This is a genomic window from Microbacterium sp. GW823-FHT02G05, from assembly GCF_058797175.1.
This window is the reverse complement of the sequence record NZ_JBXAJK010000002.1, coordinates 282,719-339,193: the sequence shown is the minus strand read 5'-3', so window position 1 is coordinate 339,193 and position 56,475 is coordinate 282,719. Positions and strand designations below refer to the sequence as shown.

The window sequence follows — 56,475 nt, the reverse complement described above, 5'->3', positions numbered from 1 at the left end:
ATCTTCACTCCCTGCCGTCCGCTCCGCGCATCAACCCGAGCATCCTCGCTGCGGATTTCGTGAACATGCAGGCTGATCTCGCGCGCATCGCGACCGCGGACTTCGCCCACGTCGACGTCATGGACAACCATTTCGTGCCGAACCTGACCTTCGGCCCCCAGATGGTCGAGCGCATCCAGGCGACGAGCCCGATTCCGCTCGATGTTCATCTCATGATCACCGACCCCGATCGCTGGGCGCCGGGCTATGCCGAACTGGGTGCTGCCAGCGTCACCTTCCATCTCGAGGCCGCAGCCGATCCCGTTGCGCTGGCACGGCGTCTGCGCGCGATCGGCGCCCGCGCCGGCGTCGCGATCAAGCCGGGAACGGCGGGGGAGAGCCTCTACGACATCTTGGACGAGTTCGATCAGGTCCTTGTGATGACCGTCGAGCCGGGTTTCGGCGGGCAGGGTTTCATGCCCGAGACGATGCCGAAGCTCCGTGCACTCGCCGACGAGGTTCGTCGCCGCGGCTCGGATGTGTGGCTGCAGGTGGATGGCGGCATCTCCGACAGCACCATCGCCCAGGCCGCCGAGGCGGGGGCTGACACTTTCGTGGCCGGATCGGCCGTCTATGGGGCCGAGGATGTCGCGGCGGCTGTCGCACGGCTCCGAGAGCTCGCGCGAGCCGCTAGCCTGGGAGAGTGAAGACCTTCGACGAACTGTTCGCCGAGCTCAGCCGAAAGGCACAGGAGCGCCCCGAGGGATCGGGGACCGTCCGCGAGCTCGACGCGGGCGTCCACACCATCGGAAAGAAGATCGTCGAGGAGGCCGCCGAAGTCTGGATGGCCGCCGAGTACGAGAGCGACGACGCCGCTGCGGAGGAGATCTCGCAGCTGCTCTACCACCTGCAGGTGCTAATGCTCGCCAAGGGCCTGACGCTGGAGAACGTCTACCGACATCTGTGAACGTGTCCCTCGTGTAGACCGTTCGATCAGAAAGATTCCCATGCTCCGCATTGCCGTTCCCAACAAGGGTTCGCTGTCCGAAACCGCCGTCGAGATGCTGCAGGAGGCCGGGTACGCCGGTCGCCGCGACCCCAAGACGCTTCACGTCATCGACGCCGACAACGACGTCGAGTTCTTCTACCTCCGACCCCGTGACATCGCGACCTACGTCGCATCCGGCGCCCTTGACGTCGGCATCACCGGTCGTGATCTCCTGCTCGACGTTCGCCAGAACGCGAACGAGATTGAGCCGCTCGGTTTCGGCGGATCGACTTTCCGCTTCGCGGGCCCTCCCGGACGATTCACCTCGATCGACGACCTTCGCGGCGTACGCGTCGCAAGCGCCTACCCAGGACTGGTGGGCGCGTTCCTGGAAGAACGAGGGATCGACGCCGAACTCGTGCAGCTCGATGGTGCGGTCGAGTCCGCGGTGCGCTTGGGCGTGGCGGATGCGGTCGCCGATGTCGTATCGACCGGAACAACCCTGCGTCAGGCGGGTCTTGAGATCTTCGGTCCGGTGATCCTGGAGTCCGAGGCCGTGCTGATCGAACGCCCCGACGGCGCCGCAGGGACGGAGACGCTGCTGCGTCGCCTCCGTGGTGTCATGGTCGCCCGTCGCTTCGTGCTGCTCGACTACGATCTTCCGGCGCACCTGGTCGATCAGGCCGTGACGATCGCTCCGGGGCGTGAGTCCCCGACGATCTCGCCGTTGCGTGATCCCGAATGGGTTGCCGTCCGTGTCATGATCCCGCGCCGCGGTGTCAACCAGGTCATGGACGATCTCTACGCGCTCGGCGCGCGGGCGATCCTGGTGACCGCTATCGACGCGGCGAGGCTCTGATGACCCTCGCCGCTCGCGTCATCCCCTGCCTCGACGTGGCTACGGGCCGTGTCGTCAAGGGCGTCAACTTCGAGAACCTTCGCGACATGGGAGATCCTGTCGAGCTCGCGCGGCACTACGCGGCGCAGGGAGCGGACGAGATCACGTTTCTCGACGTCACCGCGACGGTCGATGGCCGTGCCACCACCTATGACGTCGTGCAGCGGACCGCTGAGCAGGTCTTCGTGCCGTTGACCGTCGGCGGAGGCATCCGCTCGGTGGAAGACGTCGCCCGTCTGCAGGGCGTCGGCGCTGACAAGATCGGGGTGAACTCGGCCGCCATCGCGCGCCCGGCGCTGATCGACGAGATCGCCGATCGTTTCGGCGCGCAGGTGATCGTGCTGTCGCTCGACATCAAGCGCAGCGGCAACACCGCCTCGGGCTTCGTCGTGACAACCCACGGCGGACGCACCGAGACGACGTTGGATGCGGTGGAGTGGGCCCGTGAGGCGATCGAGCGCGGAGCGGGCGAACTGCTGGTCAACTCGATCGACGCCGACGGCACTCGCGACGGCTTTGATCTCGAGCTCGTTCGACTCATGCGTGAGATCTCCAGCGTGCCGGTGATCGCGTCCGGAGGCGCCGGCAAGGCCGCGGACTTCCCGCCGGCGATCGCTGCCGGCGCGGATGCGGTGCTCGCTGCCAGCGTCTTTCACTCGGGACTGCTGACGGTCGGGGATGTCAAGCAGGCGCTGCGCGAAGCGGGGGCGATCGTCCGATGACCGATGTGGATGCGGCGCTGTCCCGCGTGCGGTGGAATGACGACGGCCTCGTCGCCGTCGTCGTCCAGCAGTGGGACACCAAAGAGGTCCTGATGATGGCATGGGCGAACGCGGATGCGCTTCGTGAGACGCTCACCTCCGGACGTGCCACGTACTGGTCGCGATCGCGTCAGGAGTACTGGCGCAAGGGCGACACCTCCGGCCATGTGCAGCACGTGCGGGGCGCTCGTCTCGACTGCGATGGCGACACGGTGCTGCTGAGTGTCGATCAGGTCGGTGTCGCGTGCCACACCGGCACCCGCACGTGCTTCGACGCGGATGACCTGACACCCTTCGTGGCGCTCGTCGACTGACACCCGTACAGGAGAAGTGAAATGAAAGAGCTCGGCCGCCGCGGACGCGCACTGACCGCGCTGCTGTTCGTGATCGCGGGCGGCATCGGCATCATCTCCTCGACGCAGACCTGGTTCACCGTCGTCCGTGTCGACGGCGCGGCGGACGTGCCCGTCGCGGGGGCGGATGCGATGCCGGTGCTCGCTCCGCTGAGTCTCGCGGTGCTCGCGCTGAGCGCCGCCATCGCGATCGTCGGACCCGTCATGCGCATCGTCTTCGCGATCATCGCGATGCTCATCGCGGGCTCGCTCGGGACGGCGACGCTCGTCGTCGCACAGTCGCACCCGGTCTCGGCGGTCGCATCCACGCTCAGCGAGCTCGTCGGGCTCATGGGCGAGGAGGCGCTCGCTCCGATGATCGCCTCGATCACGGGGACGCCCTGGCCCTGGATTGCGCTCGTGGCGTGGGCCGTCCTGTTCCTCGGCGGCATCTTCGCGCTGGTGACCGCCCGTCACTGGAAGGTCGGGGGGCGGCGTTTTCAGACAAGCTCATCGACGCCGCACGACGGACCGATCGATGCCGTCGAATCCTGGGACGATCTCTCCCACGGTACGGATCCGACGCGCTGACCGTCCCGGATGCGGCCGGACGACCGCATCCACAGCACGCCCGCCGGCGTCTGCGGCGCGGGCCGTGTTCCCGATAGACTGGCAGAGATTTCACAGCACGCTCGGAGGAGTAACATGACCAACCCCATCGCCGACCCCGGCCACGGACACTCGCCTGCCGCCTGGACCGCCGTGGTGATCATGCTCCTGGGCTTCACCATCGGCACAGTGGCGTTCTTCCTCGACCTGCCCGCGATCGTCTGGGCCTCCGCGGGTATCGTCGTGGTGGGTGCGCTCGTCGGCTGGATCATGGCGAAGGCCGGTTACGGCGTCAAGGGCCCGAAGTACGCACCGAAGGCCCACTAGTGGTGCTCGCCGACCTCACGGCCGGCGCTGTCGCAGACGCTGCACGACGCGAGCAGTCGCGCTCGCTTGCAGAGGTCGAACGCGCGGCGCTCGCACTGCCTCCCGCGCGTGACGCGCTTGTGGCACTTGCTCCGGCTGATCGGGTCAAGATCATCGCTGAGGTCAAGCGCGCAAGCCCTTCCCGTGGGGCACTGGCCGAGATTCCCGATCCGGCGCTGCAGGCACGCCTGTACGAGCAGGGCGGAGCGTCTGCGATCAGCGTCCTGACGGAGGAGCGTCGGTTCGGCGGCAGCCTTGCCGACCTCGAGGCTGTGACCGCGTCTGTGAGCCTCCCGGTTCTGCGCAAGGACTTCATCGCGACGCCCTACCAGGTGTTCGAAGCCCGCGCAGCGGGTGCTGACCTGGTGCTGCTCATCGTGGCCGGTCTGGAGCCGCAGGTGCTGCGCGACCTCTATGCGCTCATCCTGCAACTGGGTATGACGCCGCTCGTCGAGACGCATTCCGCGGAAGAGCTCGACCTGGCGATCGACCTGGGGGCATCGCTCATCGGTGTGAACGCGCGTAGCCTCCAGACGCTCGAACTCGACCGCGACCTCTTCGGCCGTCTTGTCGAGCGCATCCCCAACACGGCGATCAAGATCGCGGAATCCGCAGTTCTGACGCCCGCTGATGTGACCCACTACCGTTCCGCCGGTGCGGATGTGGTGCTCATCGGCGAAGCACTCGTCACCGGCGACCCCGTCGCCACACTCGCATCCTTCCTGGAGGCAGGCGCATGAGCCTACGTGAACAGCCGGGCCCCTTCTTCGGCGAGTTCGGCGGTCGTTACATGCCGGAGTCTCTCATCGCCGCGATCGACGAACTCACGCTCGCGTATGCCGAGGCGATTGTCGATCCGGTGTTCCAGACAGAGCTCGCCTCGCTGCTCCACTCGTACGCGGGGCGCCCGTCGCCCATCACGGAGGTGCCGCGCTTCGCGGAGCACGCGGGCGGCGCACGCATCTTCCTCAAGCGTGAGGACCTCAACCACACCGGCTCGCACAAGATCAACAACGTGCTGGGCCAGGCGCTGCTCACCAAGCGTCTCGGCAAGACACGGGTGATCGCCGAGACCGGTGCAGGCCAGCACGGTGTTGCCACGGCGACGGCGGCCGCGCTTTTCGGTCTCGAGTGCACGATCTACATGGGTGAGGTCGACACGCAACGGCAGGCGCTGAACGTCGCACGTATGCGCCTGCTCGGCGCCGAGGTTGTGCCTGTCACGACCGGCTCCCGCACTCTCAAAGACGCGATCAACGATGCCTACCGCGACTGGGTGGCCACGGTCGAGACCACCAACTACATCTTCGGCACCGCGGCCGGGCCGCACCCGTTCCCGGCGATGGTGCGCGACTTCCAGAAGATCATCAGCGAGGAAGCCCGCCAGCAGCTGCTGGATGAGGTCGGCCGTCTTCCCGACGCCGTTCTCGCGTGTGTCGGCGGCGGCTCGAACGCCATCGGCATGTTCGACGCATTCATCGATGATGAGTCCGTGCGCCTTCTCGGCGTCGAAGCGGCCGGCGACGGCGTCGACACGGACCGTCACGCCGCATCCATCGAGCGCGGGCGCCCCGGCGTTCTGCACGGTGCGAAGACGTTCGTCCTGCAGGACGAAGACGGTCAGACCATCGAGTCGCACTCGATTTCAGCAGGCCTGGACTACCCGGGCGTCGGTCCCGAGCACGCCTGGCTCGCGTCGATCGGTCGCGCCGAGTACATTCCCGCCACAGATGACGAGGCGATGCAGGCGCTGCGTCTGTTGAGCCGCACCGAGGGCATCATTCCGGCGATCGAATCGGCTCACGCCCTGGCCGGCGCACTGCGCCTCGGTCGTGAGCTGGGCCCGGATGCGGTGCTGGCCGTGTGCCTCTCCGGTCGTGGCGACAAAGACATGGACACAGCCGCGCGCTACTTCGAGCTGTACGACGACCCCGAGAACGCAGGAGAATCGGCATGAGCCGCGTAGACGACGCGATCCAGCGCGCCCACGATGCCGGACGCGGTGCGTTCATCGGGTACCTCCCCGTAGGATTCCCTGACCTTCCGACCAGCATCGAGGCAGCGATCACGCTCGCACGCAACGGTGTCGACATCATCGAACTGGGACCGCCGTACAGCGATCCCGTCATGGATGGCGCGATCATCCAGGAAGCCACTCAGACCGCACTCGCGGCAGGCTTCAAGATGGCAGACCTGTTCACAGCGGTCCGTGCGATCACCGATGCCGTCGACGTCCCCGTCGTCGTGATGTCGTACTGGAACCCCATCTGGCAGTACGGTGTCGATCGCTACGCGGATGATCTTCTCGCGGCCGGCGGAGCGGGCATCATCACGCCCGACATCACTCCGGAGTCCGCCGAGGAATGGATCGCCGCCAGTCGCCGCACAGGCCTTGACCGGATCTTCCTGGCCGCGCCGACCTCAAGCGACGAGCGCCTGGACCTGGTCGTCTCCGCGTCATCGGGATTTGTGTACACCGTGTCGACCATGGGCATCACGGGGGAGCGCGCGGCGCTCGACCAGGCTGCCCGTACGCTCGTCGAGCGTCTGCGCGTGCACGGTGTCGGGCGTGCCTGCGTCGGGATCGGCATCTCGAACGCGGAGCAGGTCGCTCGCGTCCTCGAGTATGCAGATGGCGCGATCGTGGGCACCGCCCTCGTCCGGGCGCTGCGTGACGGCGGCGTCGAACGCCTCGCCGAGGTGACCCGCGAGCTGTCCGCTGGCACGCACCGCGCCGCCTGACCCCGTAAACTCGTGATCATGTCCCTCGCGCTTCAGAACGTCCTCACGGGCGTCGCCGCCAGCATCCCGAGCCCGTCGATCAGCTACTTCGACCTCGGCCCGGTACGGATTCACATCTACGCGCTGTGCATCATCACCGGAATCATCCTCGCAGTGTTCATGACGAACTACCGTCTGACTAAGCGCGGAGCGGAGCCGTGGGTCGTCATCGACATCGCGATCCTGGCGGTTCCGCTGGGCATCATCGGTGCGCGCATCTTCCATGTGCTCACCCACCCCGGGTTCTACTTCGGTGAGGGCAAGAACATCTGGGCGGTCTTCTACATCTGGGAAGGCGGCATCGCGATCTTCGGTGCGCTTCTTGGCGGCGCCGTCGGTGCCTGGCTCGGCTGCAAGTGGACGGGCATCCGCTTCTGGACCTTCGCCGACGCCCTCGCTCCCGGCCTTCTGCTCGCGCAGGCCGCCGGACGCTTCGGCAACTGGTTCAACCACGAGCTGTTCGGTCTGCCGACCGACGTTCCTTGGGGCCTCGAGATCGACTCCTCCAACCCGGCGTTCCCTCCGGGTCTCGCTGAAGGTACGCTGTTCCACCCCACGTTCCTGTACGAAGTCATCTGGAACACCCTGGGTGTGTTGTTCCTGCTCTGGATCGGGCGTCGCCTGCAGCTGCAGTGGGGCAAGCTCTTCGCGGTGTACCTCATCTGGTACAGCGCGGGCCGCGTCGTGTGGGAGTCCATCCGCATCGACCCGAGCGAGATCTACTTCGGTCTGCGCACGAACGTCTGGGCTGCTCTGGCGAGCGTGGCACTCGGTGTCATCATCCTCTGGGTGCAGACCCGTCGTCACCCCGGACGCGAGCCCTCGCCGTATATGCCGGGTCGTGGCGTCGATGGAGCTCAGGCAGATGTACAATCGCAAGACAGCACCTCTGACTTCGTCGACGTGAGCGAGCCTCCGCTCGAAGTCACCGCTGGAGCAACCGCCACAAGCGACGCTCCCGTCAGCGACGGCGGCACCCGATAAGCCAGCCCGCCGCGCGGCATCTATTGCACTGAACAAGCGGGCCAACGTCGTCCCGGTTCATACGAATCTGAGGACGGTAACTGGTGTATTTCCAGCCCCCTTATGGCGCCTCCGGCGCTTACCCCCCGAAGCAGGGGATGTACAACCCCGCGTTTGAGAAGGACGCCTGCGGCCTGGCCATGGTCGCGACGTTGCGCGGGACTCCCGGCCACGACATCATCGCGCTGGCGCTCGAAGCGCTGCGCAACCTGGAACACCGCGGTGCGATCGGCTCTGACGCCGGCACTGGCGATGGCGCCGGCATCCTGACGCAGATGCCGGACGCGTTCCTCCGCTCCGTCACTGATTTCCCCCTCCCGCCTGTGGGCGAGTACGCCGCCGGCCTGGCATTCCTCCCTCGTGAGTCGAGTGCCCGCCGTGAGCAGAAGGCCGGAATCGAGCGCATCGCCGCTGAAGAAGGACTCACGGTCCTCGGCTGGCGCACCGTGCCGACGGCGAATGAGAACCTGGGCAAGCTCGCCGATGAGGCGCGGCCCGCATTCGAGCAGCTGTTCGTCTCCCGTCTGGGCGACGCCGACCGCTCCGCGTCGTCGAGCATCGTCCTCGACCGCGTCGCCTACCGCCTGCGCAAGCGCGCAGGACACGAGCTCGGCGCCTACTTCGTCTCCCTCTCCGCACGCACTCTCGGCTACAAGGGCATGGTGACAACGCTCCAGCTGGAGCCGTTCTACCCTGACCTGCAGGATGAGCGCTTCGCCTCGGAGCTCGCCGTGGTGCACTCCCGCTACTCCACGAACACCTTCCCGTCGTGGCCGCTGGCACAACCGCTGCGCATGCTCGCGCACAACGGCGAGATCAACACGGTGGGCGGCAACCGCAACTGGATGCGCGCCCGCCAGTCGCAGCTCGAGTCCGAGCTTCTCGGCGACATCGCCCCGCTGCTGCCGATCTGCACGGACGGTGCGAGCGATTCGGCCTCGTTCGACGAGGTCTTGGAGCTGCTCACCCTGACGGGTCGCAGCCTGCCGCACGCGATCATGATGATGGTGCCGGAGGCGTACGAGAAGCAGTCCGACATCTCTCCGGAGCTGCGCGCCTTCTACGAGTACCACGCGAACCAGATGGAACCCTGGGACGGACCAGCCGCGCTCATCTTCACGGATGGCACGGTCGTCGGCGCGACGCTCGATCGGAACGGTCTGCGTCCGGGACGCTGGACGGAGACGACCGATGGCCTGGTGGTCATCGGCAGCGAGACGGGCGTGCTGGAGTTCGCTCCCGAGCGCATCAAGCGACGGGGCCGCCTGCAGCCCGGCAAGATGTTCCTCGTCGACACGGCGCAGCGTCGGATCGTCGGTGACGAGGAGATCAAGAGCGAACTCGCCGGTCTCCACCCGTGGCAGGACTGGCTGGATGCGGGAACGGTCCGTCTCGCGGACCTTCCCGAGCGCGAGCACATCGTGCATCCGCCTGCATCGATCACCCGTCGCCAGCGAACGTTCGGATACACCGAAGAAGAGGTGCGCGTTCTGCTCACACCGATGGGGCAGACCGGCGTGGAGCCGATCGGCGCGATGGGCAGCGATACTCCCATCGCGGTGCTCAGCGAACGTCCGCGTCTGCTGTTCGACTACTTCACACAGCAGTTCGCCCAGGTCACGAATCCGCCACTGGACTCGATCCGCGAAGAGGTCGTCACGAGCCTGCGCTCCAGCCTCGGTCCCGAGCGCAACCTTCTCTCCTGGGGACCGGAGCATGCGGCCACGGTGACGCTCGACTTCCCGGTGATCGACAACGACGAGCTTGCGAAGATCCGTCACATCGAGCGAGCGATTCCGCAGCGCTCGAGCGCCACGATCCGCGGGCTGTACCACTTCGACGCCGGGTCTCACACGATGCAGGAGCGGCTCGTCGAGATGTGCGCCGAGGTCGACGCAGCCATCGAACGCGGCGCGGAGTTCATCATCCTTTCGGATCGCGATTCCAACAAGGACCTCGTGCCGATCCCCTCGCTGCTCATGGTGTCGGCGATCCACCATCACCTGATCCGCCGTGAGAACCGGATGAAGGTCGGTCTGATCGTCGAGGCCGGCGATGTGCGTGAGGTTCACCATGTGGCGACGCTGATCGGCTACGGGGCATCCGCCGTCAATCCCTATCTCGCCATGGAGACCGTTGAGCACCTCGTTCGCACGGGATACATCACCGGCATCTCGGCGGAGAAGGCCGTCAGCAATCTGATCTACGCGCTCGGCAAGGGCGTGTTGAAGATCATGTCGAAGATGGGTATCTCCACCGTGTCGTCGTACGCGGGCGCCCAGGTCTTCGAGGCGATCGGGCTCAGCCAGGAGTTCGTCGACACGTACTTCACCGGCACCGAGTCGAAGCTCGGCGGCATCGGCATCGAAGATGTCTTCGCCGAGAACCAGGCACGGCACGATTTCGCCTACCCCGAGGATGCTGCGGCGCGCGCACATGAACGCCTCTGGAACGGCGGCGAGTACCAGTGGCGCCGCGAAGGCCCGTCGCACCTGTTCAATCCGCAGACGGTCTTCCGTCTGCAGCACGCGACGCGTACCCGCAGATACGACATCTTCCGTGAGTACACGTCGATGGTCGACGATCAGGCGCGCGACCTCAAGACGCTGCGCGGGTTGTTCCAGCTGCGGACGGGGGAGCGGCCGGTCGTGCCGCTCGACGAAGTCGAGTCGGTCGCATCCATCGTCCGTCGCTTCTCAACCGGTGCCATGAGCTACGGGTCGATCTCACAGGAGGCACACGAGACGCTCGCGATCGCGATGAACCGGCTCGGAGCGAAGTCCAACACCGGTGAGGGCGGCGAAGACCCCGCCCGACTGGTCGACCCGGAACGCCGGAGTGCGATCAAGCAGGTCGCTTCGGGGCGTTTCGGCGTCACGAGCCAGTACCTGACCGAGGCCGATGACATCCAGATCAAGCTGGCGCAGGGCGCCAAGCCGGGGGAGGGCGGTCAGCTGCCCCCGGGCAAGGTCTACCCGTGGGTGGCGCGCACGCGTCACGCGACGCCGGGTGTCGGTCTCATCTCACCCCCGCCGCACCACGACATCTACTCGATCGAGGACCTCAAGCAGCTCATCTTCGACCTGAAGCGGGCCAATCCGTCGGCGCGTATCCACACGAAGCTCGTGAGCCAGTCGGGCATCGGCGCGGTGGCCGCGGGAGTCGCGAAAGCGCTCAGCGACGTCGTGCTGGTGTCCGGACACGACGGAGGCACGGGCGCGAGCCCGCTGAACTCGCTCAAGCACGCGGGAACGCCCTGGGAGCTCGGCCTCGCCGAGACGCAGCAGACGCTGATGCTGAACGGCATGCGCGACCGCGTCGTGGTGCAGGTGGACGGGCAACTCAAGACCGGCCGCGACGTCGTCATCGGCGCGCTGCTCGGCGCCGAGGAGTTCGGCTTCGCCACCGCACCCCTGGTCGTCAGCGGCTGCATCATGATGCGCGTCTGCCACCTCGACACCTGCCCCGTCGGCGTCGCAACGCAGAACCCGGTTCTGCGCGAGCGCTTCACCGGCAAGCCGGAGTTCGTCGTGAACTTCATGGAGTTCATCGCCGAAGAGGTGCGCGAACTGCTCTCAGCGCTCGGATTCCGCTCGATCGAAGAGATCGTGGGACGCAGTGACCTTCTGCGCGTCGACGGCGCGATCCAGCACTGGAAGGCCGACGGTCTCGATCTCAGCCCGATTCTCCAGGGCCCGGCGTTCCCCGCCGATGAACCTCGTACCAGTGGGCGATCGCAGGACCACGAACTCGACGAGCACTTCGATGCGCCGCTGCTGGCGAGCGTGTCCGACGTCATCGCGGAGGGCGGGACGATCGCGCTCGATCTGCCGATTCGGAACACCGCGCGCGCGGTGGGAACCATGATTGGCCACGAGATCACTCGTCGCCATGGTGCAGAGGGGATGCCCGAGGGAGCGATCACGCTCACGCTGCACGGTTCCGCAGGTCAGTCGTTCGGCGCCTTCATCCCGTCGGGGGTCACGCTGCGTCTTGAGGGCGACAGCAACGACTACGTCGGCAAGGGGCTTTCCGGTGGACGCATCTCGGTGCGCCCGCCTGCGGGGGCGTCGTTCGATGCCGCCCAGAACGTCATCGCCGGCAACGTGATCGGCTATGGCGCGACGAGCGGTTCCCTGTTCCTCTCTGGCGTCGTGGGCGAGCGCTTCCTCGTGCGCAACTCGGGGGCGGCTGCCGTCGTCGAGGGCGTGGGAGACCACGCGCTGGAGTACATGACGGGTGGCGTCGCGGTCATTCTCGGGCGCACTGGCAGAAACCTCGGCGCGGGAATGAGCGGTGGGACGGCCTACGTCTACGAACTCGATCCACGACGGGTGAATCCGGATGCCGTGAAGGGCGGTGAACTCGAGCTCGGCGCGCTGGGCGCCGGCGATGCCGCCATCCTCCGAGACCTGCTGGAACAGCATGTCTCCGAGACCGGATCGGAACTGGCCCGTCGTATCCTCGTCGACTTCGACACCGAGGTCTCGAACTTCACGCGGATTCTGCCGCGTGACTACGCTGCCGTACTGCGCACCCGCGCAGAGGCCGAGGCCGACGGCCTCGACCCCGACGGCGATATCGTCTGGAACCGCATCCTGGAGGTGACCCGTGGCTGATCCCAAAGGCTTCATGAAGACAACCGAGCGCGAACTGCCCGCTCGTCGCCCCGTGCCCGTTCGCATCCTTGACTGGAAAGAGGTGTACCAGCCGGGTGATTCTGCGGTGCTCCGGCGTCAGGCGAGTCGTTGCATGGACTGTGGCGTGCCGTTCTGCCACCAGGGATGCCCGCTCGGCAACCTGATCCCGGAGTGGAACGATCTCACCTGGCGGGGCGAAGGCCGTGCCGCGATCGAGCGCCTGCACGCGACGAACAACTTCCCGGAGTTCACGGGGCGTCTGTGCCCCGCGCCCTGCGAGAGCGCCTGCGTGCTCGGTATCAATCAGCCTGCGGTCACGATCAAGCAGATCGAGGTGTCGATCATCGACGAGGCGTTCGCGAAGGGATGGGTGCAGCCGCAGCCGCCGGAGCGCCTGACTGGCAAGACGGTCGCCGTGGTCGGTTCCGGACCTGCGGGGCTCGCTGCCGCGCAGCAGTTGACGCGCGCCGGCCACACGGTCGCTGTGTTCGAGCGGGATGACCGCATCGGCGGTCTGCTGCGCTATGGCATCCCGGACTTCAAGATGGAGAAGGGCCAGCTGGACGCTCGCCTTCGCCAGATGCAGGAGGAGGGGACGCGCTTCCGGGCCGGTGTCGAGATCGGTCGCGACATCAGCTGGGACGACCTGCGCGCGCGGTACGACGCCGTCGTGCTCGCCACCGGATCCACGATCCCTCGCGACCTTGCGATCCCGGGCCGCGATCATGAAGGCATCCACTTCGCCATGGAGTACCTGGTCGAGTCGAACCGGGCGGTCGCCGGCGACTCCGTTCCGAACCAGATCACCGCTGAGGGCAAGCACGTCGTCGTGATCGGCGGCGGTGACACCGGTGCTGACTGCATCGGCACCGCGCACCGTCAGGGCGCGCTGAGCGTGACGAACCTCGCGATCGGCCGCCAGCCCGGCGACGCGCGTCCGGATCACCAGCCGTGGCCCATGATGCCGACGGTGTTCGAGGTGCAGTCCGCACACGAGGAGGGTGGCGAACGCCGGTACCTCGCTTCGACCGTGGAGTTCCTCGCGAACGACGCGGGCGAAGTCCGGGCCGTCCGTGTCGCCGAGACCGAGTTCGTGAACGGGCAGCGTGTGCCCCGCAGCGGAACGGAGCACGAGATCCCCGCAGACCTCGTCCTGATCGCGATGGGCTTCACGGGGCCGGAGCAGGAGACATTCACCGAGAATTCACGCCCTGCCATGACCTCGCGGGGCGCAATCGAGCGCGACGACGACTACGCCACCAGCCTTCCCGGCGTGTTCGTGGCGGGAGATGCGGGGCGTGGGCAGTCGCTCATCGTGTGGGCGATCGCCGAAGGGCGAGCTGCTGCAGCACAGGTCGACCGGTTCCTCATGGGAGAAACGGTCCTTCCCGCACCGGTGCGCGCGTCCGAAGTCGCTATTGGCCTGCCATCCGCGTAGGCTGAGGGCGGCAGCGTTGCCCATTTCGTTCTTTACCCTTACAAATTCGGAGACAGTGATTTGAGACGCGCGAAAATCGTCGCCACCCTTGGCCCGGCAACGTCGACCTACGAATCGGTACGAGCCATCATCGACGCCGGGGTGGACGTCGCCCGCTTGAACCTCAGCCACGGGGACTACTCCGTGCACGAGGCCAACTACGCGAACGTCCGCCGTGCGGCTGACGACGCCGGTCGGGCAGTGGCGATTCTCGTCGACCTGCAGGGCCCGAAGATTCGCCTCGGCAAGTTCGAGGACGGTCCCTACGAACTCGCCGCGGGTGACGTCTTCAAGATCACGACGGAAGACATCATCGGCAACCGCGAGATCTGCGGGACGACGTTCAAGGGGCTGCCTCAGGACGTCAAGCCGGGCGACTTCCTGCTGATCGACGACGGCAAGGTCCGCGTCGAGGTCGTCGAGACGGATGGCACAGTCGTGACCACCCGTGTCGTTGTCGCAGGTGCGGTGTCGAACAACAAGGGCATCAACCTGCCCGGCGTTGCCGTCAACGTTCCCGCGCTGAGCGAGAAGGACGAAGACGATCTCCGTTGGGGTCTCCGTATCGGTGCCGACGTGATCGCACTGTCGTTCGTCCGCAACGCGGAGGACGTGAACCGCGTGCACGAGATCATGGCCGAAGAGGGTGTGCGCATCCCCGTCATCGCCAAGATCGAGAAGCCGCAGGCCGTTGAGGCACTGGAAGGCATCGTCGACGCATTCGACGGCATCATGGTCGCCCGCGGCGACCTGGGCGTCGAGCTGCCGCTCGAGGCTGTGCCGATCGTCCAGAAGCGCGCTGTCGAGCTCGCTCGTCGCAACGCGAAGCCCGTGATCGTGGCGACGCAGATGCTTGAGTCGATGATCAGCAGCCCGGTGCCCACCCGCGCCGAGACGTCCGATGTCGCGAACGCGGTGCTCGATGGCGCGGACGCGGTCATGCTCTCGGGCGAGACCAGCGTCGGCGACTACCCGATCATCGTGGTCGAGACGATGGCACGCATCATCGAGTCGACGGAAGAGCACGGCCTGGAGCGGATCCAGCCGCTGACGACCAAGCCCCGCACGCAGGGCGGTGCGATCACCCTCGCAGCGCTCGAGGTCGCGGAGTTCGTCGAGGCGAAGTTCCTCTGCGTGTTCACGCAGTCGGGCGACTCGGCTCGTCGTCTTTCGCGTCTGCGCTCGCGCATCCCGATGCTCGCGTTCACACCGGAGCCGAACATCCGTCGTCGCATGGCGCTCACCTGGGGCATCAACTCGACGCTCGTCGAGGCCGTGCAGCACACCGACCTGATGTTCCTTCAGGTCGACGAGTACCTGCTCAAGACGGGCCTGGCGAAGGAAGGGGACAAGGTTGTCGTGATCTCCGGTTCTCCTCCCGGAATCGTCGGTTCGACGAACGACATCCGCGTGCACAAGGTGGGCGACGCCGTCAACGGCGCAGCACCCATCTACAAGGCCGGCGTCTGATCCGTCGTCTGTGATCCTGTGGGCCGCCCCTTTCGGGGCGGCCCACACGGCGTTTCGGAGTGCGCGGAGGCACCGTCTTGTGTGCGCTCCTACGATGAACACATGACCTCCCGGCTCTCTGACGCGCAGCGGCGCTGGGTGGACGCGCGTCTCCCGGACGCCGAGATCGTCGCAGATCTGTCCTGGGAGCTCGTCGACTCGATCGTTCTGCGCGTGCGTGGATGCGACGGAGATGTGATCGTGAAAGCGGGCGGCCCGCGCAACCATCACATCCTGCGAGAGCTTTCCGCTCATCGCCGTCACACCTCGCCGCTGACGGACACAGGACACGCGGCGCGCCTGCTCGATGGCGATCCTGATCTGCGCGTCATGCTGCTCGAGTATCTGCCGGGGGTGCTGGTGGAGAAATCAGTTGCCGAGCGCGATCCGCGGACCTACGAGCGCGCAGGCGTGCTGCTGCGCCGCCTCCACGACCAGGAGTCGCGGCTTGATGCCGAACATGAGGAGAAGGCCAACCTGCGGGCGCTGGACTGGTTGCACCAGCCGCATCGGATCGCACCCACGACCGTGCAGCGAGTGCGACAGATTCTTGAGAATGCTCCGAAGCGGCCGGTGCGAACCGTACCGACGCACGGTGACTGGCAGCCTCGCAACTGGCTGATCGACGGCGACACCGTGCGTGTGATCGACTTCGGCCGCTTCGCCTTCCGCACGCCTTCCAGCGACCTCGCAAGACTCGCCGCACAGCAGTGGCGCGACGATCCCTCACTCGAGGCAGCGTTCCTCGACGGCTACGGAGGGGATCCACGCGAGCCCGAGCAGTGGCGGCTGGAAACGCTTCGCGAGGCCCTCGGCACCGCGTGCTACGCCGTGCAAGTGGGGGAGGGCGGCTTCGAGGAGCAGGGACACCGGATGCTCGCGGATGCGCTGGCCGCCTTCTGAAGGCGGCGCGGTTGCAAGATCTCGGATCGCGAGGTGGTGGTGCCGGTGGTGGGACTCGAACCCACACGCCCTTTCGGACAAAGCATTTTGAGTGCTCCGCGTCTGCCATTCCGCCACACCGGCGAAAGTGTGCGTCATCGAGACTATCGCAGTCTGCGGTGTCGCATTCCCTCCCGGAACGCGTGTGCTGACTAGAATGGACAGGTGACTGAGGAAGAAACGGCTGAACAGGCCCCCGTAGCAGCAGCCCCGCGTCGAGTTGTCGTCGCAGAAGACGAGTCGCTCATCCGTCTCGACATCGTCGAGATCCTCCGCGACAACGGCTTCGACGTCGTCGGTGAGGCGGGCGACGGAGAGACGGCTGTGCAGCTTGCAACCGAGTTGCGCCCCGACCTTGTCATCATGGATGTGAAGATGCCGCAGCTCGACGGCATCAGCGCCGCTGAGAAGCTGCACAAGGGCAACATCGCGCCTGTCGTGCTCCTCACCGCGTTCAGCCAGAAGGAGCTCGTCGAGCGTGCGAGCGAGGCTGGCGCGCTCGCGTATGTCGTCAAGCCGTTCACCCCCAACGACCTCCTGCCCGCGATCGAGATCGCCCTGGCCCGTCACGAGCAGATCATCACGCTCGAAGCTGAGGTCGCCGACATGGTCGAGCGCTTCGAGACCCGCAAGCTCGTCGACCGGGCCAAGGGTCTTCTCAACGAGAAGATGGGCCTGAGCGAGCCTGAGGCATTCCGTTGGATCCAGAAGGCCTCGATGGACCGTCGCCTGACGATGCAGGACGTCGCGAAGGCGATCATCGAGCAGCTGGCGCCGAAGAAGTAGTCTTCCGCAGAATGTAAACGGGCCCCGACCGATTGGTCGGGGCCCGTTCTTCGTTCGGAGGGGTCAGGACGCTCCGCCGGGAAGATCCTTGATCATGTTGGTGATGCGGATCGTCGAGCACCGGCGGCCCTGATCGTCGCTGACGACGATCTCGTGGACGGTCACGCTGCGACCGAGGTGCAGGGGAGTGCAGACGCCCGTGACGATCCCCGACGTCGCCGAACGGGTGTGGGTGGCGTTGATGTCGACGCCGACGGCCAGACGGCCAGGGCCGGCATGCAGGTTCGCGGCCATCGATCCGAGGGATTCGCCGAGCACAACATAGGCGCCGCCGTGCAGCAGGCCGACAGGCTGAGTGTTGCCTTCGACGGGCATCGTCGCGACGCTGCGCTCGAGCGTGAACTCGGTGAATTCGATGCCCATCTTCTCGGCCAGGGCGCCCATCCCACGAGCAGTCGCCCACTCGATTCCGGTCATCTGGGTGCTCTCGGTCACGGTTCCTCCTCAGCGCATGTCTGTCGTCCTCGTTAGGCTGACAGGGTGACGGACTCCGCAAAGCCTACCCTCATGGTCGTCGACGGCCACTCGCTCGCCTACCGCGCCTTCTTCGCGCTCCCGGTCGAGAACTTCACCACGAAAGACAACCAGCACACGAACGCCATCTACGGCTTCCTGTCGATGCTGGTGAACCTCATCAAGGCCGAGCAGCCCACGCATCTCGCGATCGCCTTCGACACGTCGCGGCACTCATTCCGCACCGACGAGTATCCCGAGTACAAGGCGACCCGATCAGAGACGCCCTCCGAGTTCAAAGGACAGATCCCGCTTCTCCAGGATTGCCTCGCAGCGATGTCGATTCCCGTCCTGACGAAGGAGGGCATCGAGGCAGACGACATCCTCGCGACGCTGTCGGTGCAGGGCGCCGAGCAGGGCTACGAGGTGCTGATCGTCTCGGGCGACCGCGACACGATCCAGCTCGTCAATGACGATGTGACGCTGCTGTACCCCTCGGTGCAGGGCGTCTCCCAGCTCAAGCGCTACGACCCGGTGGCCGTGCAGGAGCGCTACGGGGTGCGCCCCGAGCAGTACCCCGACATCGCGGCGCTCGTCGGCGAGACCAGCGACAACCTTCCCGGCGTGCCCAAGGTCGGTGAGAAGACCGCCGTCAAGTGGCTGACGCAGTTCGGCAGCCTCGACGAGCTGCTTGAGCGGGCGGAAGAGATCAAGGGCGTTGTGGGCGGCAACCTTCGTGAGCACATGGATGCGGTGCGCCGTAACCGCAAGCTGAACCGCCTGCTGACCGATGTCGAGCTTCCCGTCGCGCCCGCCGACTTGGAGTCCCGTCCGATCGATGCGCAGGCGGTGCGAGACATCTTCGCGCGCCTCGAGTTCCGCACCCTGCTGCCGCGAGTGTTCGAGGCCGTCGGCGCCGGTGAGGTCGCAGAAGATCCAGCCGCGATCGTCGTCCTTCCTACACCGCAGGAAGTCGATGGACCGACATTCCGCGCCTGGCTGGAAGCGCAGAAGACCGAGTTGGCGCTCCGGATCATCACGCAGGGCGGGATGCCCGTGCGCATTGGTGCGGCGACGGAGTCCGAGCTGCGCGAGGCCGAGTGGACCGATGCCATGGCAGAAGCGATCGGTGTGTGGCTCGCCTCGGATACGCCGAAGGTGCTGCACGACGCGAAGCCGCAGGTCAAGGCACTGCAGCGCGCGGGCGTTCGTCTCGGTGGGCTCGCGTATGACACGAGCCTCGCGGGCTGGCTGCTGCGTCCGAGTTTCCCGGACAAGACCCTGGGTGACCTCGTGGAACGCTATCTGGGCGAGAAGCTTCCTGAGGCCGACCCGACGCAGTTGGTCCCCGAGACCGAAGGAGCGACTCCGGCGCAGGAGGCCTGGTTCATCCGCCGTGTGGCTGAGGCGCTGCGCGAGGATCTGCCCGAGCCTGTGGCGCGTGTGCTCACCGAGATCGAGTTGCCCACGCTGGTGACGCTCGCTGACATGGAGCTTGCAGGAGTCGCCGTCTCACACGAGATCCTCTCGACGTTCTCCGCAGAGCTCGCGACCCGCACGGACGGCATCGCGCAGGAGGCGTTCGCCCTCGTCGGGCGTGAGTTCAACCTGGGATCCCCGAAGCAGCTCCAGGAGGTGCTCTTCGAAGACCTCGAGCTTCCGAAGACTCGTAAGACGAAGACGGGATACTCGACGGATGCTGCCGTCCTGGCAGATCTTCAGGAGAGCCATCCGCACCCGTTCCTCGACATGCTCCTGCAGCACCGGGAGGCCACGAAGCTTCGCCAGATCATCGAGACGCTCGACTCGGCGATCGGCATCGATCACCGCATCCACACGACCTACGTCCAGACCGGCAGCCAGACGGGGCGACTGTCCAGCACTGACCCGAACCTGCAGAACATTCCGGTGCGCACGGAGGAGTCGCGACGCATCCGCAGTGCTTTCCAGGTCGGCGAGGGGTACGAGACGCTCCTGACGGCGGACTATTCGCAGATCGAGATGCGCATCATGGCTCACCTTTCTGGTGACGAAGGGCTCATCGAGGCGTTCAACTCCGGCGAAGACCTGCACCGCTTCGTCGGCGCCCGCGTGTTCGGTGTCGACCCCTCAGAGGTCACGCCGGCGATGCGCACGAAGGTGAAGGCGATGTCCTACGGTCTGGTCTACGGCCTCTCGGCGTTCGGCCTGTCGAAGCAGCTGCGTATCGAGCAGTCGGAGGCGAAGCAGCTGATGGTCGAGTATTTCGCTCGCTTCGGGGCCGTGCGCGACTATCTGCGCGCCTCTGTGATGGCGGCGAAGGAGGTCGGATACACCGAGACGATCTTCGGCCGTCGTCGCCCGTTCCCGGATCTCGCCAGCCCCAACCGCGTGCTTCGCGAGAACGCCGAGCGCGCGGCACTCAACGCACCGATTCAGGGCAGCGCCGCCGACATCATGAAGATCGCGCTGTTCCACATCCACGAAGAGCTGCGCGCGCAAGAACTGCGCTCGCGCGTCCTGCTGCAGATCCATGACGAACTCGTCGTCGAAGTCGCTCCGGGGGAGTGGGACGCGGTCGAGCAGACGGTTCGTTCGCGGATGGCAGACGCAGCGGAGCTGCGCGTTCCGCTCGACGTCCAGGTCGGCCGCGGCGCGAACTGGAACGACGCGGGGCACTGATCCGCGCGTCTGAGGGCGTCGTCCGTGATTGGGCGGCGCCCTCGGCGTAGGCTCGACAGATGACTGTTGCACCGCGCACCCCGACGGCGATCGACCAGGTCGCCGAGGAATGGGTCGACACCCTCGTAGAACTGTCTCCGCTGCTCGCCACGTACATCGGCCGCGATGAGGCCAATGACCGCCTCGACGATCTCAGCCCGGAAGGCCATGAGCGTTCCGTCGCAGAGACGCGACGCGCCCTCGCGGCCTTGGACGCACTGGAGCCCGTCGACGCGGTCGACGTGGTGACGAAAGCCGACCTGAGCAGCGAGCTGCGTCTGTCCCTCGAACTGAACGACGCACAGTGGCACCTGCGTGATCTCAACGTGATCGCCTCGGCGGCCCAGGACTTCCGCCAGGCGTTCGACCTCATGCCGACGGCGAGCGTGGATGACTGGTCCGTCGTCGCGAAGCGTCTGGGCGCTGTGCCCGCGGCCCTGCAGGGGTACGTGGCAACGCTCCGTGAGGGCATCGCCCGTGGCGTGGTTCCCGCCCGTCGCCAGGTGACGGAGGTCGCGACCCAGATTGCGCGCTACACCGACGACAACGGCTTCTTCGCGACTTTTGTCGCCGAGGCGGAGCCGGAGGACGGACAGCTTCCGGCATCGCTGGCGACCGATCTGGTCAACGCCTCGTCAGCTGCGCGCGTCGCCTATGACGAGCTGCGCGAGTTTCTGACGCGTGAGCTCGCCCCTGTGGCATCCGAGACAGACGCGGTCGGACGCGAACTCTACGCTCTCAATTCGCGCCGATTCCTGGGCGCGACGATCGACCTCGACGAGACGTACGAGTGGGGCAAGGAAGAGCTCGCGCGCATGGTGACGGAGCAGACCTCGATCGCGAACGAGATCCTCTCCGGAGCATCGGTGGCCGAGGCGGTCGCACACCTTGAGGCCGACCGCTCCCGCAAACTCGTGGGCACCGACGCACTTCAGCGCTGGATGCAGGAGACGAGCGACCGCGCTGTCGCCGAGCTCGCCGCCTCTCACTTCGACATCCCGGAGAAGATCCGCACTCTGGAGTGCATGATCGCGCCCACGCAAGAGGGTGGAATCTACTACACCGGACCGACAGACGACTTCTCGCGTCCGGGGCGCATGTGGTGGTCGGTACCGGAGGGCGTGACCGAGTTCGACACCTGGCGCGAACTGACGACGGTCTATCACGAGGGTGTGCCCGGACATCACCTGCAGATCGCACAGGCGACGTACAACAGGGCCGAGCTCAACACCTGGCGGCGTGTGCTCGCGGGCACCTCAGGACACGCGGAGGGCTGGGCACTGTATGCCGAGCGACTTATGGAGCAGCTGGGGTACTTGGATGACCCGGCCGACCGCCTCGGCATGCTCGACGGCCAGCGTCTGCGTGCTGCACGCGTGGTGCTCGACATCGGTGTGCACCTCGGCAAGGACCGCTTGGACGGCCAGGGCACCTGGGACGCCGCATACGCGCTGGACTTCCTGCGCGCCAACGTCAACATGCCCGACGAGTTCGTCCAGTTCGAGGTCAACCGCTACCTCGGCTGGCCGGGCCAGGCACCCTCGTATAAGGTCGGTCAGCGCATCTGGGAGCAGGTCCGCGATGACTACCAGGCGGCACAGGGGGCGAACTTCTCGATGAAGGAGTTCCACAAGCGCGCTCTGGACATCGGCGGTGTGGGGCTCGACACCCTTCGCACGGCGCTGATCGCACGGTGAACTGGTCGCCCCGGGCTCCGTGACGCGGTCTGCCCGGGGCGGCGCCCCGTCCCGCTGACTGGTCGTACGCTGGAGGGGTGACACAGGTGAGGTATGTCGCCATCGGCGACTCTTTCAGCGAAGGCGTGGGCGATGAGCTCACCGATGGCCGCGTGCGCGGGTGGGCGGACCTGGTCGCTCAGGGATGGGCGGATGCGACGCAGCATCCGATCTCGTATGCCAACCTTGCGATCCGCGGAAAGCTCGCCTGGCCGATCATCAACGAGCAGCTGGAGCGCGCACTCGCGCTGCGCCCCACACACCTCTCTTTCAATGCGGGGGGCAACGACATGCTGCGCCCGCGCGCAGACATCGAGCACATCGCCGACGCCTACACCCGTGCGGCACGGCGGTGCGCGGAAGAAGGTGTTGCGCTCGTCGTCCTCTCCGGGGCGAATCCCTCGCGGCAGCTGCCCATGGGCGATCTGATTCAGCGCCGCGGCGACGAGCTCTCCGCTGCTGTCCTGCGACGCGTCGAGGGTCGCGAGGGAATCGTTCGCGCGCTGAACTGGCCGGATCGTGAGCTCGGTGCACCCGTCTACTGGTCCGAAGACCGACTGCACATGAACGCGTTCGGGCATCATCGTGTCGCGGCACGTGTGCTGTCGGCATTGGGCGTCGATGCGCCGGCCGAGTGGTGGAAGCCCCACCAGACATTGGAGATCGCCGGCGTTCGCGGCTGGCAGTACTACCGCCAACATGTGGGTCCATGGATTGGGCGGCGGCTCACCGGCCGTTCCTCAGGGGACACTCGTGAACCGAAGTATCCCGCATGGCACGAGGTCGCGCCCACCGCAGCAGCACACGAGGAAGGCGAGCGATGAAGCGCCCGGAGAAGCTGCCGCGACGGTCTGTCCAGCTCCTCGTCGGGCTCTTCTTCTACGGCATCGGCATCGCCTTCATCATTCGGGGCGCGATCGGTGCCGCGCCGTGGGACGTGCTCACCCAGGGACTTTCTCGACATCTTCCGCTGTCGTTCGGCGTCATCACGATCCTCGTCAGCGCGGTGGTCCTGCTGCTCTGGATTCCGATCCGACAGAAGCCGGGCGTCGGTACGCTCTTGAACGCGCTTCTGGTCGGTCCGTCCGCGGACATCGGATTCCTCGTGATTCCGGACGCCACGGGCCTGTGGATGCAGGTGCTGTTCTTCGCGCTGGGCCTCGCGGTGCTGGCGGCCGCGACGGGGCTTTACATCGGCGCATCGTTCGGACCCGGCCCTCGTGACGGGTTGATGACAGGGCTCCACCAGCGCACCGGAGTCCCGATCTGGATCGTCCGCACAGGGATCGAGGTGACCGTCGTCGTCGTGGGGTGGTTCCTCGGCGGCACCGTCGGCGTCGGTACCGTCGCCTTCGCGCTGCTCGTCGGGCCGCTCTGCCAGTTCTTCATGCGGATCTTCGCGATCCGGCTGTCGGGCACGCCCACGGCGGCAGATGTGGTCGTCGACGACACGAACGAGACTCCCGTCGTCCGTGACGGTACTGGCTAGTGGACGACGACATCGAGCTCGTCCGCATCCCCGCTGGGAGCGTCACGCTGCACGACGCTCGCCAGCGTCGTCGGTACTCGGTCGAATTGGAATCATTCGAGATCGCACGATTCGCAGTGACCGAGGCACAGCTGTCCTCGATGCTCGGCATCACTGCGGAGCATCCGCGCCGCCCTGCCGTGGATCTCAGCTGGCAGCGCGCCGTGCGACTCTGCAATGCCGTCTCCGAGTGGGAGGGACTCGACAGCGCCTACACCTTCGATGGTGAAGTGGTCACGTGGCATGTCGACTCGGATGGCTATCGCCTGCCGACCGAGGCCGAGTGGGAGTATGCCTGTCGCGCGGGGTCCACCGGTCCGCACTACGGTCTCCTCTCCGATGTCGCATGGACGGCCGCCGACGGCCTCAGGACGCCGCAGGATGTCGGCGGCAAGATGCCCAACCTGTATGGACTGTTCGACACGCTCGGCAACGTCTGGGAGTGGTGCTGGGATCTGCTCGATCCCGCGCGCTACGGCGACTATCGCGTGTTCCGCGGTGGGGGATTCGAAGACGACCACTGGAGCGTGCGCGCGTCGGTGCGGCGTGGGGGAGCGCCCCGCATGCACCATTCCGATTTGGGAATACGTCTGGCGCGCGGTGGTTTCGACGCGGCACCGGAAGTACAGGGGTGGTCGGAGGCAGCCGATCGCGAGCGCGCGGTGATCGATGGTCCTCTTCCGAGTGGATGGACTCCGCGGGGGCGATGACTGCTCAGCGCATCTGCCTGATCATGTACCGGTGCGGATCTTCTGACGGCGCGAATCCATACTGGGCGTAGAGGCCGTGGGCGTCAGCGGTCGCGAGAAGGATTCGTGTGATCGGGAGCGGTGAGAGATCGTCGATGACGCCCTCCACCAGCATCTTCCCGATGCCGTTGCCTCGCGCGTCATCTGCAACGAAGACATCGCACAGCCATGCGAAGGTCACGCCGTCTGTGACAACCCGCGCGTAGGCGACCTGGGCGCCACCCTCGTCGATCACCGCGTAGTTGCGCGATGCATCCATTGCGCGCTCCTGCACCGAGCGGGAGCGCCCCTTCGCCCAGTACGCCTGTTCGCTGAGCCAGCGATGTACGCGATCGCGATCGATGTGCGAGTGATCAGCGGTGAATGAATAGGTCGAAGGCATGGTTCATCCTACGAGCGACGGGAGCGACGGCTTCCGCGCTCCGGATCCAGGCCGATGCGGATCCGCGTGCGCTTGCGTTCGATGACGATGAACACGACCCCCAGTATCCACAGGGGAACCTGCATGAGGAACGCCAGACGGAAGGCTTCGAGGGAGTAGGTGTCCGGCGTGCCCGCGCCCTGCAGGTCGAGCGCCAGGCCGATCACGAACACCGCGATGAGGGCGGCGATGAAACCGCCGGCATTGGTGATCCCGGTGGCGGTGCTCAGACGGTGGGCGGGGTTGTGCGTGCGGGCATGATCGAAGGCGATCAGCGATGCGGGTCCGCCGGCGGCGAGGGCGATCATGAGAGTGAACAGCAGCCACAGTGGTGCATTTCCCGGCCAGAGGATCACGGCGATCCACGCGATCATCTGCACCGCCACCGTCGGCAGCACGAGGGCGAAGGAACGTCGTGTCGGAATGCGTTGAGAGAGCCCGCCCAGCAGCGGTCCGAACAGCATGCTGGCAACCACGAAGACCGAGAGCAGCCCTGCCGCCGCCGTGGCAGTCATGCCCTCACCCGCTGTCAGGTACGGCATTCCCCACAGCAGGACGAAGGCGGTGCCGGCGAACGGGGTCGTGAAGTGAGACCAGAACGCCAGTCTGGTTCCGGGATGCGCCCACGCCGCGCGTATGCCGACACCCGTGTCGATCGCGGACGTGACCACGCGAATCGCCCCGGTCTCGGTGTTCACGCTGACGTCGGACGGCTGCTCCGGTGGACGATTGCGGATGAGAGCCCACACCAGGATCGCGAACAGCAGGCCGAGGCTGGCGATGCTGAAGAACGTGATCGACCACGTCGTCGCGTGAAGGAGCGCCGCCACCGGGACGAGCGCGACGAGTTGTCCGGTCTGACCGAGGAGACCGGTGAGCTGCACCATCACCGGCCCGCGCTGAGCGGGAAACCACAGGGCGATCAGACGAACGGCCGCGGGGAAGATCGCGGCGTCACCCGCTCCCAGCAGCATGCGGGCGATGAGGGCGACACCGATGCTGGGCGAGATGGCCATGACGAACTGGCCTGACGCCATCAGCAGCATTCCGATCACCATGATGGGCCGTGCCCCGTAGCGGTCGAGGAGCACCCCCACCGGGATCTGCATGCCGCCGTACATCGCGAGCTGAACGACCGCGAACAGCGCCAGGGTCGACGCATCCGCCTGAAAATGCTCCGCCGCGTCCACGCCGACGGCGCTCAGTGAACTGCGGTTCGTGATCGCGACGATGTACGCGGATACCGCGACTCCCCAGATCACCCATGCCCGCGGCCCGAAAGAAGTGGAGGGCGCAAACGAGGGGGAAGCCATGCAGACAACGCTACTCCTCGGTGCGACCCACGCTCGGCCTCGGCGCTGGGTCAGGGTGGTGCGTCACGCGCGGGTGATCGCACCGTAGCCATTCTGGATCAACTCAACGGGTCGTAGTGAAAGGCCCGAACCTCCTGCGCGCACCGACAGGCCCTGGCGAACTTCGCCGCCCACAAGAGCGCGTCGTCGTACGTCGGTAGTTCGAGGATGCTGTAGCCGCCGTCGAGTTCTGCCGTCTGGGGGTAGGTGCCCGCGGACACGCTACCGTCGGCATTGACGCGCACCGGAGGGATGCTGTCGTCGATGCCGCCACCGAACACCCAGACACCCGCGTCCCGCGCCTCCTGCACGACGACGTGCGACGCGTCGGAGACGGCGGGGAGGTCTTCGGGCGCCACCTGCATCGCAGGGCTCGGAAACGAGATGAGGTACTTCGTCATGACGGTGGCTCCTCGGATGTCGGTGGGTGTCCAGCATCCGCCTCGACCCGCCGTGAGACAAGACCGAGGTGCAGGGTGGGATAGCGTCGTCCCATGAACCTGGAAGATGTCTGGCCTCTGTTCGGACTGGAGATCGTCACACCGCGGCTCACGCTGCGCCCCGTGCGAGATGACGATCTACCCGCGCTCGCCCAGGCTGCCTTGACCGGCGTGCATGCGCCCGAGCGGACGCCTTTCAGCGTTCCGTGGACGGATGCTGCGCCGGAGGATCTACCGCGCAAACTGGCAGCCTTTCAGTGGAGCCTGCGCAGCCGGATGAGCCCGCAGCACTGGACGGTCGCCTTCGCGGTGCACTTCGAAGGCCGTGTTGTCGGATCGCAGGATCTGTCCGCGTACGACTTCGCGAACCGTCGCACAGTGAGTACCGGATCCTGGCTCGCGCAGTCTGCGCAGGGGAGGGGGCTGGGCACGGAGATGCGTGCGGCGCTTCTCCTCTTCGCGTTCGACATCCTTGGTGCAGAGTGGGCCGAATCCGGCGCGGCGAGCTGGAACGGCGCATCGCTGAAGGTCTCTGAGAAGCTCGGATACGAACTGAATGGCGTCACGCGTGTGTCACCGCGACACGGTGAACCGGTGGACGAGCAGAAGGTGCGCCTCGATCGCGCTCGTTTCGTGCGCCCGGACTGGAGTATCGGCACCCGCGGTGTTGAGCCCGCACTCGCGCAGCTCGGGATCACCTCGGACGACTAGCTCTGGGCGGCCCATCCTTCGAACTCTGCCTGCACGTCGTCGAAGAACGCCGTCTTGGCGCGGGTGTAGTCGTCGTAGTCCGCCTTACCGTTCTGCTGGGCGCTCAGAGCACACTTGACCCTCTCGTAGCGCTCACGTGCCTCGCTGTTCGCGCGCAGCCAGTCTCGGAACCACACGGTGTACTGACCCCATGGCGAATCTGACCGGCGGACGTGCAGGATCGCTTGATGCTTTTCGCTCCAGAACAGGGATTTATCCCATACCGCAGAATCGGCGATGGTGGATCCGCGCGGTATATCACGATCCACGCCGGGGGAGTCAGGGCGTGAGCCCCGTGCGCGCTCGAAGCCGAGCGGGGCGAGTCGTTCGATGAGCCTAGCCTCATCGGGGAGGGGGAGTATTCGCACCTGCAGATCGATGAGCGGCTTCGCTGCAATCCCTGGCACAGCTGTGGAGCCGATGTGATCAAAGCACGCGTCGTCCACACCATCGAAACTGAGAATTGCCGTGCGGATGCGCGCGAGAAGAAGCTCTCCGCGCCGCGGCCACTCGCTTTGATACCCGACCAGTGCGGCGGGGTTCTGATCACCGACGACGGTGTGACGATCTTCCACGCACACAGCCTCTCACAGCGTCGTTCACCCGAAAGCTCCCACATCGACGGAGTTGTCGGCTGCTGGTGCGACTCGCTCCCGACGAACGCGGGGAGTGCAGCGCCCGCGATCTTCTAACGTGTACTGACATAATGTGCATTATCGGTGTTATCGCTATAGTGAGACAGAAGCCAGGCGGAACCAGTTTGAGTTCGCTGGGTGTGGCCTTCCGAAGATTGGAAAGCGCGGCATTACGCGTTCAGAGAACCCGTAATGCCGCGCATCGCCACACGTGTGGTGACGTCGGAAGTTTGCTAAACCGCGACGTACTCCGCCAGGTGCTGTCCTGTCAGCGTCGTCTTATCTGCGACGAGTGCGGCTGGTGTTCCTTCGAACACGACGCGTCCGCCATCATGTCCGGCGCCCGGGCCGATGTCGATGATCCAGTCCGCGTGCGCCATGACCGCCTGGTGATGCTCGATGACGATGACGGTCTTGCCAGAATCGACCAGGCGGTCGAGCAGCCCGAGAATGTTCTGAACATCCGCGAGATGCAAGCCCGTGGTGGGTTCGTCGAGCACGTACACATCGCCCTTCTCGCCCATCTGGATCGCCAGCTTCACTCGCTGACGTTCCCCGCCCGACAGCGTCGACAACGGCTGTCCGAGTGACAGATACCCCAGTCCGACATCGTCGAGGCGCGCCAGGATCGCGGCGACCGCAGGGATCTTCGCATCGCCCTCGGAGAAGAACACTCGCGCCTCGGAAACCGGAAGATCCAGCACCTGCGTGATGTCCTTGCCGCCCAGCGTGTACTCCAGAACTCCGGCCTGGAAGCGCTTTCCACCGCAGTCTTCGCAGGGCGTCTCGATCGTGTCCATGAAGCCCAGCTCGGTGATGATGACACCCGCGCCCTTGCACGTCGGACAGGCGCCTTCCGAGTTCGCGCTGAACAGCGCCGGCTTCACCCCGTTCGCTTTCGCGAACGCCTTGCGGATCGGCTCCAGCATCCCGGTATAGGTCGCGGGATTGCTGCGCCGAGAGCCCTTGATCGCGCTCTGATCGATCGTCACCACGCCCTCACGCGGCGCCACGGAGCCGTGGATCAGCGAGCTCTTCCCGGAGCCGGCGACGCCCGTGATGACCGTCAGCACGCCGGTTGGAATGTCGACGTCGACGTTCTGCAGGTTGTTCTCCGTCGCATCGCGCACCGTGATCGCACCGTCCGATACCCGCACGGTGTCCTTGAGCGTTGCGCGGTCGTCCAGATGCGTCCCCGTTCGAGTGCCGCTCCCCCGTAGCTGTTCGACGGTGCCCTCGAAGCAGATTTCCCCGCCGCCGCTTCCCGCCCCCGGTCCGAGGTCAACGACGTGATCGGCGATCGCGATCGTCTCGGGCTTGTGCTCCACGACGAGCACCGTGTTGCCCTTGTCGCGCAGCTTGAGAAGCAGTCCGTTCATCCGCTGGATGTCGTGCGGGTGCAGGCCGATCGTGGGCTCGTCGAAGACGTACGTCACATCCGTGAGCGAGGAGCCGAGGTGCCGGAGCATCTTGATCCGCTGCGCCTCTCCCCCGGACAGCGTGCCGGACGGTCGATCCAGGCTGAGATAGCCGAGCCCGAGCGTGACGAACGCATCGAGATTCGCGCGCAGAGCGTCCAACAGCGGTCCGGCGCCCACAAGGTCCCGGCTGCGCACCCACTCCGCGAGATCGGTGACCTGCATCCGGCAGGCATCCGCGATGCTGATTCCGTCGATCTTCGAAGACCGTGCTCCCTCAGTCAGACGCGTGCCATCGCATTCGGGGCAAGTGGCGAACGTCGCGACGCGCTCGACGAAGGAGCGGATATGCGGCTGCAGCGCATCCAGGTCTTTGGACAGCATCGACTTCGTGATCTTCGGAATCAGGCCCTCATAGGTCATGTTGATCCCGGAGATCTTCACCTTCGTGACCTCGCCGTACAAGAAGAGGTGCCGCTGCTTCTCAGTGAACTCAGAGATCGGCTTGTCTGCCGGATAGAAACCGGACTGCGAGAAGCCCTTCACCATCCAGCCGTCCGCCGTGTATCCGGGCACCATGATCGCGCCCCCATCGAGCGACTTGCTCTCGTCGACGATCTGGCTCAGATCCAGATCGGACACCGCTCCTCTCCCCTCGCAGCGCGGGCACATTCCGCCGAGATAGATCGCGTCCTTGACGATCGTCTTCTCGCCTCCGGGCCCTGTCATGACGCCACTGGCCTTCTGAGTCGGAATGTTGAAGGAGAACGCCGTCGGGCCGCCGATGTACGGCTCTCCCAGCTTGCTGAAGAGAATGCGCAGCATCGCGTTCGCATCCGTCACCGTGCCCACCGTCGAACGCGGATTGGCCCCTAGCCGCTCCTGATCCACGATGATCGCCGTCGTGAGCCCCTCGAGCACGTCGACGTCCGGGCGCGGGACGGAGGGCATGAATCCCTGCACGAACGCGCTGTAGGTCTCGTCGATCATGCGACGAGACTCTGCGGCGATCGTGTCGAACACCAGCGAGCTCTTTCCCGATCCGGAGACGCCGGTGAACACCGTGAGCCGCCGTTTGGGAATCTCGACGTTCACCTCTTTGAGGTTGTTCTCACGCGCGCCCTGCACACGGATCAGGTCGTGCGCATCGGCAGCATGGGTTTCGGACACAGCGCGGTTCTCAGACATAGGTGTCAGCTTCCGGTGAGACGACGAAGAAGTTGTGGCGCGACGACGACTGCCGCGTTCACGGCTCACCAGAATAGTCCCGGAGGGCGACGAAATCAGCGCCAATCCCCCGGAGCGAGCGCGCCGGACGCTAGTGTGAGCATCAGCCCTCACAGGGCACTCACAGGAAGGGTTCACCATGTCTGACACGCGTGCCGAAGCACAGTCGTTGTTCAAGTCGATCCGGATCTCATTGGCCGTCTCCGGAGCCATCGCGCTCATCGCGGGTATCGTCCTGCTCGTGTGGCCCGTCAAGACGGCGATCATCATCACCGGAATCGTCGCTGCATACCTCGTGATCGCCGGAATCGTGTACATCGGTCTCGGCATCTTCTCCGCGAAGAAGGGCGGATGGGCGCGTGTCGGCCACATCGTCCTCGGCCTGCTGTACATCGTCGCCGGCATCATCGCGTTCGCCAACCTGCAGGCTGCTACGGCCACGCTCGCGATCGTAGTGGTGATCTTCGTCGGCATCAGCTGGATCATCGACGGCGTCGTCGCGCTGACGCTCCTCGGTTCGGACGGCTCGCGAGTGTGGACGCTCCTCTACGCGCTGCTGAGCATCATCGCCGGTATCGTCGTGCTTTTCTCGCCGATCACCACCGGACTGCTGCTCTGGCTCATCCTGGGCATCTCGCTGGTCGCGATGGGCATCGTGCAGATCGTCCGCGCCATCACGCTCGGAAAGGCAACGAGCAAGGTCGACGCGACGGTCTGACCGCAGTTCCTGTCATCGAGAAGGGCCTTGTCTGATCCTCAGCAGATCGGACAAGGCCCTTCTCGATGATGAAAGCTACTCCGCGACGAATCCGCTCACGTCGCCGATGAGGCGGGTGTTGTCTGCCGGTACCGGGTCGACTGCAGCGGATGCGACCTCCGCGGCGAACTCCGACACGTTGTAGAGGCGCCCGGCTGACTCACGACGTTGCGAGATCGCCCCTGGGTTCGCTCGCTCGAGCAGCGTCGCGGTGATGGTGCCTTCGATCATGTCGCCGGAGACGACAGTGAAACCTATACCGCGCTCGGCGAGGCCGGGGATCCGCTCGCGGAGGGCATCTTCGCCTGCACGCTTCGAGAGAGCAACGGGCTCGTACTCCGGCATCGTCGGCGTCGTGCGAATGAAGTGAGCCTGGTGGCTCGTGACGAAGACGATGCGCGAGCCCTCCCCGAGCAGCGGCGATGCCGCGTCGAGCACGTTGAGTTGCGCGTCCCGGTTGAGGGTCAGAGCGTAGTCCTCCCCCATGTTCGCTTCCATGCCGCCGGAGGCGTTGAGGACGAGGATGTCGAGGCGGCCGTACTCTGCGGCGACCGCGTCGAACATCGCCTTCACGGAAGCCTCATCCGTGAGGTCCGCGCCGACGACGAGAGCGCGACGCCCCAGAGCGCGGATCTCGTTGGCGAGCTTCTCGGCACGCGGCGCCTTGTTGCGGAAGTTGATGACGACGTCCGCGCCGGCCTCCGCGAAGTAACGAACGGTGTCAGCACCGATTCCCCGGGAGGAGCCCGTCACGAGGGCGACCTTTCCATTGAGCGATTCGGGGGCGAGCGGCTGGGTCACTATGACTCCTCATGGGTTCGAAACTGTTGGCTTCACGCGGGCGCGAACGGCCACAGCACACCTTATCAACCGTCGTTCCCCAGCCCCGGCGCACGTGTCGACCGCGTGGTAGGTTGACGGAAAGGAGGCTGTGTGGACAATCTGAATACCGTTCTGCAAGGCATCGAAGAGTGGTCGTGGATCGGGTGGCTCGTCTTGATCGCCCTCTTCCTGGTGATCGAGATGCTGACGCTGGACTTCACTTTCCTGATGCTCGCTCTCGGCAGCGGTTTCGGGCTTGCATCTGATCTCACGGGTCTCCCCATCTGGGCTCAGGTGATCATCGCCGCACTTGCTGCGGCCGCGCTCATCCTTCTGCTGCGTCCGCCACTGCTGCGACGGCTGCACCGCAACGAAGACCCGACGAAGTCCAACATCGACGCCGTCGTAGGGCTTCACGGGACCGTCCTGCTCCAGGTGACCTCCCTCACCGGCCAGGTCAAGCTCAGCAACGGCGACACCTGGACCGCCCGCGCCGTCGACGGCGGCATCCTCCCTCCCGGCACGCCTGTCTCGGTCGTCTCGATCGAGGGCGCCACCGCTCATGTCCGTCCTACCGCCCACGAGGAGTAACCCCCATGGACGATTCATCCTTCATTCCCACCGCCATCGGCTGGATCCTCGCGATCGCCGTCATCATCTTCGTCTTGGTGACGGTCGCGCGCTCCATCCGAATCGTTCCGCAGGCCACAGCAGGTGTGGTCGAGCGGCTCGGCCGCTATCACAAGACACTGACGCCAGGTCTGAACCTTCTGGTGCCCTTCATCGACCGTCTGCGTCCGCTGATCGACATGAGAGAGCAGGTCGTCTCCTTCCCGCCGCAGCCGGTGATCACGGAAGACAACCTGGTCGTCTCGATCGACACGGTCGTCTACTTCCAGGTGACCGATGCGCGCGCCGCCACCTACGAGATCGCCAACTACCTCGGTGCCGTCGAGCAGCTCACCACGACCACGCTTCGTAACGTCGTCGGTGGCCTCAACCTCGAAGAGGCGCTGACCAGCCGCGACAACATCAACGGGCAGCTTCGCGTCGTCCTCGATGAGGCGACCGGCAAGTGGGGCATCCGCGTCGGGCGTGTCGAGCTGAAGGCGATCGACCCGCCCCTGTCCATCCAGGATTCGATGGAGAAGCAGATGCGCGCCGAGCGTGATCGTCGTGCGGCGATCCTCACCGCGGAGGGCACGAAGCAATCCGCGATCCTTGAGGCCGAGGGCGCGCGTCAGGCAGAGATCCTTCGCGCAGAGGGTGAGAAGCAGGCCGCGGTCCTTCGCGCTCAGGGCGAGGCCGAGGCGATTCAGAACGTCTTCAGCGCCATCCACCAGGGCGCACCCGACGACAAGCTTCTCGCGTACCAGTACCTGCAGATGCTCCCCAAGATCAGCGAGGGGCAGTCGAACAAGCTCTGGATCATCCCGAGTGAGTTCTCCGAGGCGCTGAAGAACTTCGGAGGCGCCTTCACGCCTCGTGCTGGCGGATCACCGCTGCCTCCGCGCGCAGAGTGACACACCCGTATTTCGACGCGACGCCGGCGCCGCGCGTTCTTGCCCACCGGGGTCTTCCGACCCCCGTGCAGCAGGCCGCGCAGGCGCCGGCGCTTTCGCGTGCCGACGACTTCACCGTCTGGGAGAACACCGCACTCGCTCTGGCGGCAGCCCACGCCGCCGGGGCGGTCTACATCGAGACGGACTGTCGCATCACCTCCGACGGCGACGTCGTCCTATTCCACGATGAGACTCTGCTTCGGGTGATCGGCGACTCCCGGGCGGTCTCCGACGTCTCGACGCGGGAGCTCTCAGACCTCATGTCCCAGAACGGCGGGTTGCTCACCCTCGCGGACGCCCTGGACACGTTCCCCACCGTGCACTTCAACATCGACGTGAAGGCGGCGGAGGTCGCTGATCAGCTCGGGCGCGTGGTCGCTTCTCAAGCTCACCGCGTCCTGGTGACGAGCTTCGACGACCGTACCCGACATCGGGCACTGGCATCCGCTCTCGGTTCCGGAGCTACTATGCGCCCTGCGACATCCGCGGGGCAGGCCACGATCGTGCGCGCGCTGGGCGCCGCGCATACGCGCCTTCCGGCGCTCATCCGACGCGCTCTACGCGACGTCGACGCCTTGCAGATTCCTGAACGTCATGCCGGGGTGAGGGTCTTCTCCCCCGCCCTCGTGCGTGCCGCGCACAGCATGGGTGCGGAGGTTCACGTGTGGACAGTGAACGCTCCCGCAGACATGACGCGCCTCGTCGAATTGGGTGCTGATGGGATCGTTACAGACCGCGCCGACCTGGCGCTGAAGACCCTCGCACAACCCTGATTTTCCGCGATATTTCGGGATTTTTTCGTGCCCGCTGAGCATCGGCTGTGAATACCTCCGAGAACTCAAGGCCTCTGATGTGCCGCACAGACTAACGCGCTATACCTGAGGACGACGAGAGGACCACACAATGGCAGATCGCAGCCTGCGCGGCATCCGACTCGGCGCCCAGAGCCTACAGAGCGAAGAGGGCGTCGTGTTCATGGAACGACGCGAAACGATTTACACGTGCGAAACCTGCGGCCACGTGACCACACTCATGTTCGCCGCCGACGCTGAGCCGCCGACCACCTGGGAATGTCGAAACTGCGGTGCGGAGGCACGACTGCAGATCGACGGCAAGTCCGTCGTCGTGGAAGAGAACGCGGAGAAGGTCGCGCGCTCCCACTGGGACATGCTGCTTGAGCGCCGCACGCGCGATGAACTCGAAGAGCTCCTGGAAGAGCGCCTCGCCTACATCCGCGACCGTCGCGGCGCAGGTGAAGATCCCACGCGGGCAAAGAGCGCCTGACCTGCTCACGGTGCGCCGACGCTAGGAGCGCGAAGAACGCCGCGCTCTGAACCACCCGAGAAGCACGAGGAGCATCCCGCCCCAGAGCAGGATCTGCTCCAGAACAGGCGCCACCACAACACCCGCCGTCGCCCCGGTGCGAAGTTCGACATCCTCGAGCATCGCACCGGGGCGATCTGCGTCCAGTGCAGCCTGGGTCGAGCCGTCCGCGCGAATCACCTGGCTGGTTCCCACCGTCGAGATGTTGACGACCGTGCGTCCCGTCTCGATCGCGCGCATCCGCGCAATCGCGAGCTGCTGAAGGTTCTCATCCGTACCGCGGAAATCGGCGTTGTTCGTCTGGAAGACCAGGAGCTCCGCTCCCCCGTTGATCCCCTCACGGATGACATCGTCATAGATGACGTCAAAGCAGATCGCGAGACCGATCGCGGTGTTCTCCAGCGTCATCACCGGGGCATCTGTGCCGGGCGTGTACTCGCGTTGAATGAGCCCGATGAGATCGGGAGCAATCGCGTTGAAGAACGCGCGATCCGGGACATACTCGCCGAACGGCACGGGGTGCCGTTTGGCGTGCGTCTGGGCATCGTCGCGTGCCGGCGCGGGAGTGCCGCCGTCCCAGAGGAACGAAGTGTTGAAGTAGCGGTCGCCGACGGCGGTTGCTGCGTTCGCGAGCAACGGGGCATCTGCCTGGGCGACGACGCGCGAGAGCATTCGCGCAAGGGTCGGATTCTGGAAGGGGTCCCCTTCGACGCTCCCCTCCGGCCAGACGAGGAGGTCAAGATCTTCGCCGAACAGCGGCCGGGAGGCATCGATCTGCGACGCGATGATGGCCAGGGGCTCCCGGGCGTCGAAGTATCCGGTCGGACCGTTGCCTTGTACCGCGCCGACGCGGAGTTCGCCGCCCGCGGTGGTGGGGAACGCCGGCACCAGGAGGAGCGCAAGGAGAGCGGCGATCGGCACCGTGAGCGCGGGGGCAAGGCCACGCAGCGTGAACGAACTCCTCCGCTCCCGCGAGATCCGCAGCACTTCGACGACGGCGGTGACGAAGAACACCAGAACGAAGCTCAGACCGCTCACACCGATCCAGGACGTCAGCATCGCGGCCGGCGTGTCGACGAGCGTGTAGCCGACGCGCGCCCACGGGAATCCTCCATAGGGGAAGGTTCCGACGAGCAGCTCACGCCCCACCCAGAGCGCGGCGACGGCGGTCGCGACGAGCAGTACACGCAGGGCGGGACGCGGCGATGCGCGAGGAAGCCACCGGTACGCGAGTGCGACGGGAATGAGACCGACACCCGTGAGCAGAGCTTCGAGCGCGGACAGGGCGGTCCAGGGCAGGGGCCCGAGGTAGCGTGAGGTCCACGACACCAGCAGCAGGTAGAAGACCAACCCGAACACGACGCCCACCAGCAGCGCGCCACCGGCGCGGCGCCCCATGAGCGCGAGGAGGAGAAGACCGATTGCCACCGGCGCGGCGATCCAGAGCGACACCGACGGAAACGCGAGGTCGAGCAGTGCGCCGGCAGACGCGGCGACGACGACGGCAAGCCAGAGCGGCAGTGGAGGGCGCACCCGTGCCGGCGATGAAGTGGTCACGTTCTCGTCCTCACATCGAGGAGTAGGCGACGATGCCGCGGCGCACACCGTCGAGGGCATGCCGCGCGGTGCGGGCCAGAGCGATGTCGGGTGCGACGATCGAGAGCTGATCGAGCAGATCGATGGTCTGCTTGGTCCAGCGGACGAAGTCTCCGGCTGCCATGTCGGCATCCTGAAGGACACGATCCAGTGAGACCCCGCGCGCCCAGGCGTGCATGGCGCTGGCCAGCCCCGCAGACGGCTGCTCGGTGCCCGGAAGGCGATGATCCTGTTCCAGGTCGTCGAGCTGTGCCCAGAGCGTCTGCGTCTTGTCCCACGCCTGCAGGAACTTCCCCCTCGGCAGGCCACGAGTGCCGTCAGTGGCCTCGTCGCGGCGGGGTTCGTAGACCAGGCAGCATGCCATCGCGGCGAGAGACGGGGCGTCTAGTCCCTCCCAGAGTCCGAGTCGCAGAGCTTCAGCGACCAGGAGGTCGCGCTCACCGTAGATGCGCTGCATCGTGCGTCCGGCCTCGGTCAGCTCGATGTCGTCTCCGGAGCCGCGCACATACGAGACTGCTTCGAGCACATCGACGACGCGGTCGAAGATGCGCGCCACCGTCCCTGTGCGTGTCTCGATCTGGCGACGAGTGCGGTCTGTCTCGCGCTTGAGCTTCCAATAGCGCTCGGCCCAGCGCGCGTGCGTCTCCCGGTCGGGGCAGGAATGACAGGGGTGGCGCTTCATCCGCGTTCGGAGCGACTCGACCTTGCGTGCGCGCTTCTCGCGAATCGCCCGCGAGACATGACCTTCCGTGCGGCTCTTCTTCTCGAGATCACTCAGCTCACGACGGATCGCCGAGTACTCGGGGAAATCGCCGTGCTCGCACACCATTGATGCGCGGTATCCCGCGAGGGATTCTTCGGCGTCCCGTACCTTTCGCGCGAGCCCAACGACGGCGCGGTCGGCTTGAAACTGTGCGAACGAGGACTCGAGGATCTCTCGGGCGCGCTCCCGTCCGAATCGATCGATCAGGTTCACGGCCATGTTGTAGGTCGGCCGGAAGCTCGAGTTCAGCGGGTAGGTCCGTCGGGAGGCGAGGGATGCCACGGCCTGCGGGTCGAGCCCCGGGCTCCACTGCACAACCGCGTGGCCCTCGACATCGATGCCGCGACGCCCCGCCCGGCCGGTGAACTGCGTGTACTCCCCCGACGTGATCGGAACGCGCGCTTCGCCGTTGAACTTGTCCATCTTCTCGAGGACCACGGTGCGCGCCGGCATGTTGATGCCGAGCGCCAGCGTCTCGGTCGCGAACACGACCTTCACGAGCTTGCGCTTGAAGAGGACCTCGATGATCTCCTTGAACGCGGGAAGGAGCCCGGCATGATGCGCGGCGATTCCGCGCTCCAGGCTGTCGAGCCACTCGCCGTAGCCGAGGACGATGAGGTCATTCTCGTCGAAGCCGTGCATCCTCTCGTTCGCGACGCGACGGATCTCCGCCCGCTCTTCTGCGTTCGTCAGACGCAGCCCCGAACGGCGCACCTGCTGTACGGCCGCATCGCAGCCGACCCGGCTGAAGATGAAGAAGATCGCGGGCAGGAGATTCGCGTTCTCCAGCATCCGCACGACATGGGGTCGGTCCATCCGCTCGATGCGGCGACCGCCGAATCGAGACTCCGCGCGTGCGTCGTGGCCACGACGCGGCCCACGACTCCCGCGATCCCGTGACGAGTATCCCCGGTTGCGATCGCCGCGCCCACCGGACGACCCGAGGCGCAGGAGCGCCTGATTCACCTGTGGATGCGAGGCACCGGCACGATCATCGAACAGCGGCAGCAGTTCGTCCCCCGCCAGCACGTGCTGCTCAAGGGGAACCGGACGCGTCTCCGAGACGATGACATCTGTGTCACCGCGGACGGTGTCGAGCCAGTCTCCGAACTCTTCCGCGTTCGACACCGTCGCGCTCAAAGAGATGAGTCGGACGGCCGCAGGCAGATGGATGATGACCTCTTCCCACACCGCACCGCGGAAGCGATCAGCGAGGTAGTGGACTTCGTCCATGATCACGTAGCGCAGGTGATCGAGGGCCGAGGAGTCGGCGTACAGCATGTTGCGCAGAACCTCGGTCGTCATGACCACGATGCGCGCATTGCCGTTGATGTTGGTGTCGCCCGTCAGCAGGCCGACCTGATCGGCGCCGTGCACCTCGACGAGTTCGCGGAACTTCTGATTGGAGAGCGCCTTGATCGGGGTCGTGTAGAACGCCTTGTCTGAGGGTGTCTGCATCGCGAGGTGGATGCCGAACTCACCCACGACCGTCTTGCCCGCTCCGGTGGGTGCCGCAACGAGCACGCTGCGCCCGCGTTCCAGGGAATGGCAGGCGGCCACCTGGAAGGGGTCGAGGGCGAACTGCTGCGCCGCAGCGAATGCGGCCGTGTGGGGATGCTCGCGCGCGTCCTCCTCGGCCGAGTAGCCGTTTCGCGACACGCTCATGCCGTGGGCTCGGGCAGCAGGGGATCTGCGCGCTTCCGTTTACGGCGATCGAAGAGCAGCGACAGCAGGGCTGCGAGAACGTACAGCACACTGAGGATCCCGGCCAGTAGCAGCATGCTGATGACATCTGCTGCGGGCGTCGCCAGGGCCGCGAAGATCGTCGCGATGAGCACGGCGACGCGCCATCCCTTGAGGATCGTGCGCCCTGACATGATGCCCGCGACGTTGAGCGCGACCAGGAACACGGGCAGCACGAAGGAGATGCCGACGACGAGCATGAGCTTGAAGATGAAGTCGTAGTACGTCGGAGCGTCGTAGAAGTTCACGCCACCCTCGGGGGTGAAGCCCCACATGAGCTCGATGATGTGCGGCATGACTGTCAAAGCCACGTAGCAGCCCGCGAAGAACAGCGGGATCGCCGCGGCCACGAAAGAGATCGTGTATCGGATCTCTTTGCGTGTCAGCCCGGGCATGATGAACGCCCAGATCTGCCACAGCCAGATCGGCGCTGCGAAGAAGATGCCCAGTGTGAATGCGATCCGCATGCGGAAGTCAAAGGCCGACGTCACTCCGGAGAAGTTCAGTGCAGCGAAGTCATCGCCGCGTCGCTCGTTAACGAGCTCGACAGGATGCGCGAGAAAAGCGATGATGGGGTCCGCGATGATGAACGCCACGATCATGGCGACGACAATCGCGGCGGCCGAGATCATGAGCCGCTTGCGGAACTCTACGAGATGCCCCTTGAGGGACATCGTACGATCACGCCGCGGCTTCTTGCCTTCCGCGGCCGCGGACTCCAGCGCCGTCACTCTCGTCAGCTGGCGCGATCAGTGCCAGGTGCGGGGTTCTGCCCGGGTGTCGTCGACCCGTCGGTGGTGTCACCGGGCGCAGCGGGAGTGGCGTTCGCCTGCGCGGCGGCGTCCTCTTCCTTCATCGCCTTCATCTCACCCTTGAAGACGCGAGCCGACTGGCCCATGCTCTTCGCGAGCGCGGGAAGCTTGGCTGCACCGAACAACAGGAGGATGACGGCAAGGAGAATGACCAGGTGCCATCCGTTGAGGCCTGCGAACATGATTTTCTCCCTCAGATCGAAGTCGACGTCAGTCTACCTGACAGGTCATTCGGGTTCGCCGTAGAGCGCGAGTCCGGCGAGAGCCCACTCTCGGGCAGCTACCCGCGCAGCACGCGGCGTACGCACCTCGAGCTGACCCCCGAAACGGGCTGCGAGCCGTCGCAGTCGCGCAGGGTCCCCCACCCGGACGTGGGCCGTCAGCATCCCCTCGTGGACCTCGACCTCCGCCTGATCCAGGAACTCTCCCAGCAGCGGAGCGAGGGGCGCGGGCATTCGCAACGTCGCCTCGTCATCATCCGCCGCCGTCGCGAACAGATCTGGCACAGGATCGCCCGCGTGAGCGATCGGGATATCCGTCATCGTCACCTCGCTGACACGGTCGAGGTGGAACGTGCGCATCGCCCGGCGCAGATGACACCATCCCTGGAGATACCACTGGCCATCCGAGATCAGGACCTTCACGGGATCGACCGTGCGTGTCGTCGGTGTCGCATCCGGCGCACGGTAGGTGAAGGAGATCGCGCGCTGCGCGTTCAGCGCCTGCGAGACGAGAGTGCGCACATCGTCGACCGGTCCGGGGGCGACGATCACTTCAGACGGGCGGGCGCCGGCACCGCGAGAGAGCTTCGCGATGAGACCGGACACCAGCTCCGAGTCGGCGACGGTGGGCAGTGATGCGGTCAGCTGAAGTCCCGCGAGCAGCGCGGCTGCCTCCCTGGAGGTGAGACGCGGAGCGCGGCGAAGACCAACGTCGTTCGTGATCTCGATGATCCCCTGCTCCTCCAGCAGGTCCCAGTTGATATCGAAAAGCTCCTGCGGTGGCTGCCAGTAGCCGGCATCCCCGGGAAGCCCGATCACCGTGAGCTTCTGCACCATACGGCGCATCTCGTCGACGGAGATCTCGAAGTCCGCGGCAGCCTCGGCGAGGGAGACCTCTCCGCGCTCCAGCAGATACGGGACAAGCGTCAGATACGCGCGGACACGGTCGGCGGTGAGCAGGGGCTTGCGCGCGCTCATTGTTCCCCACCCTCCGTGTGAGCGGCGACAACCTCACGCAGCCGGCTGATGACGGCGTCGCGAAGCTCGGCCGGTTCGACGACGCGGACCTCAGGACCGTAAGACGCGAGTTCATCCGCGAAGATGTGCAGATCGACGTACGGCACGCGCACCCCCTGTGACGCGGGGGTTGCCCGCCGGGCGAGACGGAGGTCCGCCTCGGTGCCGGGAGTCGTCTCCAGCAGCGCCGAGTGTGCCGCGGCGACCGCCTCCAGCCCCGAACGTGCGCGATCGCCCGCGCCCTCCTGTGACGCGGAGGAATGCGCGCGCGACGTGACCTTCACATCTCCGACGATGCGGGTGAGCAGATAGGTGCGCTCCGCGTCGGCGTTGAGATCGCGGCCGAAAAGGTGCCAGCGCGCCTCGAACTCGAGGAGGGCCAGCGGCAGCACCCGGCGTGCGCGTGGAGCATCCTCCCCCGGCTTGAGATAGTCGAACTCGACCTCCACACTGCGGTCGAGAGCCTGCTGCAGCGGCGCGAAGGCCGACTCGCGGGCGGCGATGCGGGGTGCGAAGCCGATGATCGGCTCGTCCACGTCGATGCCGAGTGCGCGGATCTTGCGCACTCCGGCCCGCGCGTCGTCAGACATCGACCCCTCGCTCCACACGCTTCCTGCAAGGCGCAGGACTGCAAGTTCAGCCGGCGTGAACTCGATGTCGAGCGGAAGATCATACTCGGACTTCGGGATGCGGTAGCGCGCCTCGCGAAGGTCGTTCGGGTCGGAGAACTCGCCAATCGTCTCGATCGGCATGCCAAGGGCGCGTAGCTCGTCTTTGTCGCGTTCGAACATCTTGTCGAGCGCGACCGTGCTCACGCCCGCTTCCAATCGCTGACGGTAGCCGGAGACGCTGTCGACGATCTGCTGCTTGGTGAGGCCGATCTCCGTGGCCATCAGCGCCACCACGAGGTTCGTGAGGCGCTCCTCCGCCGGGATCCGCTCAGCCACTACTGCCCTGCGGGAGAATCTGTGCCGAGAATGTCGACAACGAACACCAGGGTGGAGTTCGCGGGGATTCCCGCCTGCTCCTGCTCACCGTAGCCGAGCGCCGGCGGGATCACGATCAGCACCTGCGACCCGACCGTCTGCCCCTTCAGCCCCTCGGCGAAGCCGGGGATGACGCTGGTCAGATCGAACTGCTTGGCGTTGCTGTCCCATGAGCTGTCGAAGACCTCGCGGCCCGCCCAGGTCACACCGGTGTAGTGCACGCGCAGCGGTTCGTCGCCGGTGACGACAGGGCCGTCACCCTTGATGAGCGTCTGCACGACGAGCTCCTCCGGCGCATCGGCATCCGGAACGATGATGCCGGGGCGGCCGTCGGGAGCCCGGACCACCGTCGGAAGACCCAGCGCGCCGTTGAACTCCAACGAGCCTTCGGCGTGCGGCAGGTACACCTTCAGAACGTCGATGACCGCGACGACGGATTCGTCTTTGCCCAGGTTGAATCCGGCAGATGCCTCGGCGCCGAAATCCTCCGGGGATATCCCGGTGATGATGCGCGACCCCTCGGTCGCGCACTCAAGCGCCGTCGCGATCCCCGGGATCTGCTGAGCCCAGGAGTCGATGTTCGACAGGCGCGACAGGTCTCCGTTGAACTCCGTGGCCACGATGAGCTCACCGGAATCACCGGCGTACAGCGCGACATCGAGGGCGACGAGCTGGTCAGCCGTCGTGATCGCGCGGCCCTCGCCGACGATCAGGTCGCTCACACTCGACTCATTGATGAGCACGGGCGTCGGCAGCGTCACCTTCGGCTCGGTGCCGAGATCCCCGGTCACGGTCGCCAGCGAAGCGACATGACTGTCGGTCGCACGTTCGCAGGATGCCCCTTCGAACGACGGTGCCGCCGTGCACCCGGTGAGGGCGAGGGCGGTGAGGCTGACAGTGATCAGGGCGGCAGAAGTCTTACGCACCCCGTCAGTCTATTCGTCTGTGCTGATGTCGTCCGCGCCACCCCGCGCGGAGGCGGCGACACGTGCGCCGTCCGCTGCCTTCTGGGCGTCGCGCACGCGCTTGCGGAGGTTCTTGTCGGTGATCTCACGGTCGCCCACGGCACCGGGTGTCCACTTCTCGACATCGTCGTCGCCATAGCTCGACTTCGAGGCGCGTCGTTTGACCTCGGGCGGCACCGCGCCCGGCGCCAGGCGACGAGCGGTGATCAGGAAGCCCGTGTGCGCGACCATCCGATGATCGGGGCGGACCGCGAGGCCCTCCACATGCCAACCGCGCACCATCGTCTCGGATGCCAGCGGCTCCGTGAAGAGTCCCGTACCGCGGATGTACTCGGCGACGCGCGAGAGCTGTGTCGCGGTGGCGACGTAGCACAGCACCACGCCGCCGGGGGTGAGAGCGTCGGCGACCATGTCCATGCACTCCCAGGGTGCGAGCATGTCCAGCACGACGCGGTCGACCGTGCCGTCCTCGAACTGCCGGGGCAGCTCATCGGCGAGATCGCCGACCACGACACTCCAGGTGTCGGGCAGTCCGCCCATGAACGTCTCCACGTTCGCCTGTGCGACCTCAGCGAAGTCCTCGCGACGCTCGAAGGAGACGAGGCGCCCGTTCGTGCCGATCGCACGAAGGAGCGACAGCGACAGGGCGCCGGAGCCGACGCCGGCCTCCGCGACCACAGCACCCGGGAAGATGTCGGCCTGCGTGACGATCTGGGCAGCATCCTTCGGATAGACGATCGCCGCGCCACGCGGCATCGACATGACGAAGTCACGCAGCAGCGGACGCAGCGCCAGGTACTCGTGACCGCTGCTGTTGGCGACGACGGATCCGTCGGGCTGGCCGATCAGGTCACGGTGAAAGAGCACTCCATGATGCGTGTGGAGTTCGCCATCTTCGCGCAGGGTGATCGTGTGCAGCTTGCCCTTGGGGCCGGTCAGCTGGACGCGGTCACCTTCACGGAAGGGGCCGCTGGGGCGCTGGTCGGTCACGCGAGGTCTCCTGTCGTAGAGGGGGCGAAGGATGCCGCGCGGCGGTGCGCGGTGAATTCTGCGGCGATGTCGTCGACCGTGCGACCGGCAAGGCTTGGCCAGAGGACATCCGCACCGAAGCCGTCCAGGGCGACGATATGCGGGACGCCGATGGTCACGGCACCCGAGGCAGATGCGGAGCGCACGCCGGTCGGCGAGTCCTCGAGCGCGACGGTGTCGACGATGTCGACCCCCAGCGTGCGCGCGGCCTGCAAATAGGGATCCGGGAAGGGCTTTGGTCGTTCGACGTCATCTCCGCCGACGATCAGGTCGAACGCCGTGAAGTCCATGAGCGCGACGATGTCGACGGCCATGCGGCGCAGCGACATCGTGACGAGAGCGGTGGGAATCTGCGCGGCGCGGAGCGCGCGAAGCATCTCCTGCGCGCCCGGGCGGAACGGCACACCGCGTGTGGTGAGCATCCGGCGAACTTCGTCGGTGAGGTGGTCCACGATCTCGGTGACACCCATCCGCACGCCCGCGGCCTGCAGAAGACGAGCACTGTCTTCCAGCCCGTTTCCGACGAGCTGCATCGCCTGTTCGTGTGACCAGGTGCCTCCGAAGGATTCGATCAGCGTCGTCTCGGCGGCCATCCAGTAGGGCTCGGTGTCGACGACGGTTCCATCCATGTCCCACAGGACCGCGCGCGGCATCTCAATCACTTCACCATCGTAGCCGTGGCCAGACGCACGCCCGCATGCGAGCGCTGGCGGCTAGCCTGGGATGACCAATGACGCAACCGTCGTCAGGGAAGGACTCACGTGCACGCTCTCGGATCCCGGATCGTCGTCGCCGCCTTCGACGGCTGGAACGATGCGGGCGAGGCCGCCACGGCGGCCGTGACGATGCTGCGCGAGAGTGTCGAGTACGAGCTCGTGCACACGATCGACCCCGAGCTGTATTACGACTATCAGTACACCCGTCCGTCCATCGGGTTCGCGGCCAGCGGGTCTCGTGAACTCAAGTGGCCCGGCGCGTCGCTCTGGCGTCCGGCAGAGCCTGGTCCTGGCACCGAGCTCTGGCTGTTGACGGGCGTCGAGCCTGCCCGCGCATGGCAGGCCTTCTCCGCAGAATTCATCGACATCTGTCTGCGCGACGACGTGACGGGCTTCGTGACGCTCGGTGCGATGCTCTCGGACGTCCCGCATACCCGGCCCATCTCCGTCTTCTCCGCGAGCACGAACGAAGAGGTCCGCGAGTCGCTGACCTTGGAGCGTTCACTCTACGAAGGGCCGGTGGGGATTCTGAGCGTTCTCGAGCACTCCGCCGAGCAGGGGGGCATCCCCTCGGCGAGTCTCTGGGCGAGCGTGCCGCACTACGTGGCTTCCGCGACGCCGTCCCCCAAGGCGACGCTCGCGCTGCTGGACCGCCTGCACGAGGTCACGGGTGTCGACGTTCCTCGCGGCACGCTCCGCACCGATGCCGCCACCTGGGAGGCGTCCATCGACGCCGCGGCGGCCGAAGACGAAGACATGGCGGACTACATCCGCCAGCTCGAGCAGACGCGCGACACCTGGGATTCCCCGGATGCTTCAGGCGACGCGATCGCGCAGGCATTTGAACGCTATCTGCGCCGGGACGGTGAGGGGCCAGGCCCCGACAAGCGGCGTTGACGCAGAGTGCCTCCGACGAGATCTCGTCGGAGGCACTCTGCGTGTCGTCTGCGCGTCGGTTACGGCGCGATGGCTCCTGTCGCGAGAAGCACCAGCAGCACGCCACCGAGCAGCACCCGGTAGATGACGAACGGCAGGAAGCTGCGCTTGGAGATCCAGTTCATGAAGAACGCGATCACGCCGAGCGCGACCACAAAGGCGATGCCGGTCGCGGCGAGCGTCTCCCCGGCGCTGAACACCGGCGTCTCGTCGAGGTTCTTGAACAGCTGGTAGAAGCCGGAGCCGAACACGGCGGGGATCGCGAGCAGGAAGGCGTAGCGAGCCGCCGCGGCGCGCTCGTACCCGAGGAACAGCCCCATCGTGATCGTTCCGCCGGAGCGGGAGACCCCGGGCACCAGGGCAAGTGCCTGTGCGAAACCGAAGGCGATGCCGTGCGGAACTGTGAGCTGGTTCAGTGCGCGACGCTTGGCGCCGACGTAGTCTGCGATTCCCAGCAGGATGCCGAACGCGATCAGCATTGTCGCAACGACCCACATCGATCGGAAGACCGTCTCGATCTGGTCCTGGAAGAGCAGCCCGAGCACGACGATCGGGATGCTGCCGATAATGATCAGCCATCCCATGCGCGCGTCCGCGTCATTGCGCGGGATCTTCCCGACCAGTGACAGAGACCAGTGCCTCACGATGCGGACGATGTCGCGCCAGAAGAACACGACGACGGCGGCTTCGGTGCCGATCTGCGTGATTGCAGTGAAAGCCGCGCCCGGGTCGGTGGCGGACGGCAGGAAGGTCCCCAGGATGCGCAGATGTGCGCTGGACGAGATCGGCAGGAACTCGGTGAGCCCCTGCACAATGCCGAGGAGGAGCGCTTCGAACAGGTGCATGCGTGAAGAAACCTTCTGTCAGGGAACGAGAGAGAACTCGTGATCAGTAGGTGCGGAAGAGATCCGCCAGCACCTGCTGTCCGAAGACCAGTGAGTCTACGGGAACTCGCTCATCGACACCGTGGAACATCCCGGTGAAGTCGAGCTCTGCGGGCAGCCGCAGCGGCGCGAAGCCGTAGCCGGTGATGCCGATGGCAGAGAGCGCCTTGTTGTCGGTACCCGCACCCAGCAGATACGGAATGACCGGGGTTCCGGGGTCATGGCGGTCGAGGGCGGCCACCATGGCGTCGACCAGCGGGCCTGTGAAGGGGGTCTCCATGCCGATGTCGCGCACGACGATCTCGATCTCGATGTCGTCGCCGACGATCTCCTGCAGCTGAGCGAGAACGGCATCCTCGGTGCCGGGCAGCACACGCACGTCGATGAGCGCCTCGGCGCGCTCGGGAATCACGTTGTGCTTGTACCCGGCCGTCAGGGCTGTCGGGTTCGTCGTGGTGCGGAAGCTGGAACGAAGGAAAGCTTCTGCGGGCCCGGCGGCGGACGCCAGGGCATCTGGATCCTCCGAGGAACGCCCGGAAAGCGCGCTGAGCCCCTCGAGCAGCTGTCGCGTCGTGTCCGTGAGCCGCACCGGCCAGTGCGTCCGTCCGATGGCCGCGACGGCTTCAGACAGCCGCGTCACGGCGTTGTCGGGGTGCAGTCGGCTGCCGTGCCCGGCGCGACCGCGGGCGACGAGGCGGATCCATAAGAGCGCCTTCTCGCCGACCTGCAGGAGATACGCGCGGTGCCCGTCGACGGAGATCGAGTAGCCGCCGACCTCGCTGATCGCCTCTGTCGCACCTGCGAACCACTCCGGTCGCTCGCGAACCACGAGCGCCGAGCCCTCGACCCCGCCGTTCTCTTCGTCGGCGAAGAACGCCAGGATCAGGTCACGCTCGGGCTGCTCCCCCGCGCGCAGCAGGTCAGCGACGGCCGTGAGGATCATCGCATCCATGTTCTTCATGTCGACGGCCCCGCGACCCCAGAGCATGCCGTCACGCACGATGCCCGCGAAGGGGTCGACGCTCCAGTCGTCGGCCATCGCCGGAACGACATCGAGGTGCCCGTGCACCACGAGCGCCGGCTTGTCGCGATTGCGTCCTGGCACCCGCGCCATGACGTTCGTGCGCCGAGGGACAGGCTCGAAGTAGGACGGGACGAGACCGAGCGACTCGAGGTAGGCGCCGACGTACTCTGCGGCCTCCCGCTCGCCCTTGGCGTTGCCGCCGCCGAAATTCGAGGTGTCGAACCGGATGAGGTCAGCGGCGACACGGACGACTTCGGGCAGTTCGGACGCAGAGTCAGGCATGGCCCCAGGCTATCGAATCGTGGCGACGCGCCCGGGCGTGCGACCCGGTTCGTGACGCCTCGGAGATCGTGCTAATCTCGATCTTCGTTGGAAACAACGAAAAAGATCTGCGCGGGTGGCGGAATGGTAGACGCGCTACGTTGAGGTCGTAGTGCTCGCAAGGGCGTGGGGGTTCAAGTCCCCCTCCGCGCACAGATCAAGAAGGCCGGTTCGAGAGAACCGGCCTTCTTCGCTTCCGCAGAGGCTCTTGCTCCTAGGGCTGGCGTTGGCTTCTATGCGCTCCACTCGCGGGCCTGCACGCCGTCCTTGCCATCACGTTTCACCTCGTACATGAGTGCGTCTGCGGCAGCGATGAACTCCGTCGCACTCGGGACGCGCGCACCGTCGCGCGGACTCCAGCCGAGCACGCCCACACTTGCCGAGAGTGGCATCCCCTCGGCGGGACCCTCGAGAGGCATCCGCACCGCTGCACGCACGCGCTCCGCCAGATTCCGCGAATCCTCCAGCGTCATAGCCTCGAGCACGATGAGGAACTCGTCGCCGCCGAGTCTCGCGATGACGTCGTTCTGACGGCATGCCCTCCGCAGGCGTGTGCTGACCGTGCGCAGCACCTCATCCCCCACCCCGTGACCGCGCGCGTCGTTGATCTGCTTGAAGCCGTCGAGATCGATGAAGAGAACCGCGCAGGGCTCCTCGTTCGTCGCGCTGCGCGCAAGGATCTCAGCGAGGCGGTCCTGGAACAGCATTCGATTCGGAAGACCGGTGAGGGCGTCATGCAGCGCGATGTGTCGCAGGCGATCCTGCAGTCTCAGATGCTCAAGAACGCGTTCTGCCTGCGCAGCCAGCGCATGCAGAGTCTCGATCTCCTCTCTTCCGAGGGTGCGCGGTCGGCCGAACCAGCACCGGATGTCGCCGAGCACGGTTGACCCGTCCTGCCCCTCACGCGTGATTGGGACGGCGAGGAGTGCCTCCACGCCATCCACCCTGAGGGCCGTGGCCTGTTGGGGCATCTCTGCCGCGATTTCGGTGAGATCACGGCAGATCAGAGTGTCGGGAGAGAACGCCTCGTCCGGTGCAACTCCCACGCTGGGCGGCGCCTGTCCCCACCGTCGGAGCGTCGCGGCGGAGATAGCATCAACGCCTGTGCTCTCCCGCAGGCGCACCTCCGTCCAGCGCGCCTGAAGGGCGGCTCCGGCACTGTCAACGAGGATCGCGCCGAGATCGTCACTTCCGCCTGCAAGTGCGAGCCGGCTCGTCGCCTCCTGCAACAGCGTCAGGGCACGGTGCGCGACGGCGGCTTCACGGCGGGTCTGAACGAGCTCCTGTTCGAACGCGACCCGCGCGGTCGCATCGAACGCGGCGATGTGGACGACGGGCGTGGGTGTGTCGCGCTCGCGCAGGTTCGCATTGACCAGCATGGGTCGCCGCTCCCCTGCACGCGTACGCACCTCCAGCGTAAGCGCCCGCACGTGCCCCGTCTCCACCAGGCGCGGCACGACCTGCGTCTCGTAGAGGAGCCGTGATGCGGGTGTCAACAGATCGACGAGGTTGCTGCCGATCAGTCCCTGTTCGTCGCCGAGCCATCGCGCGGTGGGGGCATTGTGCGCGAGGATCGTTCCCCGAAGCTCCATCGTGAGGATGGCGACGGGCGCGGCGTCCAGCAGGTCATGCGACAGCCCCGTGTGAGTGTGGTCGTCGGTCACAGCCGATCCTGGATCAGCTCGACGACGAGATCGGGCTCCGTCAGATGGACGAAGTGCCCGGCCGTGTCGAGCGACACGAGCTCACTGCCGGCAACGTGATCGCGCAGGTACCCGCCGATGTGCGGGGGGCAGATGATGTCGCCCTGAGACTGGACGATCGTGACGGGCACCGTGATCTCGCGGAGGCGATGGCGCACGTCACTGAAGAACACGACACGCGCGAAGTGCACTGCCACCCGTTCGGGCGTCGCGGCGAAGAAGCCACGGACACGGTCCACGACATCCGGGCGGTCGTCGCGTGCCGTCACTGCGGGAGCGAGAGAGGCCGCCCAGGCGGGCTGGTTCGCCTCGATCGCCCCGAGAAGCCCGAGCACATCCTCGCGGCTGAATCCGCCGATGTAGTCGCCATCATCGACATAGCGCGGCGAGGGGCAGACCATGATGATGCGACGGAAGAGATCCGGGCGACGGATCGAGGCCAACGCCGCGATCATGCCGCTGACGGAGTGCGCGACGAGAACAGCATCCTTCGCCTCGACAGCATCCATCACCTCGATCAGATCGTCGGCGTATCCCTCGAGCGAGTCGTAGCGCCTCTCGTCGTACGCGCGCAGATCGCTGCGGCCGGAGCCGACGTAATCGAAGAGGACGACTCGGTGGGTCTCTGCGAAGCGCTCCGCGATGCGACGCCACGCGGACTGCTCGTTGCCGTATCCGTGGGCGAACACGAGAGTGGGGCCATCCGCAGCACCCAGGACGGTGACGGCGTTGCGGGCGATGACAGCCGCCGATGCATCGTTGGAAACACTGACGGGGGGTGTGCTCACGGGGTGCCCTCTCGCTCGGATCGTGATTCGAGACTATCGGCGCGTGCGTGACTAGGCGACGTCGACGCCGAAGATCAACCCCAGGCCGTAGGTGATGAGGGCCGCGCCCAAGCCGATCGCCAACTGGCGCAGAGCACGCTGCAAGGGCGGACCCCCGGAGAGGATGCCGACAGCGGCTCCCGTCGTCAAGAGGGCGACGCTCACGAGGACAAGAGCCAGGATGACAGCAGTCGCGCCGTCCAGCCCGAAGATCCACGGCAGCACGGGGATAATCGCCCCGGATGCGAAGAGAAGGAAGCTCGACGCTGCGGCGCCCCAGTCACTGCCGACGACCTCCGCCACGCCGACACCGTGCGTGCGTACGGGACCCGTCGCGGCTCTCCGGGCACCCGCCTTGGCCGCTGCGACGACGCGTCGCGCGCGCTCCAAGGACTGCGTCTCATCATCGCCGCGTGCCCGGTAGACGAGGGCGAGCTCGTTCTCATCGATGTCGAGGTCACCCGCCCGCAGTTCCGCAGCGCCATCTGCCTCCGTCGCCGCGAGAAGCTCTCGCTGGGAGCGCACCGAGACGAACTCGCCCGCTCCCATGGAGAGCGCGCCGGCCAGAAGGCCGGCAATGCCGCTGAACAGAACGAAGGCGGAGCTCGCGCCCGTCGCGCCGATGCCGATCACGAGTGCCAGGTTGCTCACGAGCCCGTCGTTCGCCCCGAACACGGCGGCGCGGAACGAGCCGGAGAGTCGTCGGCGCCCACGGGCGGCCAATCCCCGCACGACCTCGTAGTGCACCTTCTCATCGGCGCGCATCGCGGGGGTGGCGTAGATCTCGGCGTCATAGGGAGAGCGCGCTTCGGCGCTCTGCGCCAGAGCGAGGACGAAGATCGATCCGAACCTGCCGGCCATCCGCCCCAGCACCCGCGAGGAGAGTCCCGCCTTCGGCAGGCGCGCAGGCTCCTCACCGAGAAGTTCGAGCCAGTGCTGCTCGTGACGGCGCTCGGCCTCTGCGAGCGAGAGCAGGATCTCGCGTTCCTCGCCCTCGCGACGCTCTGCGAGGCGCTCGTACACGCGCCGTTCGGCGCGCTCCTCGACCAGGTAGCGTGCCCAGCGGCGCCGATCAGACGGCGTCGGGGTGGCAGGCGGATTCATCGGGACCTCCAGGATGCGGACAACTGTTCCACGCTAGTGAACGCTCACCGCGCGGACCCCATCCGGAGTCGGATTGACAGCATTTCGGGGTTCCGAAGGAACCACCGATCAGCTGCGGACGCGGCGTCGGAGCAGGTCGATTCGCGCCTGCAGCTGCGCGACAGTTGCCTGTGCGACGGCGGGTCCTCCGCAGAGGCGGCGTAGCTCGGCGTGGACAGCCCCGTGCGGATCGCCGGTCTGGCGCGCGTAGACGCCGACCAGACTGTTCAGCAGCTGCCGCTGCTCGCGCAGCGTGCGGTGCAGCGGCTCGGGCAGGGTCGTCGTCGGCGCCGGATCTGTCGCCTCACGGGCGGCACGGAGCTTGCCCTGTCGCGCCTGGCGCTGCATGAGCAGTTCGTGGACGTGCTCCGGCTCGAGAAGACCGGGGAACCCGATAAACTCCTCTTCTTCGGGTGTGCCGGGTTCGGCGAGCTGTCCGAAGTCCTTGCCGTCGAAGACGACGCGGTCGAAGTGCGCGAGTGAGGAGATCGCCTGATAACTGAACTCCTCAGTCAGGGCATCGGATGCGTCGTCCTCACGATTGGCCGCGTCCAACAGCGAGTCCTCGAGACCGTCGTCGTCCTTGGTCTGACGATCGAGCGCATGATCGCGCTGCTTCTCCATCTCGTTCGCGAGCGTCATCAGCACCGGCACGTTGGGCAGGAACACGCTGGCTGCTTCACCACGACGACGTGCTCGCACGAACCGGCCGATGGCTTGTGCGAAGAACAGCGGCGTCGAGGAGGACGTCGCATACACGCCGACGGCGAGTCGCGGGACATCGACACCTTCGGACACCATCCGCACCGCGACCATCCAGCGGCTCGTGTTCGCGCTGAACTGCTCGATGCGTGACGACGCCTCGGCCTCGTCGGAGAGCACGACCGTCGCCCGTTCGCCCGTCAACTCGCGCAGCAGGACGGCATAGGCACGCGCAGCGGTCTGGTCGGTGGCGATGACCAGACCACCCGCATCGGGCACATGGTGACGGATCTCGGTCAGACGTCGGTCGGCGGCGGAGAGCACCGCGGGCATCCACTCCCCTGCCGGATCGAGCGCCGTGCGCCACGCCTGGGAGTTGACGTCCTTGGTGTTGTCCTGCCCGAGGTGCGCCTCGAGCTCGTCGCCGGCGCTCGTGCGCCAGCGCATCTTGCCCGAGTACATGTGGAAGAGCACCGGTCGCACGACGCCGTCGGCGAGTGCGCGTCCGTAGCCGTAGCGGTAGTCCGTGCTCGACACGCGTGCGCCGGACTCGTCGGGCAGATACTCGACGAAGGGAATGGGAGCGGTGTCGCTGCGGAACGGCGTTCCCGACAGCAGCAGGCGACGCCGCGCAGGGCCGTAAGCATCGCGGATCGCGTCACCCCAGCTCAACGCATCACCACCGTGGTGGACCTCGTCGAGGATCACGAGCGTCTTGGCAGACTCTGTCAGAACCCGGTGGACGTAGGACTTCGCAGCAACCTGCGCATACGTCACGACGACGCCGTGGTACTGCCGGGCGGGCATCGAATGGTTGTTCCGGAAACGCGGGTCCAGACGGATGTGGACTCGGGCCGCGGCGTCCGCCCACTGGGTCTTGAGATGCTCGGTCGGAGCGACCACGATCACACGGTCGACCTCGCCGATCCGAAGCAGCTCCACCGCGAGGGTCAGAGCGAAGGTCGTCTTTCCTGCACCCGGGGTCGCCGCAACCAGAAAGTCACGCTGATCAGCCTGGAAGTACGCGTCGAGCGCCTCTCTCTGCCAGGCCCTCAGCTTGTCTGCAGTACCCCACGGGGCGCGCTGGGGGAAGGACGGAGAAAGCATCGTCATCAACGATAGACGAGGCGTCGGACAACCGACGAACCTGTCGAGCGGCCCTCCTCAGAGGGTAGGCTCGTGGGCGCGGTCCGGGCACCCTCGCACCGCGAAAACGCCCCGAGGAGGCTTGCCGATGACCGGTCAGGAAGCACCACGCACCCCATTCGTCGCCAACGACACCCCGCACCCGTGGCGGCGCTTCGTCGCCGTCGGAGACTCGTTCACCGAGGGCATCGGCGACCCCGAGCCCTCCGCCCCCGGCGGACAGCGCGGCTGGGCGGATCGCGTCGCGGAGGTGCTCGCGTCACAGGTCGACGACTTCGCCTACGCCAACCTCGCCGTCCGCGGAAAGCTGATCGGCCAGATCAGCGACGAACAGATCGAACCGGCTGTCGCCCTCAACCCCGACCTCGTGTCGATCTGCGCCGGGGGCAACGACGTGATTCGCCCCGGAACCGACCCCGACGAGATCGCGACGATGCTCGACGACGCCGTCACGCGCCTCTCGCGCACGGGCGCCGCGGTCGTGCTTTTCACAGGAATCGACACGGGCTTCACCCCGGTCTTCCGCCCGTTCCGCGGCAAGGTCGCCATCTACAACGAGAACGTGCGTGCGATCGCCGACCGGCACGACTGCATCGTGGCCGATCAGTGGGGCCTCAAGGTCATCCAGGATCCACGGTTCTTCGCGGACGACCGTCTGCATCTCAACGCCCTCGGGCACCATGAGGTCGCCCGCATGGTGCTGCGTGCGCTCAACGTCCCCAATGACCTTCAGGCGATGGCGCCGGATCCGCTGCCCGTGCGCACCTGGCGTGAGGCGCGCGGCAACGATGTCGCCTGGGCGCGTGAGCACCTCGTTCCGTGGGTGCTGCGACGCCTCCGTCATCAATCGTCCGGCGACTTCGTCGAGGCCAAGCGCCCCGACCCGATGCCCGTGCTGCGTCTCGAGCAGGACTGACTACGGCGCCGGCGGGTGGCGGAGCGCCCAGAGCGCGACTGCACCCGCCGAGGCGACGTTGAGCGAGTCCACGCCGCCGTACATGGGAATGGTCACGACCACATCCGCCGTCTCGAGGGCCTCCGCACTCAGTCCGTTTCCCTCGGTGCCGAGCGCAAGAGCGACCCGCTCCGCCCGCTGAGGCGCGTACTCCTCCAGCGTGACCGCGTCCTCCCGGAGCGCGAGGGCAGCGATCTGCACCGTGGGAAGCTCGTCACGCAGCTGCTGCCAGGACGTGAAGCGGCTCCACGGCACCTGGAAGACCGTGCCCATGCTGACCCGGACGCTCCGCCGGTAGAGCGGATCCGCGCAGCGTGCGGAGATCAGCACCGCATCCGCTCCGAGGGCAGCGGCGGCGCGGAAGGCCGCACCGACGTTCTGATGCTCGATCAGATCCTCGAGGATCAGGATGAGTCGGGCACCCTGCGTCACCTGCGTGATGCTGGGCAACGCGAGGCGCTGCATCGAAGCGAGCGCACCTCGGTGCACATCGAAACCCGTGACAGCTTCCGCGACCGCATCCGGCACCACTGCGATGAGCACCTGCGGATCCGTGACGATCTCGCGGACATCAGCGAGCCGCCGCTCCTGAACCATGACCACCCGCGGACGGTGGCCTGCGGCGACAGCGCGAGCGATGACCTTGGTCGACTCCGCCATGTAGAGCCCGTCAACGTGCTCACTGCGCAGCCGAAGGGCCGTGTCGGTGAGATTGCGGAAGTCGTCCAGACGCGAATCGTCCGGGTCTTCGATGGTGACGACGGGCATGAGGACCTCTCAGCGATGCGGTGACGTGGGTTCTGCGACACCGGCCTCCACTCTGCCATGCCGCTCTAGGCTGAGAGTGCACCGCGCGCACGTGCGGAGCACCGGAGGGAGCGGCGCGCGATGGAATCGGTCGACATCGATGAACAGGTCGCTCGCGCCATCGATCTGCTGGCCGATCGCCGCACGGCGGTGCTCACGGGCGCCGGGATCTCCGCGGACTCCGGGATCCCGACCTATCGGGGTGCCGCGGGAGTTCCCCGCCGCCCGATGACCGTGCAGGACTTCCTGAGCGGGGATGCGGCGCGTCGCCGCTACTGGATGGGCGGCCACCTCGGTTGGCGCCGCTTCAGCGCCGTGCACCCCAATGCGGGGCACCGCGCGCTCGCAGTGCTCGAGCGTGCGGGTGCCGTGACCGGCGTCATGACGCAGAACGTCGACGGTCTGCACCTGCAGGCCGGCAGTCAGCGTGTCATCGAACTACATGGCACGGGTCGACGCGTGTACTGCCTGCAGTGCGGACAGGTGTTTGATCGAGAGAGTGTCGCCGCGCAGATCGACGCGAGAAACCCGTGGCTGGCCGCGGCGGACGACATCCCTCTGGGTCCCGACGGCGATGTGGTCCCCGAAGCCACCGACGGATTCCTGGTGCCGGTGTGCACCGTCTGCGGGGGAATGCTGAAACCCGACGTGGTCTTCTTCGGAGAGACGATTCCGCTCTCCCGCTTCCGCACGGCGGAGTCGCTGCTCAGGGCGTCCGACGCGCTCCTCATCGCGGGGACGTCTCTGGTCGTCAACTCCGGGGTGCGCTTCGCCGAGCGGGCGCGCCGGCGAGACCTGCCGATCGTGATCGTGAACCATGAGCCGACGCGCGTCGACACGTGGGCGGCGCTGACGATCGCGGCTGGTACGAGCGAAGTCCTTCCGGCGATGGCGCGGGTGTTCACATCATCCACTCCGGTTGCGCTGAGTAGGGTCGAGGAGTGACCTTCTTCGCTCTCGTCCGCCACGGCCAGACGGCCTGGAACTTCGACCGCCGCATCCAGGGACTCACCGATATCCCGCTCAACGAGACGGGTCTCGCTGACGCACGTCGCGCCGCCGACACTCTGCGCGGCGAGACGTTCGATGCCGTCATCACAAGTCCGCTGCTGCGGGCGCAGCAGACCGCGGAGGTCATCGCGAGCGAACTCTCGC

The 56,475-nt window shown here is 66.3% G+C and carries 54 protein-coding genes and 2 tRNA genes (2 of these 56 only partly in view); 32 read left to right on the top strand and 24 right to left on the bottom strand.

The window, feature by feature from the left end:
- The 15 genes from rpe to AC1REM_RS11495 form a co-directional block, all read left to right on the top strand.
- Positions 1-686, top strand: partial view of a ribulose-phosphate 3-epimerase gene (rpe, locus tag AC1REM_RS11565; protein WP_204939964.1) — the 3' portion only. The gene continues 7 nt to the left of window position 1, outside the view; the window shows 686 of its 693 coding nt (coding positions 8-693); its start codon lies off the left edge, out of view; it ends in the stop codon at positions 684-686.
- The gene (locus tag AC1REM_RS11560; RefSeq protein ID WP_204939963.1) at positions 683-946 is read left to right on the top strand and encodes a phosphoribosyl-ATP diphosphatase; all 264 of its coding nucleotides are present in this window, start codon (positions 683-685) and stop codon (positions 944-946) included. The genes rpe and AC1REM_RS11560 overlap by 4 nt, the downstream gene beginning before the upstream one ends.
- A 40-nt stretch (positions 947-986) precedes the next feature.
- The gene (hisG, locus tag AC1REM_RS11555) at positions 987-1,826 is read left to right on the top strand and encodes an ATP phosphoribosyltransferase (RefSeq protein WP_489969481.1); all 840 of its coding nucleotides are present in this window, start codon (positions 987-989) and stop codon (positions 1,824-1,826) included.
- Positions 1,826-2,587, top strand: a complete 762-nt coding sequence (hisF, locus tag AC1REM_RS11550; protein WP_492514755.1) for an imidazole glycerol phosphate synthase subunit HisF — start codon at positions 1,826-1,828, stop codon at positions 2,585-2,587. The genes hisG and hisF overlap by 1 nt, the downstream gene beginning before the upstream one ends.
- Positions 2,584-2,940, top strand: coding sequence for a phosphoribosyl-AMP cyclohydrolase (hisI, locus tag AC1REM_RS11545; RefSeq protein ID WP_492514754.1), 357 nt, complete (start codon positions 2,584-2,586; stop codon positions 2,938-2,940). The genes hisF and hisI overlap by 4 nt, the downstream gene beginning before the upstream one ends.
- A 21-nt stretch (positions 2,941-2,961) precedes the next feature.
- The gene (locus AC1REM_RS11540; RefSeq protein WP_492514753.1) at positions 2,962-3,549 is read left to right on the top strand and encodes a Trp biosynthesis-associated membrane protein; all 588 of its coding nucleotides are present in this window, start codon (positions 2,962-2,964) and stop codon (positions 3,547-3,549) included.
- 114 nt (positions 3,550-3,663) lie between these two features.
- Positions 3,664-3,894, top strand: a complete 231-nt coding sequence (locus tag AC1REM_RS11535) for a DUF6704 family protein (RefSeq protein ID WP_492514752.1) — start codon at positions 3,664-3,666, stop codon at positions 3,892-3,894.
- Positions 3,895-3,896: 2 nt separating this feature from the next.
- Positions 3,897-4,673 carry an indole-3-glycerol phosphate synthase TrpC gene (trpC, locus tag AC1REM_RS11530; RefSeq protein WP_492515479.1) on the top strand — a complete coding sequence of 259 codons (777 nt, stop codon included), beginning with the start codon at positions 3,897-3,899 and terminating at the stop codon, positions 4,671-4,673.
- Positions 4,670-5,890, top strand: coding sequence for a tryptophan synthase subunit beta (trpB, locus tag AC1REM_RS11525; RefSeq protein WP_492514751.1), 1,221 nt, complete (start codon positions 4,670-4,672; stop codon positions 5,888-5,890). Before trpC ends, trpB begins: the two co-directional genes overlap by 4 nt.
- Positions 5,887-6,675, top strand: a complete 789-nt coding sequence (gene trpA / locus AC1REM_RS11520) for a tryptophan synthase subunit alpha (protein WP_492514750.1) — start codon at positions 5,887-5,889, stop codon at positions 6,673-6,675. Before trpB ends, trpA begins: the two co-directional genes overlap by 4 nt.
- An 18-nt stretch (positions 6,676-6,693) precedes the next feature.
- On the top strand, positions 6,694-7,698 hold the full coding sequence (lgt, locus tag AC1REM_RS11515; RefSeq protein ID WP_489969477.1) for a prolipoprotein diacylglyceryl transferase: 1,005 nt from the start codon (positions 6,694-6,696) through the stop codon (positions 7,696-7,698).
- Between the two features lie 137 nt (positions 7,699-7,835).
- Entirely contained in the window at positions 7,836-12,356 is a 4,521-nt protein-coding gene (gene gltB, locus AC1REM_RS11510) for a glutamate synthase large subunit (RefSeq protein WP_492514749.1), read from the top strand.
- Positions 12,349-13,815 (top strand): glutamate synthase subunit beta, encoded by a 1,467-nt coding sequence (locus AC1REM_RS11505; protein WP_492514748.1) that lies wholly within the window; start codon positions 12,349-12,351, stop codon positions 13,813-13,815. Before gltB ends, AC1REM_RS11505 begins: the two co-directional genes overlap by 8 nt.
- 60 nt (positions 13,816-13,875) lie before the next feature.
- Positions 13,876-15,324: a pyruvate kinase gene (gene pyk / locus AC1REM_RS11500; protein WP_492514747.1), complete on the top strand. Its 1,449-nt coding sequence runs from the start codon at positions 13,876-13,878 to the stop codon at positions 15,322-15,324.
- A gap of 102 nt (positions 15,325-15,426) precedes the next feature.
- Complete coding sequence (locus AC1REM_RS11495; protein ID WP_492514746.1) at positions 15,427-16,266, top strand: phosphotransferase; 840 nt, start codon at positions 15,427-15,429, stop codon at positions 16,264-16,266.
- Positions 16,267-16,303: 37 nt separating this feature from the next.
- On the opposite strand, the gene AC1REM_RS11490 is transcribed toward AC1REM_RS11495, so the two are convergent.
- Positions 16,304-16,389 (bottom strand) — tRNA-Leu (locus AC1REM_RS11490).
- An 81-nt stretch (positions 16,390-16,470) separates the two neighbouring features.
- On the opposite strand from AC1REM_RS11490, the gene AC1REM_RS11485 reads away from it, so the two are divergent.
- Complete coding sequence (locus AC1REM_RS11485; protein ID WP_204939938.1) at positions 16,471-17,091, top strand: ANTAR domain-containing response regulator; 621 nt, start codon at positions 16,471-16,473, stop codon at positions 17,089-17,091.
- Between the two features lie 63 nt (positions 17,092-17,154).
- On the opposite strand, the gene AC1REM_RS11480 is transcribed toward AC1REM_RS11485, so the two are convergent.
- Positions 17,155-17,568, bottom strand: a complete 414-nt coding sequence (locus tag AC1REM_RS11480) for a hotdog fold thioesterase (RefSeq protein ID WP_204940241.1) — start codon at positions 17,566-17,568, stop codon at positions 17,155-17,157.
- Positions 17,569-17,631: 63 nt separating this feature from the next.
- Here AC1REM_RS11480 and polA point away from each other — a divergent pair, with 63 nt between their 5' ends.
- From polA to AC1REM_RS11455, 5 genes are all read left to right on the top strand, one after another.
- Positions 17,632-20,265 carry a DNA polymerase I gene (gene polA, locus AC1REM_RS11475; protein WP_492514745.1) on the top strand — a complete coding sequence of 878 codons (2,634 nt, stop codon included), beginning with the start codon at positions 17,632-17,634 and terminating at the stop codon, positions 20,263-20,265.
- Between the two features lie 59 nt (positions 20,266-20,324).
- On the top strand, positions 20,325-22,001 hold the full coding sequence (locus tag AC1REM_RS11470; protein WP_492514744.1) for a DUF885 domain-containing protein: 1,677 nt from the start codon (positions 20,325-20,327) through the stop codon (positions 21,999-22,001).
- A gap of 77 nt (positions 22,002-22,078) precedes the next feature.
- Complete coding sequence (locus tag AC1REM_RS11465; RefSeq protein WP_492514743.1) at positions 22,079-22,864, top strand: SGNH/GDSL hydrolase family protein; 786 nt, start codon at positions 22,079-22,081, stop codon at positions 22,862-22,864.
- Positions 22,861-23,529 carry a membrane protein YczE gene (yczE, locus tag AC1REM_RS11460; protein ID WP_492514742.1) on the top strand — a complete coding sequence of 223 codons (669 nt, stop codon included), beginning with the start codon at positions 22,861-22,863 and terminating at the stop codon, positions 23,527-23,529. Before AC1REM_RS11465 ends, yczE begins: the two co-directional genes overlap by 4 nt.
- The gene (locus AC1REM_RS11455; protein WP_492514741.1) at positions 23,529-24,278 is read left to right on the top strand and encodes a formylglycine-generating enzyme family protein; all 750 of its coding nucleotides are present in this window, start codon (positions 23,529-23,531) and stop codon (positions 24,276-24,278) included. The genes yczE and AC1REM_RS11455 overlap by 1 nt, the downstream gene beginning before the upstream one ends.
- Positions 24,279-24,282: 4 nt before the next feature.
- Here the strand turns inward: AC1REM_RS11455 and AC1REM_RS11450 are convergent, their stop codons facing one another.
- From AC1REM_RS11450 to AC1REM_RS11440, 3 genes are all read right to left on the bottom strand, one after another.
- Entirely contained in the window at positions 24,283-24,699 is a 417-nt protein-coding gene (locus AC1REM_RS11450; protein ID WP_492514740.1) for a GNAT family N-acetyltransferase, read from the bottom strand.
- Positions 24,700-24,707: 8 nt separating this feature from the next.
- The gene (locus tag AC1REM_RS11445) at positions 24,708-26,051 is read right to left on the bottom strand and encodes an MFS transporter (protein WP_492514739.1); all 1,344 of its coding nucleotides are present in this window, start codon (positions 26,049-26,051) and stop codon (positions 24,708-24,710) included.
- Positions 26,052-26,149: 98 nt separating this feature from the next.
- Entirely contained in the window at positions 26,150-26,491 is a 342-nt protein-coding gene (locus AC1REM_RS11440) for a YciI family protein (protein ID WP_492514738.1), read from the bottom strand.
- 93 nt (positions 26,492-26,584) lie between these two features.
- Between AC1REM_RS11440 and AC1REM_RS11435 the strand changes: the two genes are divergently transcribed.
- The gene (locus AC1REM_RS11435) at positions 26,585-27,241 is read left to right on the top strand and encodes a GNAT family N-acetyltransferase (protein ID WP_492514737.1); all 657 of its coding nucleotides are present in this window, start codon (positions 26,585-26,587) and stop codon (positions 27,239-27,241) included.
- On the opposite strand, the gene AC1REM_RS11430 is transcribed toward AC1REM_RS11435, so the two are convergent.
- Both AC1REM_RS11430 and AC1REM_RS11425 read right to left on the bottom strand, forming a co-directional pair.
- The gene (locus AC1REM_RS11430; RefSeq protein ID WP_492514736.1) at positions 27,238-27,855 is read right to left on the bottom strand and encodes a GrpB family protein; all 618 of its coding nucleotides are present in this window, start codon (positions 27,853-27,855) and stop codon (positions 27,238-27,240) included. The genes AC1REM_RS11435 and AC1REM_RS11430 overlap by 4 nt on opposite strands.
- Before the next feature lie 293 nt (positions 27,856-28,148).
- A complete protein-coding gene (locus tag AC1REM_RS11425; protein WP_492514735.1) occupies positions 28,149-30,521 on the bottom strand; it encodes an ATP-binding cassette domain-containing protein in 2,373 nt (790 codons plus the stop codon).
- A 178-nt stretch (positions 30,522-30,699) separates the two neighbouring features.
- Here AC1REM_RS11425 and AC1REM_RS11420 point away from each other — a divergent pair, with 178 nt between their 5' ends.
- Entirely contained in the window at positions 30,700-31,278 is a 579-nt protein-coding gene (locus AC1REM_RS11420; RefSeq protein WP_492514734.1) for an HdeD family acid-resistance protein, read from the top strand.
- A gap of 75 nt (positions 31,279-31,353) precedes the next feature.
- Here the strand turns inward: AC1REM_RS11420 and AC1REM_RS11415 are convergent, their stop codons facing one another.
- Positions 31,354-32,118 (bottom strand): SDR family oxidoreductase, encoded by a 765-nt coding sequence (locus tag AC1REM_RS11415; RefSeq protein WP_204939924.1) that lies wholly within the window; start codon positions 32,116-32,118, stop codon positions 31,354-31,356.
- Positions 32,119-32,250: 132 nt separating this feature from the next.
- Here AC1REM_RS11415 and AC1REM_RS11410 point away from each other — a divergent pair, with 132 nt between their 5' ends.
- The 4 genes from AC1REM_RS11410 to AC1REM_RS11395 all read left to right on the top strand — a co-directional run bounded on the left by AC1REM_RS11410 (position 32,251) and on the right by AC1REM_RS11395 (position 34,985).
- Positions 32,251-32,730, top strand: a complete 480-nt coding sequence (locus AC1REM_RS11410; protein ID WP_378787949.1) for an NfeD family protein — start codon at positions 32,251-32,253, stop codon at positions 32,728-32,730.
- A gap of 5 nt (positions 32,731-32,735) precedes the next feature.
- Entirely contained in the window at positions 32,736-33,662 is a 927-nt protein-coding gene (locus AC1REM_RS11405) for an SPFH domain-containing protein (RefSeq protein ID WP_204939923.1), read from the top strand.
- Positions 33,659-34,474, top strand: a complete 816-nt coding sequence (locus AC1REM_RS11400) for a glycerophosphodiester phosphodiesterase family protein (RefSeq protein WP_492514733.1) — start codon at positions 33,659-33,661, stop codon at positions 34,472-34,474. The genes AC1REM_RS11405 and AC1REM_RS11400 overlap by 4 nt, the downstream gene beginning before the upstream one ends.
- A gap of 130 nt (positions 34,475-34,604) precedes the next feature.
- Complete coding sequence (locus AC1REM_RS11395; protein WP_204939921.1) at positions 34,605-34,985, top strand: RNA polymerase-binding protein RbpA; 381 nt, start codon at positions 34,605-34,607, stop codon at positions 34,983-34,985.
- A gap of 21 nt (positions 34,986-35,006) precedes the next feature.
- Here the strand turns inward: AC1REM_RS11395 and lnt are convergent, their stop codons facing one another.
- The 9 genes from lnt to AC1REM_RS11350 all read right to left on the bottom strand — a co-directional run bounded on the left by lnt (position 35,007) and on the right by AC1REM_RS11350 (position 44,809).
- Positions 35,007-36,641, bottom strand: a complete 1,635-nt coding sequence (lnt, locus tag AC1REM_RS11390) for an apolipoprotein N-acyltransferase (protein ID WP_492514732.1) — start codon at positions 36,639-36,641, stop codon at positions 35,007-35,009.
- Positions 36,592-39,048 (bottom strand): DEAD/DEAH box helicase, encoded by a 2,457-nt coding sequence (locus tag AC1REM_RS11385; RefSeq protein ID WP_492514731.1) that lies wholly within the window; start codon positions 39,046-39,048, stop codon positions 36,592-36,594. Before AC1REM_RS11385 ends, lnt begins: the two co-directional genes overlap by 50 nt.
- Positions 39,045-39,800 (bottom strand): twin-arginine translocase subunit TatC, encoded by a 756-nt coding sequence (gene tatC / locus AC1REM_RS11380; protein ID WP_492515478.1) that lies wholly within the window; start codon positions 39,798-39,800, stop codon positions 39,045-39,047. The genes AC1REM_RS11385 and tatC overlap by 4 nt, the downstream gene beginning before the upstream one ends.
- A 62-nt stretch (positions 39,801-39,862) precedes the next feature.
- On the bottom strand, positions 39,863-40,120 hold the full coding sequence (gene tatA, locus AC1REM_RS11375; protein ID WP_492514730.1) for a Sec-independent protein translocase subunit TatA: 258 nt from the start codon (positions 40,118-40,120) through the stop codon (positions 39,863-39,865).
- 45 nt (positions 40,121-40,165) lie between these two features.
- Positions 40,166-41,137: a helix-turn-helix transcriptional regulator gene (locus AC1REM_RS11370; RefSeq protein WP_492514729.1), complete on the bottom strand. Its 972-nt coding sequence runs from the start codon at positions 41,135-41,137 to the stop codon at positions 40,166-40,168.
- Positions 41,134-42,123, bottom strand: a complete 990-nt coding sequence (locus AC1REM_RS11365) for a helix-turn-helix transcriptional regulator (protein ID WP_492514728.1) — start codon at positions 42,121-42,123, stop codon at positions 41,134-41,136. Before AC1REM_RS11365 ends, AC1REM_RS11370 begins: the two co-directional genes overlap by 4 nt.
- Positions 42,123-43,088, bottom strand: coding sequence for an FKBP-type peptidyl-prolyl cis-trans isomerase (locus tag AC1REM_RS11360; RefSeq protein WP_492514727.1), 966 nt, complete (start codon positions 43,086-43,088; stop codon positions 42,123-42,125). The genes AC1REM_RS11365 and AC1REM_RS11360 overlap by 1 nt, the downstream gene beginning before the upstream one ends.
- 9 nt (positions 43,089-43,097) lie before the next feature.
- Positions 43,098-44,117: a tRNA (adenine-N1)-methyltransferase gene (locus AC1REM_RS11355; protein ID WP_204939915.1), complete on the bottom strand. Its 1,020-nt coding sequence runs from the start codon at positions 44,115-44,117 to the stop codon at positions 43,098-43,100.
- Positions 44,114-44,809, bottom strand: a complete 696-nt coding sequence (locus AC1REM_RS11350; protein WP_492515477.1) for an HAD family hydrolase — start codon at positions 44,807-44,809, stop codon at positions 44,114-44,116. The genes AC1REM_RS11355 and AC1REM_RS11350 overlap by 4 nt, the downstream gene beginning before the upstream one ends.
- 108 nt (positions 44,810-44,917) lie before the next feature.
- On the opposite strand from AC1REM_RS11350, the gene AC1REM_RS11345 reads away from it, so the two are divergent.
- Positions 44,918-45,769, top strand: coding sequence for a PAC2 family protein (locus AC1REM_RS11345; protein WP_492514726.1), 852 nt, complete (start codon positions 44,918-44,920; stop codon positions 45,767-45,769).
- Positions 45,770-45,828: 59 nt separating this feature from the next.
- Here the strand turns inward: AC1REM_RS11345 and AC1REM_RS11340 are convergent, their stop codons facing one another.
- Together AC1REM_RS11340 and AC1REM_RS11335 are read right to left on the bottom strand one after the other, a co-directional pair.
- Positions 45,829-46,653, bottom strand: a complete 825-nt coding sequence (locus AC1REM_RS11340) for an undecaprenyl-diphosphate phosphatase (protein WP_492514725.1) — start codon at positions 46,651-46,653, stop codon at positions 45,829-45,831.
- 43 nt (positions 46,654-46,696) lie between these two features.
- Positions 46,697-47,998: a M20/M25/M40 family metallo-hydrolase gene (locus tag AC1REM_RS11335; protein WP_492514724.1), complete on the bottom strand. Its 1,302-nt coding sequence runs from the start codon at positions 47,996-47,998 to the stop codon at positions 46,697-46,699.
- A gap of 109 nt (positions 47,999-48,107) precedes the next feature.
- Between AC1REM_RS11335 and AC1REM_RS11330 the strand changes: the two genes are divergently transcribed.
- A tRNA-Leu gene (locus AC1REM_RS11330) sits at positions 48,108-48,190 on the top strand.
- Positions 48,191-48,270: 80 nt separating this feature from the next.
- On the opposite strand, the gene AC1REM_RS11325 is transcribed toward AC1REM_RS11330, so the two are convergent.
- From AC1REM_RS11325 to AC1REM_RS11310, 4 genes are all read right to left on the bottom strand, one after another.
- The gene (locus AC1REM_RS11325) at positions 48,271-49,701 is read right to left on the bottom strand and encodes a diguanylate cyclase domain-containing protein (protein ID WP_492514723.1); all 1,431 of its coding nucleotides are present in this window, start codon (positions 49,699-49,701) and stop codon (positions 48,271-48,273) included.
- Positions 49,698-50,528, bottom strand: a complete 831-nt coding sequence (locus AC1REM_RS11320) for an alpha/beta fold hydrolase (RefSeq protein ID WP_492514722.1) — start codon at positions 50,526-50,528, stop codon at positions 49,698-49,700. The genes AC1REM_RS11325 and AC1REM_RS11320 overlap by 4 nt, the downstream gene beginning before the upstream one ends.
- Before the next feature lie 51 nt (positions 50,529-50,579).
- Positions 50,580-51,671: a VIT1/CCC1 transporter family protein gene (locus AC1REM_RS11315; protein ID WP_492514721.1), complete on the bottom strand. Its 1,092-nt coding sequence runs from the start codon at positions 51,669-51,671 to the stop codon at positions 50,580-50,582.
- A 108-nt stretch (positions 51,672-51,779) separates the two neighbouring features.
- Positions 51,780-53,519: a DEAD/DEAH box helicase gene (locus tag AC1REM_RS11310; RefSeq protein ID WP_492515476.1), complete on the bottom strand. Its 1,740-nt coding sequence runs from the start codon at positions 53,517-53,519 to the stop codon at positions 51,780-51,782.
- A gap of 127 nt (positions 53,520-53,646) precedes the next feature.
- On the opposite strand from AC1REM_RS11310, the gene AC1REM_RS11305 reads away from it, so the two are divergent.
- On the top strand, positions 53,647-54,474 hold the full coding sequence (locus tag AC1REM_RS11305) for an SGNH/GDSL hydrolase family protein (protein WP_492514720.1): 828 nt from the start codon (positions 53,647-53,649) through the stop codon (positions 54,472-54,474).
- Here the strand turns inward: AC1REM_RS11305 and AC1REM_RS11300 are convergent, their stop codons facing one another.
- Positions 54,475-55,281 carry a TrmH family RNA methyltransferase gene (locus AC1REM_RS11300; RefSeq protein WP_492514719.1) on the bottom strand — a complete coding sequence of 269 codons (807 nt, stop codon included), beginning with the start codon at positions 55,279-55,281 and terminating at the stop codon, positions 54,475-54,477.
- A gap of 120 nt (positions 55,282-55,401) precedes the next feature.
- On the opposite strand from AC1REM_RS11300, the gene AC1REM_RS11295 reads away from it, so the two are divergent.
- Positions 55,402-56,265 (top strand): Sir2 family NAD-dependent protein deacetylase, encoded by an 864-nt coding sequence (locus AC1REM_RS11295; protein WP_492514718.1) that lies wholly within the window; start codon positions 55,402-55,404, stop codon positions 56,263-56,265.
- A protein-coding gene (locus AC1REM_RS11290) for a histidine phosphatase family protein (RefSeq protein WP_492514717.1) crosses the window boundary here: on the top strand, positions 56,262-56,475 show its 5' end (the start). The gene runs 395 nt beyond the window's last position; 214 of the gene's 609 nt are visible here — the first part of the coding sequence; its start codon is at positions 56,262-56,264; its stop codon lies beyond the right edge, outside the window. The genes AC1REM_RS11295 and AC1REM_RS11290 overlap by 4 nt, the downstream gene beginning before the upstream one ends.

What these genes read in the sequence shown, in the direction of transcription:
- hisG (WP_489969481.1), top strand. Translation starts at nt 987, where the DNA reads ATGCTCCGCATTGCCGTTCCCAACAAGGGTTCGCTGTCCGAAACCGCC.
- hisF (WP_492514755.1), top strand. Translation starts at nt 1,826, where the DNA reads ATGACCCTCGCCGCTCGCGTCATCCCCTGCCTCGACGTGGCTACGGGC.
- hisI (WP_492514754.1), top strand. Translation starts at nt 2,584, where the DNA reads ATGACCGATGTGGATGCGGCGCTGTCCCGCGTGCGGTGGAATGACGAC.
- AC1REM_RS11540 (WP_492514753.1), top strand. Translation starts at nt 2,962, where the DNA reads ATGAAAGAGCTCGGCCGCCGCGGACGCGCACTGACCGCGCTGCTGTTC.
- AC1REM_RS11535 (WP_492514752.1), top strand. Translation starts at nt 3,664, where the DNA reads ATGACCAACCCCATCGCCGACCCCGGCCACGGACACTCGCCTGCCGCC.
- trpB (WP_492514751.1), top strand. Translation starts at nt 4,670, where the DNA reads ATGAGCCTACGTGAACAGCCGGGCCCCTTCTTCGGCGAGTTCGGCGGT.
- trpA (WP_492514750.1), top strand. Translation starts at nt 5,887, where the DNA reads ATGAGCCGCGTAGACGACGCGATCCAGCGCGCCCACGATGCCGGACGC.
- lgt (WP_489969477.1), top strand. Translation starts at nt 6,694, where the DNA reads ATGTCCCTCGCGCTTCAGAACGTCCTCACGGGCGTCGCCGCCAGCATC.
- gltB (WP_492514749.1), top strand. Translation starts at nt 7,836, where the DNA reads ATGTACAACCCCGCGTTTGAGAAGGACGCCTGCGGCCTGGCCATGGTC.
- AC1REM_RS11495 (WP_492514746.1), top strand. Translation starts at nt 15,427, where the DNA reads ATGACCTCCCGGCTCTCTGACGCGCAGCGGCGCTGGGTGGACGCGCGT.
- AC1REM_RS11480 (WP_204940241.1), bottom strand. Translation starts at nt 17,568, where the DNA reads ATGACCGGAATCGAGTGGGCGACTGCTCGTGGGATGGGCGCCCTGGCC.
- AC1REM_RS11470 (WP_492514744.1), top strand. Translation starts at nt 20,325, where the DNA reads ATGACTGTTGCACCGCGCACCCCGACGGCGATCGACCAGGTCGCCGAG.
- yczE (WP_492514742.1), top strand. Translation starts at nt 22,861, where the DNA reads ATGAAGCGCCCGGAGAAGCTGCCGCGACGGTCTGTCCAGCTCCTCGTC.
- AC1REM_RS11450 (WP_492514740.1), bottom strand. Translation starts at nt 24,699, where the DNA reads ATGCCTTCGACCTATTCATTCACCGCTGATCACTCGCACATCGATCGC.
- AC1REM_RS11445 (WP_492514739.1), bottom strand. Translation starts at nt 26,051, where the DNA reads ATGGCTTCCCCCTCGTTTGCGCCCTCCACTTCTTTCGGGCCGCGGGCA.
- AC1REM_RS11440 (WP_492514738.1), bottom strand. Translation starts at nt 26,491, where the DNA reads ATGACGAAGTACCTCATCTCGTTTCCGAGCCCTGCGATGCAGGTGGCG.
- AC1REM_RS11435 (WP_492514737.1), top strand. Translation starts at nt 26,585, where the DNA reads ATGAACCTGGAAGATGTCTGGCCTCTGTTCGGACTGGAGATCGTCACA.
- AC1REM_RS11425 (WP_492514735.1), bottom strand. Translation starts at nt 30,521, where the DNA reads ATGTCTGAGAACCGCGCTGTGTCCGAAACCCATGCTGCCGATGCGCAC.
- AC1REM_RS11420 (WP_492514734.1), top strand. Translation starts at nt 30,700, where the DNA reads ATGTCTGACACGCGTGCCGAAGCACAGTCGTTGTTCAAGTCGATCCGG.
- AC1REM_RS11405 (WP_204939923.1), top strand. Translation starts at nt 32,736, where the DNA reads ATGGACGATTCATCCTTCATTCCCACCGCCATCGGCTGGATCCTCGCG.
- AC1REM_RS11395 (WP_204939921.1), top strand. Translation starts at nt 34,605, where the DNA reads ATGGCAGATCGCAGCCTGCGCGGCATCCGACTCGGCGCCCAGAGCCTA.
- lnt (WP_492514732.1), bottom strand. Translation starts at nt 36,641, where the DNA reads ATGCCCTCGACGGTGTGCGCCGCGGCATCGTCGCCTACTCCTCGATGT.
- AC1REM_RS11385 (WP_492514731.1), bottom strand. Translation starts at nt 39,048, where the DNA reads ATGAGCGTGTCGCGAAACGGCTACTCGGCCGAGGAGGACGCGCGCGAG.
- tatC (WP_492515478.1), bottom strand. Translation starts at nt 39,800, where the DNA reads ATGTCCCTCAAGGGGCATCTCGTAGAGTTCCGCAAGCGGCTCATGATC.
- tatA (WP_492514730.1), bottom strand. Translation starts at nt 40,120, where the DNA reads ATGTTCGCAGGCCTCAACGGATGGCACCTGGTCATTCTCCTTGCCGTC.
- AC1REM_RS11370 (WP_492514729.1), bottom strand. Translation starts at nt 41,137, where the DNA reads ATGAGCGCGCGCAAGCCCCTGCTCACCGCCGACCGTGTCCGCGCGTAT.
- AC1REM_RS11350 (WP_492515477.1), bottom strand. Translation starts at nt 44,809, where the DNA reads ATGCCGCGCGCGGTCCTGTGGGACATGGATGGAACCGTCGTCGACACC.
- AC1REM_RS11340 (WP_492514725.1), bottom strand. Translation starts at nt 46,653, where the DNA reads ATGCACCTGTTCGAAGCGCTCCTCCTCGGCATTGTGCAGGGGCTCACC.
- AC1REM_RS11335 (WP_492514724.1), bottom strand. Translation starts at nt 47,998, where the DNA reads ATGCCTGACTCTGCGTCCGAACTGCCCGAAGTCGTCCGTGTCGCCGCT.
- AC1REM_RS11315 (WP_492514721.1), bottom strand. Translation starts at nt 51,671, where the DNA reads ATGAATCCGCCTGCCACCCCGACGCCGTCTGATCGGCGCCGCTGGGCA.
- AC1REM_RS11310 (WP_492515476.1), bottom strand. Translation starts at nt 53,519, where the DNA reads ATGCTTTCTCCGTCCTTCCCCCAGCGCGCCCCGTGGGGTACTGCAGAC.
- AC1REM_RS11305 (WP_492514720.1), top strand. Translation starts at nt 53,647, where the DNA reads ATGACCGGTCAGGAAGCACCACGCACCCCATTCGTCGCCAACGACACC.
- AC1REM_RS11300 (WP_492514719.1), bottom strand. Translation starts at nt 55,281, where the DNA reads ATGCCCGTCGTCACCATCGAAGACCCGGACGATTCGCGTCTGGACGAC.
- AC1REM_RS11295 (WP_492514718.1), top strand. Translation starts at nt 55,402, where the DNA reads ATGGAATCGGTCGACATCGATGAACAGGTCGCTCGCGCCATCGATCTG.